The 57,671-nt window shown below is 52.8% G+C and carries 52 protein-coding genes and 1 pseudogene (2 of these 53 cut by a window edge); 27 read left to right on the plus strand and 26 right to left on the minus strand.

The features are described from left to right. A protein-coding gene (locus tag D8B20_RS20275) for a hypothetical protein (RefSeq protein ID WP_145891739.1) crosses the window boundary here: on the minus strand, positions 1-248 show its start. The gene continues 385 nt to the left of window position 1, outside the view; the window shows 248 of its 633 coding nt (coding positions 1-248); it begins with the start codon at positions 246-248; its stop codon lies beyond the left edge, outside the window. A 91-nt stretch (positions 249-339) separates the two neighbouring features. Next, entirely contained in the window at positions 340-642 is a 303-nt protein-coding gene (locus D8B20_RS20280) for a hypothetical protein (RefSeq protein ID WP_145891741.1), read from the minus strand. 571 nt (positions 643-1,213) lie between these two features. Between D8B20_RS20280 and vapB the strand changes: the two genes are divergently transcribed. Further along, positions 1,214-1,444, plus strand: coding sequence for a type II toxin-antitoxin system VapB family antitoxin (vapB, locus tag D8B20_RS20285; protein ID WP_145891743.1), 231 nt, complete (start codon positions 1,214-1,216; stop codon positions 1,442-1,444). Beyond that, on the plus strand, positions 1,441-1,857 hold the full coding sequence (locus D8B20_RS20290) for a type II toxin-antitoxin system VapC family toxin (protein WP_145891745.1): 417 nt from the start codon (positions 1,441-1,443) through the stop codon (positions 1,855-1,857). Before vapB ends, D8B20_RS20290 begins: the two co-directional genes overlap by 4 nt. A 40-nt stretch (positions 1,858-1,897) precedes the next feature. Here D8B20_RS20290 and D8B20_RS20295 read toward each other — a convergent pair whose 3' ends face one another. After that, positions 1,898-2,776, minus strand: a complete 879-nt coding sequence (locus D8B20_RS20295; RefSeq protein WP_145891747.1) for a restriction endonuclease — start codon at positions 2,774-2,776, stop codon at positions 1,898-1,900. A 238-nt stretch (positions 2,777-3,014) separates the two neighbouring features. Here D8B20_RS20295 and D8B20_RS20300 point away from each other — a divergent pair, with 238 nt between their 5' ends. The 3 genes from D8B20_RS20300 to D8B20_RS20310 all read left to right on the plus strand — a co-directional run bounded on the left by D8B20_RS20300 (position 3,015) and on the right by D8B20_RS20310 (position 6,451). Then, positions 3,015-3,968, plus strand: a complete 954-nt coding sequence (locus D8B20_RS20300) for a hypothetical protein (protein WP_145891749.1) — start codon at positions 3,015-3,017, stop codon at positions 3,966-3,968. A gap of 98 nt (positions 3,969-4,066) precedes the next feature. Next, positions 4,067-5,050, plus strand: coding sequence for a hypothetical protein (locus D8B20_RS20305; protein WP_145891751.1), 984 nt, complete (start codon positions 4,067-4,069; stop codon positions 5,048-5,050). Positions 5,051-5,446: 396 nt separating this feature from the next. Further along, entirely contained in the window at positions 5,447-6,451 is a 1,005-nt protein-coding gene (locus D8B20_RS20310) for an Abi family protein (RefSeq protein WP_145891753.1), read from the plus strand. A gap of 30 nt (positions 6,452-6,481) precedes the next feature. Here the strand turns inward: D8B20_RS20310 and D8B20_RS20315 are convergent, their stop codons facing one another. After that, positions 6,482-8,620 carry an AAA family ATPase gene (locus tag D8B20_RS20315; RefSeq protein WP_145891755.1) on the minus strand — a complete coding sequence of 713 codons (2,139 nt, stop codon included), beginning with the start codon at positions 8,618-8,620 and terminating at the stop codon, positions 6,482-6,484. Between the two features lie 335 nt (positions 8,621-8,955). Here D8B20_RS20315 and D8B20_RS20320 point away from each other — a divergent pair, with 335 nt between their 5' ends. Continuing rightward, complete coding sequence (locus D8B20_RS20320) at positions 8,956-9,552, plus strand: recombinase family protein (RefSeq protein WP_033755777.1); 597 nt, start codon at positions 8,956-8,958, stop codon at positions 9,550-9,552. 117 nt (positions 9,553-9,669) lie between these two features. On the opposite strand, the gene D8B20_RS20325 is transcribed toward D8B20_RS20320, so the two are convergent. After that, positions 9,670-10,575, minus strand: a complete 906-nt coding sequence (locus tag D8B20_RS20325) for a LysR family transcriptional regulator (RefSeq protein ID WP_145891757.1) — start codon at positions 10,573-10,575, stop codon at positions 9,670-9,672. 98 nt (positions 10,576-10,673) lie between these two features. Here D8B20_RS20325 and D8B20_RS20330 point away from each other — a divergent pair, with 98 nt between their 5' ends. From D8B20_RS20330 to arsH, 4 genes are read left to right on the plus strand one after another with little or no spacing between them, the layout of a single operon-like run. After that, entirely contained in the window at positions 10,674-11,201 is a 528-nt protein-coding gene (locus D8B20_RS20330; protein WP_145891758.1) for a GNAT family N-acetyltransferase, read from the plus strand. Continuing rightward, positions 11,198-12,424, plus strand: a complete 1,227-nt coding sequence (locus D8B20_RS20335; protein WP_145891760.1) for an MFS transporter — start codon at positions 11,198-11,200, stop codon at positions 12,422-12,424. Before D8B20_RS20330 ends, D8B20_RS20335 begins: the two co-directional genes overlap by 4 nt. A gap of 48 nt (positions 12,425-12,472) precedes the next feature. Further along, positions 12,473-12,805 carry an ArsR/SmtB family transcription factor gene (locus D8B20_RS20340; protein WP_028722790.1) on the plus strand — a complete coding sequence of 111 codons (333 nt, stop codon included), beginning with the start codon at positions 12,473-12,475 and terminating at the stop codon, positions 12,803-12,805. 5 nt (positions 12,806-12,810) lie between these two features. Continuing rightward, positions 12,811-13,524: an arsenical resistance protein ArsH gene (gene arsH / locus D8B20_RS20345; protein WP_028722789.1), complete on the plus strand. Its 714-nt coding sequence runs from the start codon at positions 12,811-12,813 to the stop codon at positions 13,522-13,524. A gap of 66 nt (positions 13,525-13,590) precedes the next feature. Here the strand turns inward: arsH and arsC are convergent, their stop codons facing one another. The 4 genes from arsC to cadR all read right to left on the minus strand — a co-directional run bounded on the left by arsC (position 13,591) and on the right by cadR (position 16,518). Next, positions 13,591-14,019 (minus strand): glutaredoxin-dependent arsenate reductase, encoded by a 429-nt coding sequence (arsC, locus tag D8B20_RS20350; RefSeq protein WP_028722307.1) that lies wholly within the window; start codon positions 14,017-14,019, stop codon positions 13,591-13,593. Between the two features lie 43 nt (positions 14,020-14,062). Then, positions 14,063-15,352 carry an arsenic transporter gene (locus D8B20_RS20355; protein WP_019106253.1) on the minus strand — a complete coding sequence of 430 codons (1,290 nt, stop codon included), beginning with the start codon at positions 15,350-15,352 and terminating at the stop codon, positions 14,063-14,065. Positions 15,353-15,442: 90 nt separating this feature from the next. After that, entirely contained in the window at positions 15,443-15,796 is a 354-nt protein-coding gene (locus D8B20_RS20360) for a metalloregulator ArsR/SmtB family transcription factor (protein ID WP_028722306.1), read from the minus strand. 263 nt (positions 15,797-16,059) lie between these two features. Then, the gene (gene cadR, locus D8B20_RS20365) at positions 16,060-16,518 is read right to left on the minus strand and encodes a Cd(II)/Pb(II)-responsive transcriptional regulator (RefSeq protein WP_033755771.1); all 459 of its coding nucleotides are present in this window, start codon (positions 16,516-16,518) and stop codon (positions 16,060-16,062) included. Between the two features lie 193 nt (positions 16,519-16,711). On the opposite strand from cadR, the gene D8B20_RS20370 reads away from it, so the two are divergent. After that, the gene (locus D8B20_RS20370; protein WP_235213027.1) at positions 16,712-19,228 is read left to right on the plus strand and encodes a heavy metal translocating P-type ATPase; all 2,517 of its coding nucleotides are present in this window, start codon (positions 16,712-16,714) and stop codon (positions 19,226-19,228) included. A gap of 159 nt (positions 19,229-19,387) precedes the next feature. Here D8B20_RS20370 and D8B20_RS20375 read toward each other — a convergent pair whose 3' ends face one another. Beyond that, positions 19,388-19,813 carry a GNAT family N-acetyltransferase gene (locus D8B20_RS20375; RefSeq protein ID WP_145055675.1) on the minus strand — a complete coding sequence of 142 codons (426 nt, stop codon included), beginning with the start codon at positions 19,811-19,813 and terminating at the stop codon, positions 19,388-19,390. 370 nt (positions 19,814-20,183) lie between these two features. Between D8B20_RS20375 and D8B20_RS20380 the strand changes: the two genes are divergently transcribed. Further along, positions 20,184-21,392, plus strand: a complete 1,209-nt coding sequence (locus D8B20_RS20380) for a type II restriction endonuclease (RefSeq protein ID WP_145055621.1) — start codon at positions 20,184-20,186, stop codon at positions 21,390-21,392. Positions 21,393-21,426: 34 nt separating this feature from the next. On the opposite strand, the gene D8B20_RS20385 is transcribed toward D8B20_RS20380, so the two are convergent. Further along, positions 21,427-22,860, minus strand: coding sequence for a DNA cytosine methyltransferase (locus D8B20_RS20385; RefSeq protein WP_145891762.1), 1,434 nt, complete (start codon positions 22,858-22,860; stop codon positions 21,427-21,429). A 551-nt stretch (positions 22,861-23,411) separates the two neighbouring features. Here D8B20_RS20385 and D8B20_RS20390 point away from each other — a divergent pair. Next, positions 23,412-23,666, plus strand: a complete 255-nt coding sequence (locus tag D8B20_RS20390; protein ID WP_046289565.1) for a RepB family protein — start codon at positions 23,412-23,414, stop codon at positions 23,664-23,666. Positions 23,667-23,949: 283 nt separating this feature from the next. Beyond that, entirely contained in the window at positions 23,950-24,882 is a 933-nt protein-coding gene (gene repA / locus D8B20_RS20400; protein WP_186454479.1) for a plasmid replication initiator RepA, read from the plus strand. Between the two features lie 969 nt (positions 24,883-25,851). Here the strand turns inward: repA and D8B20_RS20405 are convergent. Continuing rightward, the gene (locus tag D8B20_RS20405; protein ID WP_145891764.1) at positions 25,852-26,829 is read right to left on the minus strand and encodes an NmrA/HSCARG family protein; all 978 of its coding nucleotides are present in this window, start codon (positions 26,827-26,829) and stop codon (positions 25,852-25,854) included. 96 nt (positions 26,830-26,925) lie between these two features. Here D8B20_RS20405 and D8B20_RS20410 point away from each other — a divergent pair, with 96 nt between their 5' ends. After that, positions 26,926-27,822 carry a LysR family transcriptional regulator gene (locus tag D8B20_RS20410; RefSeq protein WP_145892053.1) on the plus strand — a complete coding sequence of 299 codons (897 nt, stop codon included), beginning with the start codon at positions 26,926-26,928 and terminating at the stop codon, positions 27,820-27,822. A gap of 186 nt (positions 27,823-28,008) precedes the next feature. Here D8B20_RS20410 and D8B20_RS20415 read toward each other — a convergent pair whose 3' ends face one another. The 3 genes from D8B20_RS20415 to D8B20_RS20425 all read right to left on the minus strand — a co-directional run bounded on the left by D8B20_RS20415 (position 28,009) and on the right by D8B20_RS20425 (position 30,056). Continuing rightward, positions 28,009-28,677, minus strand: coding sequence for a winged helix-turn-helix domain-containing protein (locus D8B20_RS20415; protein WP_145891766.1), 669 nt, complete (start codon positions 28,675-28,677; stop codon positions 28,009-28,011). A 222-nt stretch (positions 28,678-28,899) separates the two neighbouring features. Next, positions 28,900-29,547, minus strand: a complete 648-nt coding sequence (locus D8B20_RS20420; RefSeq protein WP_145891768.1) for a carboxymuconolactone decarboxylase family protein — start codon at positions 29,545-29,547, stop codon at positions 28,900-28,902. 98 nt (positions 29,548-29,645) lie between these two features. Then, positions 29,646-30,056 (minus strand): (R)-mandelonitrile lyase, encoded by a 411-nt coding sequence (locus D8B20_RS20425; protein ID WP_145892055.1) that lies wholly within the window; start codon positions 30,054-30,056, stop codon positions 29,646-29,648. Between the two features lie 204 nt (positions 30,057-30,260). Between D8B20_RS20425 and D8B20_RS20430 the strand changes: the two genes are divergently transcribed. Continuing rightward, positions 30,261-31,157 (plus strand): LysR family transcriptional regulator, encoded by an 897-nt coding sequence (locus D8B20_RS20430; RefSeq protein ID WP_145891770.1) that lies wholly within the window; start codon positions 30,261-30,263, stop codon positions 31,155-31,157. A gap of 681 nt (positions 31,158-31,838) precedes the next feature. Then, a pseudogene (locus tag D8B20_RS20435) lies at positions 31,839-32,179 on the plus strand (transposase); the annotation flags it as partial. A 193-nt stretch (positions 32,180-32,372) separates the two neighbouring features. Here D8B20_RS20435 and D8B20_RS20440 read toward each other — a convergent pair. After that, positions 32,373-33,401: a tyrosine-type recombinase/integrase gene (locus D8B20_RS20440; protein ID WP_145892058.1), complete on the minus strand. Its 1,029-nt coding sequence runs from the start codon at positions 33,399-33,401 to the stop codon at positions 32,373-32,375. Positions 33,402-33,906: 505 nt separating this feature from the next. Between D8B20_RS20440 and D8B20_RS20445 the strand changes: the two genes are divergently transcribed. Continuing rightward, on the plus strand, positions 33,907-35,946 hold the full coding sequence (locus tag D8B20_RS20445; protein ID WP_145891772.1) for a hypothetical protein: 2,040 nt from the start codon (positions 33,907-33,909) through the stop codon (positions 35,944-35,946). A gap of 244 nt (positions 35,947-36,190) precedes the next feature. Here D8B20_RS20445 and D8B20_RS20450 read toward each other — a convergent pair whose 3' ends face one another. Next, positions 36,191-36,961, minus strand: a complete 771-nt coding sequence (locus D8B20_RS20450) for a GntR family transcriptional regulator (protein WP_145891774.1) — start codon at positions 36,959-36,961, stop codon at positions 36,191-36,193. A gap of 79 nt (positions 36,962-37,040) precedes the next feature. Here D8B20_RS20450 and D8B20_RS20455 point away from each other — a divergent pair, with 79 nt between their 5' ends. The 9 genes from D8B20_RS20455 to imm45 all read left to right on the plus strand — a co-directional run bounded on the left by D8B20_RS20455 (position 37,041) and on the right by imm45 (position 45,941). Further along, entirely contained in the window at positions 37,041-38,321 is a 1,281-nt protein-coding gene (locus D8B20_RS20455; RefSeq protein WP_145891776.1) for a M20 family metallopeptidase, read from the plus strand. Between the two features lie 18 nt (positions 38,322-38,339). After that, positions 38,340-39,938: an ABC transporter substrate-binding protein gene (locus D8B20_RS20460; protein ID WP_145891778.1), complete on the plus strand. Its 1,599-nt coding sequence runs from the start codon at positions 38,340-38,342 to the stop codon at positions 39,936-39,938. Between the two features lie 9 nt (positions 39,939-39,947). Then, positions 39,948-40,895, plus strand: coding sequence for an ABC transporter permease (locus D8B20_RS20465; protein WP_145891781.1), 948 nt, complete (start codon positions 39,948-39,950; stop codon positions 40,893-40,895). Continuing rightward, on the plus strand, positions 40,888-41,718 hold the full coding sequence (locus D8B20_RS20470; protein ID WP_145891783.1) for an ABC transporter permease: 831 nt from the start codon (positions 40,888-40,890) through the stop codon (positions 41,716-41,718). Before D8B20_RS20465 ends, D8B20_RS20470 begins: the two co-directional genes overlap by 8 nt. Beyond that, positions 41,715-43,352 (plus strand): dipeptide ABC transporter ATP-binding protein, encoded by a 1,638-nt coding sequence (locus tag D8B20_RS20475; protein WP_145891785.1) that lies wholly within the window; start codon positions 41,715-41,717, stop codon positions 43,350-43,352. Before D8B20_RS20470 ends, D8B20_RS20475 begins: the two co-directional genes overlap by 4 nt. A 10-nt stretch (positions 43,353-43,362) precedes the next feature. Continuing rightward, positions 43,363-44,589 carry a M20 family metallopeptidase gene (locus D8B20_RS20480; protein WP_145891787.1) on the plus strand — a complete coding sequence of 409 codons (1,227 nt, stop codon included), beginning with the start codon at positions 43,363-43,365 and terminating at the stop codon, positions 44,587-44,589. Continuing rightward, complete coding sequence (locus D8B20_RS21925; protein WP_261388137.1) at positions 44,589-44,735, plus strand: hypothetical protein; 147 nt, start codon at positions 44,589-44,591, stop codon at positions 44,733-44,735. The genes D8B20_RS20480 and D8B20_RS21925 overlap by 1 nt, the downstream gene beginning before the upstream one ends. A 285-nt stretch (positions 44,736-45,020) precedes the next feature. After that, positions 45,021-45,293, plus strand: a complete 273-nt coding sequence (locus tag D8B20_RS21930) for a hypothetical protein (protein WP_261388138.1) — start codon at positions 45,021-45,023, stop codon at positions 45,291-45,293. A 336-nt stretch (positions 45,294-45,629) separates the two neighbouring features. Next, complete coding sequence (gene imm45 / locus D8B20_RS20495) at positions 45,630-45,941, plus strand: Imm45 family immunity protein (RefSeq protein WP_145891789.1); 312 nt, start codon at positions 45,630-45,632, stop codon at positions 45,939-45,941. Between the two features lie 963 nt (positions 45,942-46,904). On the opposite strand, the gene D8B20_RS20500 is transcribed toward imm45, so the two are convergent. From D8B20_RS20500 to dapA, 9 genes are all read right to left on the minus strand, one after another. Continuing rightward, a complete protein-coding gene (locus D8B20_RS20500; protein ID WP_145891791.1) occupies positions 46,905-48,011 on the minus strand; it encodes a flavin monoamine oxidase family protein in 1,107 nt (368 codons plus the stop codon). A 98-nt stretch (positions 48,012-48,109) separates the two neighbouring features. Continuing rightward, positions 48,110-50,488, minus strand: a complete 2,379-nt coding sequence (locus D8B20_RS20505; RefSeq protein WP_145891793.1) for a membrane-bound PQQ-dependent dehydrogenase, glucose/quinate/shikimate family — start codon at positions 50,486-50,488, stop codon at positions 48,110-48,112. Between the two features lie 491 nt (positions 50,489-50,979). After that, positions 50,980-51,732, minus strand: coding sequence for an SDR family NAD(P)-dependent oxidoreductase (locus D8B20_RS20510; RefSeq protein WP_145891796.1), 753 nt, complete (start codon positions 51,730-51,732; stop codon positions 50,980-50,982). A 14-nt stretch (positions 51,733-51,746) separates the two neighbouring features. After that, positions 51,747-52,502 (minus strand): SDR family NAD(P)-dependent oxidoreductase, encoded by a 756-nt coding sequence (locus D8B20_RS20515; protein ID WP_145891798.1) that lies wholly within the window; start codon positions 52,500-52,502, stop codon positions 51,747-51,749. 113 nt (positions 52,503-52,615) lie between these two features. Then, positions 52,616-53,326: a GntR family transcriptional regulator gene (locus D8B20_RS20520; RefSeq protein ID WP_145891800.1), complete on the minus strand. Its 711-nt coding sequence runs from the start codon at positions 53,324-53,326 to the stop codon at positions 52,616-52,618. Positions 53,327-53,378: 52 nt separating this feature from the next. Next, on the minus strand, positions 53,379-54,404 hold the full coding sequence (locus tag D8B20_RS20525; protein WP_145891802.1) for a proline racemase family protein: 1,026 nt from the start codon (positions 54,402-54,404) through the stop codon (positions 53,379-53,381). Between the two features lie 11 nt (positions 54,405-54,415). Beyond that, the gene (locus tag D8B20_RS20530; RefSeq protein ID WP_145891803.1) at positions 54,416-55,897 is read right to left on the minus strand and encodes an aldehyde dehydrogenase family protein; all 1,482 of its coding nucleotides are present in this window, start codon (positions 55,895-55,897) and stop codon (positions 54,416-54,418) included. Further along, positions 55,894-57,159 (minus strand): NAD(P)/FAD-dependent oxidoreductase, encoded by a 1,266-nt coding sequence (locus D8B20_RS20535; protein ID WP_145891805.1) that lies wholly within the window; start codon positions 57,157-57,159, stop codon positions 55,894-55,896. The genes D8B20_RS20530 and D8B20_RS20535 overlap by 4 nt, the downstream gene beginning before the upstream one ends. Before the next feature lie 63 nt (positions 57,160-57,222). After that, positions 57,223-57,671 carry the 3' portion of a 4-hydroxy-tetrahydrodipicolinate synthase gene (gene dapA, locus D8B20_RS20540; RefSeq protein ID WP_145891807.1) on the minus strand. The gene runs 430 nt beyond the window's last position, so 449 of the gene's 879 nt are visible here — the last part of the coding sequence; its start codon lies off the right edge, out of view; its stop codon occupies positions 57,223-57,225.

Consider the following 57,671-nt stretch of genomic DNA (forward strand, 5'->3'; position numbering starts at 1 on the left):
CCGTCGCCCGGCAGATTCTTACTGCATACCATAACGGAGCCGGACGGATAGGCGGCGTTCAGGTGTATGACTTCATCCCGCGTCGCGGCATGCGTGGCAGGCACCACTCCTGCAGACGCAATCACTCCGGTAAACAGCCCGGCAGCCACGCTTCTCCGGATCCCTGCCCGCGGACTGCTCACCCGGACGGTCAGTGGGTGACCAGCTGAACCCGTAACGCCGCTGACGATATCATCTGCCTTCATCATCGTTTTTTCTCCATTTCCTTTAAATTCCGCCATCCATAAGCTGTATTTCTACGCTTATATGTAATCCCGATAGCCCCTTTAATTCCTTAACTCACCAACCCGGCCTGGGTAGTGGTGCAGAACCATTTAAGGCATCTGTCGATTGAATCATAAAACGATCGTGTTCAAGATCGAATTCTTTGGCATTAGCAGGCCGGGAAGAGTACGAGGGAAGCGAAGACATTTGGGTACGCCAGCGCTCAGGTCCGTCATTGGCCCATCGCCAGGCCAGTTCCCCGCCGAACTGATCGAGAAGTTGAAACAGCTTTGAACTGTTGCAATCCTCTGTCAGGTAAAACCAGACACTTTTCTCGCCCTGCTCAATGAGCAAGGCAATTAGTTCTTCAATTGCCACCTCTTGATCTCGCTAATAGTAACACCATGAAATCATATCCCACTGACACACCTGATGGTCAACCTTAATTACTTTCCCGTTAGTAAGTATTCATAAAATAATAATAATCATGATCATAAGCACGCCGTTAAATTACCTGAATCCCGTTCCGCTGAGATCCGACTTTTTCCATTATCATGGGTTTTCCGGAATCTTAGCACGGCAGCGGGACGAGACAAAACCCGCTTTGCCAGAGAACCTCCGCAGTTGAGTACTACATCTGGTAGCATGAGCAGCTGAATTAACCACTACATATAGTACCCTGCTCAGAAAACCGCCCCCGCACCTGAAAGATCCGGTTCTACCTTTTTTCGGATCTCAGCGGAAAATGAGAGAGAAGTAGATATGCTTGGCATATCCATATGTCCTGCATCTGCATAAGTGTTGGATACGCATATACATGCCATCTGCATGTTTAAGACATATACATATGCTAAGTATATGCATATACTTAACCTATTCAGACCCATTGTGGCTAAAAATGAGGCCGGTAACGGCACAGCGTCGGAATTTCGACCGGAAGGAGTAAATCATGCGAACTGTATCTGTGTTTAAAAATGGCAATAACCGCGCCATCCGCCTGCCCCGCGATCTGGATTTTGAGGGGGTGAGTGAGCTGGAAATCGTCCGGGAAGGGGACAGCATCATCCTGCGTCCCGTCCGGCCGACCTGGGGCTCATTCCTGGGGTTCGAAAAAGCCGATCCGGATTTTATGGCGGAGCGCGAGGACGTTGTCAGCGACGAAGGACGATTTGACCTGTGAAAAAAACGTATATGCTGGACACTAATATCTGCTCATTCATCATGCGCGAGAAGCCGGAGACCGTGATAAAACGCCTGGAGCAGGTGGTGCTGCGCGGTCATCGTATTGTGGTCTCGGCCGTGACCTACGCCGAGATGCGCTTCGGCGCCACCGGCCCGAAGGCCTCGCCTCGCCACATGCAGCTGGTTGACGCGTTCTGCGCCCGCCTTGATGCCGTCCTGCCCTGGGACCGTGCCGCGGTGGATGCGACCACGGAGATTAAAGTTTCGCTGCGGCTGGCCGGGACACCGATCGGTCCGAACGACACTGCGATCGCCGGGCACGCCATTGCCGCCGGCGCCGTGCTGGTGACGAATAATACGCGGGAGTTTGAGCGGGTACCGGGTCTGACGCTGGAAGACTGGGTGAAGTAAACCACTCTCTTCAGAGTAATATCCTGAATTATCCGGCAGGTTATTTCGGCGTGCCGGGTATTTTGTATCTAAGGGTGTAGAGCCTGTCAAATTCCACATAAGGCTCCCCTGTTTCAGCCGCATGCCGGAGCTTAGCTTCCAGCAGGTCGGGCAGAGCGATACCGTGACTGAGTGAATGATAAAGATCATAACCACTGACACAAATCACCCGTTTTCCTTTCCCGAAGGCCATCAGACCTTCATCACTAAACCCCATCCAGCTGATGAACACGCCCCGGGCCCATTTTGCCTTGGTGCTGAGTTTTCCTTCAAATACGTGTAAATCTGCCGCCGGCGTTTTGTTCTGATGCCACTTCGCTTCCATCAGATAAAAGTCATCATTCAGCCGGAAGCTGCCGTCAATCTGCTCACCCGTGTTACGAAATGACGATCGGGGGGCGAGCTTAAAGGTACTGAAAAGTTCTGCAAGCCATGCTTCAAACCGGAAACCCCGCGGATGTGGCGGCAGGGATTTCATTTCATTCATTTCGGCTATCAGTGAAGTCCAGTCAACACCGTGCCATACCTGAACAGGCCTGTCGCCTTTGGCTGCATCAGCATCCGTATTTTCCAGCCGTGAAATCAGTGCAAGCCAGTCATTGCGGCTTTGTTCGGCCTGCCCAGGCATGGTCTCCATTTTATACCGCCACAGAGCATCAAGAACCCGCAGGGCGGTTTCATGATCGACCTGTTTCAGCAAACATCTTACCCGTTTGGCTTTTGAGGTTCCTTCTTCCTGATAACGTTCATCATCAATATCAATGTTCAGCTCTTCATCAAAAAAAGCCGACAGCGTGCGGTTGGAGAAATCGAGTATCCAGCCCGGAGCGCTTTCAAAGACGAGATTAAACAGTCTCAGATCCTGCATTTTCAGCTTCACGCCAGCCTCCTGTTTTTTAAGAGTATAACGGGATGTCAATGCAGGTGGTACTGAGTCAATACCGTACATCAATTTCGCATATTCCGACTTTGCCTTTTTCCGGATCTCAGGATGCGAAACCCTAAACGAGGCAAAGTTCAGATAGCCTTTTTACATCATTATATGCGATGTAGTTATTTGACTACATAGCATTGGCGTGTAATATAAAGACCACACATAATTTCGGGTGGATATCAAAATGGCTGCCATAAACATAAAGATGGATATCGTTCTTAAAAACACAGGGGATGAAGTGCTGCGGGAGCATGGCCTTAACACCACACAGGGCATTACGCATTTTTACGAGTATATGGCCCAACATGGCAAGCCGCCTTTCTTCACTGAAACGAGGCATTTCAGCGCTGGAGATCTGACGCTTGTCATTGCCACGCAGTTCAGCGATGCACTTAACCAGCTGCACAAAATCCGTGAATTACTCAATTCTGACGACGCGGACTTCCCTCAGATCGCGGCGGCCAAACTGGAGCTTTCCCGCCTGGCTGCAGGCATACTCCAGAATGGCTGGCGACTGGAGTCCCTCCCGGAGGACAACGTCTTGACCGACCCGGCCCGGCGGATGCTGCCCCGCATCAACTATCACCTGACAGGATGCGACTTTGCCCTGTCAGATTTGCCGGCCGTACTTCCTGTACCGGTAAAGGTGGTGAATACGTTCGGCATCTCCCTGGCGGCGTACGAAACGGAGCTAACGCTGCTGCAGTCGATACTGCGTGATAGCGGGTTACTGGCCCGCCCTGAGCCAGCCCGTGAATTTGTTTTTCGGGATGAAAACGTCGTGATATCGGTCATTCAACCGGATGAATACCAGCACGGCGCCTGGATCGTACGGATGCAGACAAAATCCCTGGAGCGTGAAAATGCCCTTGAAGGTGCGGGCCTGATTTTCCCGGAACTGAAGGGGAGGGTGTTTCTGCCGGGAACCGTGTACGGGAAAGCTGTACTGAATCCCCTGACAGGAAAATATGAGATGGGATTCCAGTTCCTTTCAGGGTTCAGTGAGTTCCACATGTACTCCAGTGGTCATGAGGAGGAACATAATCCCACTTCACCTGACAAGGTGGCGGAGAGCCTTTCATTGAGGGTGTCCGTTTACCTTCAGGAATTATTGAACGAAATGGCCGGGCGACATTAACAGGAGAAATGAATAATGAATAAAACACATGGCATTCCGGACCATCTTTTTACGGCCCTGCTGGCCGGTTTCTCCCGGGAAACTGGCGGGTCAGTATCATGACGGACAAAATCTACCGTTCAGTGATCCACATGGGCTCAATGATGGCCGGTTATTTCAGGTATCGGGACGTGTTTCAGATTTACCCCGGACCGGTAAACAACCAGAGCGAACACGGTCAGCCGGTCATTATTGAGTACAATGAACGTTACCGGCTGCCGCCGAAGGACGGGGAAGAAGAAAGGATCAATATTTTCGGTGAGGGCTACGGGCATCTCGATTTGCTGCAGGAGATTACAGCCTTGTTACAGCTTATCACCAGCTGCCTCACCTGGGTTCCATCAGACGGTATGAGCGTCCGCCCGGGCCCGCAGAAACGGATTGAGGCGTTCAGCACACCGGATTCGCGTTATCCCTTGCGCTTCAGTGAGGCCCGAATCTTGAACAGGATGAATGCAGGTCCGGAATTTGTGTCCCTGCAGAGCCAGGCTGTGGCTTTACTGGACAGCTACTTTGGTATGGACACGGACACGCGCGAGCGCATCAATGCGTCTCTTTTTCTGCATCAGAAAATGCGCAGGCTGATACTGAATTCTGCCAGCATGGGCTTTGTCGGCCTGATATCCTCCATTGAAAATCTGGTTTTTTTTGAGGGCGAACGCCAGGGTTTTGTGGTTGAGAAGTGCAAAAATTGCGGTCAGCCACGCTACAGCGTTACCCGGCGCTTCAGGGACTTCATGGAAATTTACTCTGAGGAAAATTTCGTCAGGGAGCATAACGTCCGCGGGTATTACCACACGGAAGAGGAGTTTGTCGGAGAAGCGGCGCAGGAACTTATCAAGCGCTTTTATGACCAGCGCAGCCTAATATCCCACGCCGGCCAGATACTGGAACTGGATCGCTCTCTGTCTGGATTCTCAATGAAGGAAATCCGGCTGTTGAACGAGGTGGAAACCCTGACCCGCATCGCCCTGTTCAGCTACATTCTCAAATTTAACGACCCGGCTAAAGGCTGCAAATCCGAAACTGATGACCAAAAATAAGTGGGAAACAAGATGGCTGAAGTCAGGTATGAATCATCACTTAAGCAAACCATTCTGGAAGTGAACAACCCGGAGGTCGCTGTGTGATATTGAGCATGCGCTGCTGGACTACTGTGACCAAGCCCCGGATACGGCGCTGGCGCTCCACCGTTCTCTTTATGTCCGAAGAGGCTTTTCAGGCAATGACCGATGAACTGCGCAGGGCCATGCGGATAAAGCCTTTTGACTGGCCGCTTTTCTGAGAGCCCAGAACGAGAAAAGCCATCCCGAGGGATGGCTTTTCCGATACTAACTTAAACGCACGGGTCCGAAGAAGTCCGCGCCTTGATGGTGCTAAATTTACTCCCGTCTGACGAAAGCGTCAACCTTATCTCTTTAAAGCGTCGCGGAGGCGGCATGCAACTTGAAGACTACATTTCAAAAGAGCGCCTGAAAATTTACACGGACGTACTCAAGCTGAAGCCTGAAGAGGCGCTCGGCGGCTACAACTGGAACAAGGCGCTCTCGGCGGCCATGCAGCCGCTGATGCACTGCCTGGAAGTGACGCTGCGCAACGCTATTGACTTTGCCATCCGCAATAACCCGCCGCCGGGCGCGGCCGGGCAGTGGCGGACTGATGCATACTGGATCTATGATCTGCCGCGTTATATGGGTGATAAAACCTACACCCGCCAGGGCAAAAGATTTAAAACGGACAGGCAGGGAAAACCCCGAACGTTTCCGGACGGCAGGCCGATGTATCACTTTACCGCCTGGGAAGAGGACTGCGTGCGCAGGGTGTCAAAGCGCATCAAAGATGCCGGTAAGGACCTTACGCCCGAACGTGTTATATCCGGGCTCGATTTCGGATTCTGGACTAATCTGCTCACGGCGGAGTACGAGGAACCGAGAAACCTCTCGCTGTTGTGGCCGCACCTGACAGCAGACGTGTTCCCAGCACGACCAGCGGGGATCCGCCGGCATCATATTGAAGACAAGTTCACCCGCATTCGCGATCTTCGCAACCGGCTGGCACACCATGAGGCCGTGTGGAAGTTTCAGGAGCTGGGCGTAAACGGTAAGCCCGACTATGGTAGCCCCGTCTATGGGCTGAACGCTTCGCTGCAGCTGCTACGCCGGGCGTGGTACGACGTGCTGGAGGCCCTTCATTGGATAAGCCCGGCGCGTCACGCCACCTTTATGTCGGAAGGTCATCACGTGCGGTTTGAAACGCTGGCCACGCGTGAGGGACTGCAATGTTACACAGAGCGTGACAACGTTACGCTTACCCTGAACGTCAGGCCCAGCCGCGAGGCCAGAAAGCTTATCCGGTCGCTGCAGCAGGGGAAAACAATCCGGATAACGGACCGTAACCGCCTGCTGGCTATCATAGGACCTGACTGGAACCGGATTGAAAACTGAAGCGTGTTACCGCCCTATAACTCCGAAAAGTCAGGCAATTTCTTCCATAGCATCGTCATTCGCAGATGGAGGAGGGAGTATCAGCGAATCGCACTCTCTGATGACATATTCAGGAATGAGATCAAACCGGGCGGGATCCAGCTGACAGATAAATTCATTTTCAATATGGTAGGTCTCGTTCATGAACTTACGTATGACCGCATTTTCGAGTCCGGTCTGAAGCAGCCTGAACACCTGTAGTTTCTCGTAGCCACTCCGGCAGAGAGAATAGAGCGCACGAACACGATCCGGGTCCGTTAGCTGCACAAGAGTCGCTGCGTAATCAAATCCGGGTATACGTAAGGCAATTGCCTGGCAGCCATTAGCGACTTTCTCCGCGGCCATTTCAGGATATCCCACTCCCTGCTGAACGGGTTCACGGCTGTCAATGGGCGTTTCCCGGTGATGAAAGAGATTTGACAGCACCTGATAGGCATCACCGCGGTCGTCGATAATTTCATAATGCCGGCGAAGATAGATCAGCTTTATCACGTCTTCACTGTCAGAGTCAGTAACGGACTGGCAGATCTGAGCAAAGGTGCGGATGTCGCTTTCGCCGATGAGCTGCTCGGTGATGCAGCCTGAGCTGTAGCGGAGGTGTGAGGCCGTAACCAGATTATTAAACAGCTTCCTGACGGACTTCAGCGTATCAATAATGGGTTCAACGTCGTGAGTCAGCATCAGTACCGTTTCGTTTTTCAGGCATTCACCGGCATTGCGGCGAAACAGCATCTCCAGAATGGCAAACTTTTTGTTTTTATCAAAGGATGAAATCGGGTCGTCAAGAATGATCAGATCCGGTTTCTTAGCCAAGCATTCGTACATGAAGAGGACGATGGCAAAGGCATTACGTTCACCATAGCTGAGATGCTGGCTGCCGCCGCTGACGTAGCCGTCAAAATCTTCGTGGCGCAGCTTAAGCCGGCATTTATCGCCTTCTCCCGTGATGTCCACCTGATAACGATAGCCAGCGTAAGCCAGAAAGGTATTGATATCGGTTTTATGCTTGAGGATCAGCTTCTGCATGCCCTGGCGCTGCTTGTTGATTTGTCCCTGTAGGCGCCCGGCCTGCGTCGTGAGGTCATTCAGGGAGGCATTAAGGCTGGCCACGGTGCTGGCCGTTTTATCTGACTGCAGCTCCGGGAAAAACTTCACGTCCAAGCGACAGGCTTCCAGCGCCGCCTTAACGTTGGTGGACGCGCTGAACGTAAAACCATTGAGGGTTTTCAGGGTATTCAGCATTCCAATCAGGCTGTCTGTCTGTTTCTTCACCGTCACAAGATATTCTTCGTGCTGTTTTTCCAGCCCGCTTTTCCGCGTTGTGATGTCAGCGAGGCGGGCGCGGGCAGGCTCGGAAAAATATTCGCCGAGTTTATCCAGCACCCCAATCAGGCCGATCAGGTTTTTAATAATGGCCTTATCATATTCTGTGCTAACGCGGCTGATCTGCTCGGCCTTTTCACGTGAGTCACCGGTGCAGAACGGACAGCAGCCTTCAGAAAGCGTAGAGAATTTCTCATATCCCCGGGTCTGCCATTCAATCCACTCCACGCTGCTTTTACTTTGGATGTATGGCTTATACAGTTCCAGGCCTTCAGGAATGTGCTGAAGCTTGTTACCGGCAGACAGGCCCTTCATTCCTGTGGACGTTTTTGCAATCCCGGTACTGCTCAGTTTGAACGCCGCGCTGAGCTCCCCCAGGTGAGTGATGAATTCTTCAAGGCCGGCGTTATCAGCAAACTGCTGCCGTATGGCCACGACCATGGCTTCGATTTCACGTTCGGTCTCGTGATACGCTTCGCTTTTGATGAAAATATCAAAACTGTTGCTTACGAGTTCGTCCGGCTGGAAAGTAAACTGATCGACATACTTTTCATTAAAGCACATGACGTTCTGCAGACCATCGGCGCCGGTTACCGCTGGCCTGACTGCATCAGGATTAGAACCACGATATCTGAACGGAAGCAGGTCACTCAGCCCCTGCTCATCCCCGTTAACTGTGCACTGAATCGCGCGGGAAATGGTGCTTTTTCCGGTACCATTAGGCGCAAATTTAATATTTAATTTATTCTCTGCCAGAGTGATATTTGCTTTATCGATGTTATTGCAGCTATTAATTTCAATTTCCATACCCAATCCTTTACGGCAAAGACGCTGAGCGGATCCCTGAATTACAGGCCCGATTAATTAATCATGCTGAAGCCAGAATATATAAGCACTGTTTCATTTTCAGGTAAAGCATACCGGCGTTCGCAGCGATTAATGAGTAGCTGAGAAATTGTTCCTCATCGGGAATATTTGCTTGTAATTAATTTTTTGGCACGCAGGTCGTGAGAAGGTGATGTGAGGGTGTATGAATACAACCGGTTTCGTACATGTAGAATATAACCTGTCCGAAAGTTAGTGTTTTTAATTTCGGACATGGGTTATAATAAGTACACCTATTTCGTACATAAAATAACTACATGTCACGAGTTTTTGCCTACTGCAGGGTATCGACCCTCGAACAGAACACTGAAAACCAGCGTCGCGAAATCGAAGCGGCCGGCTTTGCCATCAGACCCCAGCGACTGATTGAAGAGTACATAAGTGGTTCAGTCGCGGCTGCTGAACGCCCTGGATTTATGCGTCTCCTTGATCGAATGGAAAACGGGGACGTTTTAATCGTAACGAAGCTGGATCGCCTCGGGCGAAACGCCATGGATATCAGAAAAACCGTTGAGCTACTTTCTGCGTCAGAAATACGGGTACACTGCCTGGCGCTGGGAGGGGTAGACCTCACCAGTCCGGCCGGAAAGATGACAATGCAGGTAATCTCGGCGGTTGCTGAATTTGAGCGCGATCTGCTACTTGAACGTACACATGCTGGTATTGCGCGGGCTAAGGCATCCGGAAAGCGTTTCGGCCGCCCGCCGGCTCTGGATGACGAACAAAAGAAAGCGGTGTTCTTGCGTCTTAGTGAAGGGAAGAGTATCAGCGCGATCGCCCGCGAATTTGACACCACACGGCAGACCATTTTAAGAGTGAAAGCGATAATGGAAGACGCTGATGCTCGTTCATGAGTTGCTTTTCTGCGTATGTCCGCTTTGTGCCAGAAGCGGACGTTGGTAGCTGGTAAAAGCTGTAGTGATACTTCGCCGGAGAGAGTAGACCTGTCCGGTTTAGATATCGAAGAATATTTATCTGATTTCGTTTTTTGCAAAACTGCTGTTTAGGTTTTTCAGCACTTCATTGATACCTCTGCTTACAATCCGGTCTTCCCGCATGACTGTCCCGAGAGTCCGGTGAAGAGAGGGCGTCACAGAGTAAAGATCGAGCCCCGATCTTTCCTCAATGCATGCAACGGACATTCTGGGAACAATGCTGTAGCCAAGACCGGCACGGACCATTCTTTTAATAGCTTCGATACTGCCAAGCTCCATGACCGGGCAGGCAATATGTCCCGTCTCCCGGAACCACTGGTCAATCAGGGCGCGTGTCCCGCTTCCCGGTTCAAAGATAATCAGCGGCAGCGGCAACAAAGCGTCCGGATTCCATATTTTCGCACTCGGCTCTGATGCATCCTTTTCCATGATGACAACAAACTCATCCGTACCCAGCGGGATGATGCTCAGGTTTTTACCTGCAGCTGGCAGAGTCACCAGGCCAATATCTATACGATTTTCCTCCACGCCCCGCACTATATCGGAAGTGTTACCTGTGCGTACGTCCACCTTCAGCAGGGGATGGGCCTGCCGCAGTTGCTGTAGTAAGGGGGGAAGTAAATGAATACAGGCCGTTGCGCCTGTGCCAACAGTAACAGTGCCGGTTATCTCATCAGAATGCTGGCACACCGATTCAACTGCTGTACTTACCACTGCATCAATTTTCATGCTGTGCTCAACGAGAGTCAGCCCGGCTGGCGTGGGCCTTACTCCCCGGCTGGTTCGCTCAATAAGCCGGACCTGAAGCGCCTGCTCCAGTTGTCTTATATGCAGGCTCACTGCCGGCTGCGACAGACCAAGTGCTTCAGCCGCCCCGGAGAAACTGCCCCGGCTGACGACCAGTCTGAAAGTAGCCAGGTGATCGAGGTTCAGGTTTGCCATGCCAAAATTTTCCTTATGCCGCTGATAAGTCCTGCTGCCTGTCTGAAATTGTTCATTCCGGTTAGTCTCTGCTTATGACCGCAGAAGGAGCCGTACCGATGGAAATAACCGAAGCAGATGAACGACATATTCCTGCCATCCAGCAGATTTATGCTTATCACGTATTGCATGGCACCGCCACTTTTGAAACTGAACCGCCGGATCCGGCTGAAATGACAGCCCGCCTGAAAAAGGTGCGTGCAGCAGGACTGCCCTGGTTTGTGGCTGTTGAGGACGGCAATGTCCGCGGATACTGCTACCTGTCACTCTACCGGGAACGGTGTGCCTACAGATTCACCCTGGAGAATTCTGTATATATTGCCCCCAACTTTCAGGGTCAGGGGATCGGAAAAAAGTTGTTATTGAGTGCGGTCACATGGGCAGAGGACCGTAGCTTTCGCCAGCTCGTGGCCGTAGTTGGAAACAGCGAAAATAGCGCCTCTCTTGCCCTGCATCGCGCGGCAGGCTTCAGCATTACAGGAACGCTCAAATCTGTGGGCTTCAAGCACGGACGCTGGCTTGATACGGTCATCCTGCAGCGTACGCTCGGGCAGGGCGACGCCACATTTCCGGAGAGCACGGGTTGACTGACGGGTATCTGACAGGCCGCACCATTTTCTGCATTGGCATGACGCAGCTAATCAACTGGGGTATCACATTCTATATGCCGGGGGTCTTCGGGACCGCCATCATGTCGGAGACAGGCCGGTCACCAGTTGTGACATTCTCCGGGCTGACTATTGCCATGCTTGTTATGGGGCTTGTCTCGCCACTTACCGGCCCCCTTATAGCACGTACCGGCGGGCGTACGGTGATGATGGTGGGAACCTTCGTCATAGTCCTCGGTTGTTTTCTGATGGCTTTTACCCATTCAACCACATCGTGGGTTGCCGTCTGGCTCCTGATGGGAGCTGGCATGCGACTTGCCCTGTATGATGCCGCATTTGCGCTGCTTGTAGAAATTGCAGGCGCAGAGGCCCGCCGGGCAATCACCCTGGTCACACTGCTGGGTGGTCTCGCGTCAGTCGCGTTCTGGCCTGCTGGCGCTGCGCTACTGCACTTTACCGACTGGCGGCATGCCATTATCGTTTACGGCTGTGCAGGCATTGTCAGCCTGCTTTTTTTGACCACCGTTCCGGCAGGTTATCGGCGTCAACCTCCCGTTGCCGGGCAGCCCGCTCTTCAGGCGATCGGACCAGCAGAAGACCGGAAAGCCTTTATCAGCGGCCTGTGGTACGCCACGTTGATAGCGCTGATAAGCTTTGTTTCCACCGGCGTGTCCGCTCATTTTCCTCAGATACTGGCCGCTTATGGTATGCCCGCCGTAGCGGGTATGTTGTGGGGGGTGGGACAGGTGAGCGCCAGACTGCTGGACGTGGCTTCCGGTGCACGTACTTCAGCGATCCGTCTGAGCCTGTTTACCGGCATTATTCTGCCATTATGCTTTTTGGTTGGCCTTGCAGGGAATGTTACCCCGGTGGCTACAGCCATCTTTATTCTGAGTTACGGGGCTGTAAACGGACTGAGTACGATCATTAAGGCCGTCCTGCCTCTTGTGCTGTTTGATCCGCAGCAGTATGCCCGTAAAACAGGCTTACTGCTGTCACCCGCTTTTTTGCTCGCGGCGCTCGCGCCGTCAGTTTACGCCACACTGCTGGAGCAATACGGCACACCCGGCACGCTGCTTTTATCTGCCATCCTTACCCTGTTCATCACGGCGATTTCCATAGTGATCTGGCGTCGTCATCCTTCCTCTGCTGGACCGAACCGGGATAAGGGCGAGCCATCCATTCCGGGGAAAAATATTTGACGCTGATTATATTTCTATTATTCTGGAAATATAGTTCAAGGAGGGCGTATGGATTTAAAAACAGCAGCAAATGCGCTTCGGGAGCTGGGGCACCCGACCCGTCTTAGCGTATACAGGGAGCTGGTGAGAGCGGGTCATGACGGCCTGCCAGTCGGTGTTCTGCAGAAGCGCCTCGGTATTCCGCCCTCCACGCTCAGTCATCATATTTCGGCGCTGATGTCCGCGGGCCTGATCAGCCAGGAACGGCAGAGCCGTACCTTGTTTTGCAGACCTTGCTATACGCAGCTTGAACAACTGATGGCCTTTCTTACAGAGGAATGCTGCGCAGGCAGTAGCTGCAGCCTGTCACCCGCGACGACTCACAAAGAGACCTCATTGTGAATAACATGAACGATACCCTGAAAAATGTTGATACTTCACTCCTGGACGTGCCGCTGACGGAAGATAAGCTGAGGGCTGCAGAAGTGGCGCACCCGCCCCGCATTCTGATGCTCTACGGCTCGCTGCGGGAACGATCTTATAGCCGGCTGACGACGGAAGAAGCCGCCCGGCTGCTGACGGCAATGGGTGCAGAGGTCAAAATTTTTAATCCGTCCGGTCTGCCGCTGCCTGATGATGCCCCTGAAACGCATCCCAAAGTTGTGGAACTGCGCGAACTGGTTCTCTGGTCGGAAGGCATGGTATGGTGCTCCCCGGAGCGTCACGGCGCTATGACCGGCATCATGAAGGCGCAGATTGACTGGATACCGCTGACGTCAGGTGCGGTTCGCCCGTCGCAGGGAAAAACCCTGGCTGTCATGCAGGTCAGCGGCGGCTCGCAGTCTTTCAACGCAGTTAATCAGATGCGCATTCTGGGGCGCTGGATGCGTATGATTACTATCCCGAATCAGTCATCCGTGGCAAAAGCCTGGGCTGAATTTGATGAAGATGGTCGCATGAAGCCTTCGCCTTACTACGATCGCATCGTGGACGTAATGGAGGAGCTGATGAAGTTCACTCTGTTGACGCGCGGGCGCAGTGACTACCTGACCGATCGCTACAGCGAAAGGAAAGAAAGTACCGCGCAGCTCTCTGAGCGGGTTAATCAGCGCAGTATATGAAAAAAGCCGGCATCTGCCGGCTTCTGTTTTTGCGTCTCCCTTCCTGCCGGCAGCACACTGAAAAAATCAGTGGCTCATCCGGTTTCCGTGTTCATCAATGACTTTTTCGCCGTCCTCTTTCGTAAATGCTCCCTGCTGCGGGTCAGGTAGAATGTCCAGAACCGCTTCAGACGGACGACAGAGTCTTGTGCCGAGCGGCGTCACAACCACCGGGCGGTTGATGAGGATAGGGTGAGCCAGCATAGCATTCAGCAGTTCATCATCGTTGAACCGGTCTTCTGCCAGCCCCAGCTGCTCATACGGCTCTGTATTTTTGCGCAGCAGGGCGCGTGCGCTAATACCCATATCAGCTATCAGCTTTTTAAGCTCGTCGCGGGATGGTGGCATCTCCAGATACAAAATCACTGTTGGCTCCACGCCACTGTTACGGATAAGCGCCAGAGTATTACGGGACGTTCCGCAGGCCGGATTGTGATAAATAGTGATATCAGTCATAAACGGTACTCCGTTAAGGAGCTGCACAGACGCAGCCCCGGGGTTAAGGTTGAAAAGACAGGCGCAGGGCCAGCGCCGCCAGCGTCACAAAAAGTACCGGCAGGGTCATCACAATGCCCACGCGGAAGTAGTAGCCCCAGCTGATGGTGATGTTTTTCTGAGCCAGCACGTGCAGCCACAGCAGTGTCGCCAGGCTGCCGATGGGTGTGATTTTCGGGCCGAGATCGCAGCCGATGATGTTGGCGTATACCATTGCCTCTTTCACCACACCCTGAGCCGTGCTGCCGTCAATCGAAAGCGCGCCAACCAGCACGGTAGGCATGTTGTTCATTACGGAAGAGAGTGCCGCAGTCAGGAAGCCGGTGCCAAGTGTGGCACCCCAGACGCCGTGCTCAGCAAAACGGTTCAAAGCAGCAGAGAGGTAATCCGTCAGGCCGGCGTTACGCAGGCCATATACCACGAGGTACATGCCCAGCGAGAAAATGACTATCTGCCAGGGCGCGCCTTTCAGCACTTTGCGGGTGTCGATAACCTGTCCTTTTTGGGCAACCAGCCAGAGAACAAACGCCCCTACCGCTGCTACCAGGCTGACCGGTACTCCAAGGGGCTCAAGGCCGAAAAATCCGACCAGCAGCAGAAGTAAAACAAACCATCCGGCCCGAAAGGTGCGCATGTCGCGTATAGCTTCCGCTGGCGCTTTCAGCTTCGCCAGGTCATAGGTTGCCGGGATCTCTTTGCGGAAAAACAGATGCAGCATCACCAGCGTAGCCACCACGGAAGCAATATTCACCGGCACCATGACGGAAGCATACTCACTGAAGCCCAGCTTAAAGAAGTCCGCCGTGACGATGTTGACCAGGTTCGACACGATTAGCGGCAGGCTGGAAGTGTCAGCGATAAAGCCCGCTGCCATTACAAATGCCAGCGTGGCAGCCGGACTGAAGCCCAGCGCCAGGAGCATGGCAATAACGATTGGCGTCAGGATAAGCGCCGCGCCGTCATTGGCGAACAGCGATGCCACTGCCGCGCCCAGCAGAATAATATAGGTGAACAGCAGTCTTCCTCTGCCGCCTCCCCAGCGGGAAACATGGAGTGCTGCCCACTCAAAAAAGCCGGACTCATCTAACAGCAGGCTGATGATGATGACCGCAATAAACGTGGCCGTCGCATTCCAGACAATCTGCCATACGGCAGGAATATCACCGATATGCACCACGCCGGTCATTAGCGCCAGAGCGCCCCCGATAACGGCACTCCAGCCAATACTCAGTCCTTTCGGCTGCCAGATAACCAGTACCAGCGTCAGAACAAAAATCGCACCCGCCAGAAACATATACTCTCCTTTAATACTGCACCTGTCAGGCCTGGCGCAGAGAACTTAAAAATATACATATGGGAAAACACATATGAATAGTTAAAAAATTTAAATGCAGATTGGCTTGCCGTTGGTGGTTACATTGTCCCGCTCAGCCTGCTGGCTGAGCTGCAGGATGTCATCCCGCTGGCACAGATAAGCCTGTTCAATTACAGCTGCCGCCCAGACGGGCATATGAGGTGACAGTCGGTAATGAATCCACTTGCCATCACGCCTGTCGATAAGCAGACCGGCGTCCCGGAGTAATGCAAGATGACGGGAAATTTTTGGCTGAGATTCTCTGAGAGTAGTTGTGAGTTCGCAGACGCAAAGTTCTCCCTTTTCCCGCAGCAACAGCACCAGACTGAGCCGTGTTTCGTCAGAAAGCGTTTTGAAAAGCTGTAGAGGATTAAGCTGAAGCATTACAACTCCTGTTTAACAAACAGTGAGCAGTATCGCTAAGTAGGGGGTAGCGAGCAACTATACATTCGGTAAAACATATATTTTTGGTGGTTTTTTATCTTGCAGGTCAGATATAGAGTACGTCGATAAATAAGTTGTAATCGATCAAGGTCCGCTCCTCGCTCATAGCGGACCTCCAGCTCAGTCAGCATGTCCGCTCTGTGCCAGAAGCGGACGTTATCTTTTAATTAAAACGGCTCGTTACAGAGCCTGCTCTTAAAAAATTAATGCGGATGGCTGCCGGCAAGATGGCCAGAAGAAATAACGGGAAGGACATCATCCGACTCATCTGCCTGCTCCAGTTCGCGCAAAATGCCACAGTCGCGCGTTGCACGGTTGGCGTTACAATGACTCTGCAGCTCGCACAACTGCGTTTCCAGCATATTAAGTTCACGAATACGGGCCTGTACATGAAGAAGGTGCTCGTTTATCAGGTCGTTAACCATACCGCAATCTGCATCAGGCTGACTGCGTGCCTGCAGCAGCACCCGGATTTCTTCATGGGTCATATCCAGCGCCCGACAGCGGCGGATAAACATCAGTCTTTCCAGATGGGCACTGTCATAGTGACGGTAGTTATTTGCCTGGTCACGTAATGCTGCCTGCAGCAGCCCCTCACGCTCATAATAACGCACCGTCTCTACCGGACAGCCTGCCTGCCGGGCCAGTTCGCCAATTTTCATAACTTTTTCCTTGTACACTTGACCCTGTAGTTACTTCAGGGTCTTTAATGCCAGTATATGCTATGAACGAGATAAAAACATGAGTGACTGCTGTAGTAATAACAAGTGCGGTTCTGCCGCGTCCGGAGAGCGGACATCCGTCAGCTATACCTCTGCTGCCACGGCAGACGCCTCCGGAAAAACTTCGCAAAAAATGGCTGATGCCTCACCGGACTGTTGTAGTGCCGGAAGCTGCTGTTCATCGGAGAGTCTGAGTCAGCCTTCCGGGCCAGTGGCAGAACGCGACGGGAGCGATAGCGTTCAGACACGTCTGCGCATCGTGCAGATGGACTGCCCGACGGAAGAGACGTTGCTTCGTAAAAAACTCACAAAACTGTCTGACGTCAGTGAGCTTGAATTCAATCTGATGCAGAGGGTACTTACCGTGACCCACTCGCCGCAGGCACTGGAGCCGGTACTACAGGCGGTGCGCTCTCTGGGTTTTGACCCGGAACTGGCTGATAAAGTCACCCGGCCTGCCGGCATCAGTTGTTCAGGCAGCAAAGCGGAAAGCGCCTGCGGTTCCTGCTGCGCACCTGCGGCTGTCACTTCCGGTGAGCTGCAGGCACAGCAGTTGACCGCTGACGGAGTGCGTACCAGCATCCGCATCAGGCAGATGGACTGCCCGGTAGAAGAGGGCATGATCCGTAAAAAGCTGGACGGTATGTCGGCCGTTAAGGAGCTGGATTTTAACCTTATGCAGCGCGTTCTGACGGTCGTTCATGCACCGGGTACGCTGGAGCCGGTTCTGGCCGCCATTCGTTCGCTGGGCTTTGAACCTGAGCTCTCTGACAGCAGCGGGCGGCACGCGGCTACTGAGGAAAAGAAAAATCCCTGGTGGCCGCTGGCACTGGCCGGCGTTGCGGCAGCGGCCGCCGAAGCTATGCACTGGACAGGCATGCCGGAATGGCTGGAAGCAGTTCTGGCCCTGGCCGCTGTTGGTGCCTGCGGCCTGTCTACCTACAAAAAGGGCTGGATTGCGCTGCGTAACGGCAATCTGAATATTAACGCCCTGATGAGCATTGCTGTAACCGGGGCGCTGGCGCTCGGGCAGTGGCCGGAAGCCGCCATGGTAATGGTGCTGTTCACGATCGCGGAACTGATTGAGGCGAAGTCTCTTGACCGCGCCCGCAATGCTATTGGCTCCCTGATGACGCTGACGCCTGAAACAGCCACGATTCAGCAGCCGGACGGTTCCTGGACAGTGGCAGATGCCAGATCTGTACCCCTTGACAGCGTGGTCCGGGTAAAACCGGGTGAGCGTATCGCCCTTGACGGCAGGGTTGTCCGAGGCAGGACCAGCATCAACCAGGCACCCATTACCGGCGAAAGCCTGCCGATCGAAAAAGGAGAAGGCGATCCGGTTTTCGCCGGGACGGTTAACGGCTCCGGTGGTTTTGAATACCGGGTAACGGCTGCTGCCGGAAATACTACACTCGCACGCATCATTCATGCCGTGGAGGAGGCCCAGGGGGCAAAAGCCTCTTCGCAACGCTTTGTTGACCGCTTTGCACAGGTTTATACCCCCGTGGTGTTTGCAATCGCGGTTGCGGTTGCCATCCTCCCGCCACTGATGGCAGGTGAAAGCTGGCACGAGTGGGTTTATAAGGCGCTTGTCATGCTGGTTATCGCCTGCCCCTGCGCGCTCGTCATTTCCACGCCAGTAACTATCGTCAGCGGCCTGACGGCGGCAGCCCGCCGGGGGATCCTGATTAAAGGTGGCATTTATCTTGAAGAGGGCAGAAAACTGAAATGGCTGGCGCTCGACAAAACTGGCACGCTGACGCACGGTAAACCTGTACAAACGGATGTGATTATCTATACCTGGGTTGCCGAAGATGAAGGCCGCAGACTGGCTGCGAGTCTGGCGGGTTACTCCGATCATCCGGTTTCGCAGGCCGTGACGGCAGCATTAGAGGGTTCGCAGCGTTATGACGTTGAGCGCTTTGAAGCTCTGCCGGGCCGCGGGGTGCGGGGTGTCATCAATGACAGAACCTACAGCCTCGGGAATCTGAGACTGGCTGAAGAAACGAGCAGCTGCCCGGAGACTGTCAGGGCGACGCTCAGGGAACTGGAGTCCGCTGGTAAAACGGTCATCCTGCTCTGTGACAGTCATCAGGTACTCGGGCTGTTTGCAGTGGCAGATACAGTCAAAGAAAGCAGTCGCGAAGCGGTGAGCCAGCTGCACGGTCTGGACGTCCGGACACTCATGCTGACCGGAGACAATTCGAGTACAGCGCAGGCCATTGCCGTTCAGGTCGGTATCGATGAAGCCCGGGGTAACCAGTTGCCTGAGGACAAACTGCGCGCCATTGAAACACTTACGGCTCAGGGTACCACTGGCATGGTAGGCGACGGCATCAATGATGCGCCGGCGCTGGCTCGCGCCGATATCGGCTTTGCCATGGGCGCGATGGGCACCGATACCGCCATCGAAACCGCTGATGTTGCCCTGATGGACGATGACTTACGTAAAATCCCTGCCTTTGTCCGGCTTTCAAAACAGACTTACAGCATTCTGGTACAGAACATCGTTATGGCAATTGGCATCAAAGCAATATTTCTGGCCCTGACCATTGCCGGCATGGGAACCATGTGGATGGCTGTATTTGCCGATGTGGGTGCAAGTCTGCTTGTTGTGGCAAACGGCCTGCGCCTGTTGCGTAAATAGCTGGTTATTATGTTGCCCGCTGGCTAACGGCGGGCAACGTCTGCTTTTCGCTCATAGCGGACATTAGTCTGCGCGTCAGTCCGCTATGTGCCAGAAGCGGACGTTGTGCTTTCAAAGGAACTGTGGCCGGGCATTAAGAAATGCTTGTTATGTTTGCTTTTATCTATTGGTATAGATGTCAGGCCGGGTGATAGCCCATGCGTAATTTTTCTTATTCACCGGTTCATAGCCAAACTTTTCATAAAGCCAGGGCGCAGTTGTTGTGAATAACAAGATCCTACGAAGCTTTTCAAACATCGGGTGGCTATGAATACATTCCATAAGCCATCTTCCCAACCCGTCTCCCTGGTATTCCTCAAGTACATAAACATCACAAAGATACGCGAAAGTAGCATAGTCCGTTATCAGACGTGCAAATCCTGCCTGAGATCCATTGTGATAAATGCCAAAGTTAAGGCTGTTTGCTACTGAAGCCGTGACGGTTTCCAGATCTATACCTTTTGCCCATGTAGATCTCGTCAAATACTGATGCACAGCCTGTATGTTCAACTTTTCATTGTCTGTACTAATCAGAAAATCATTCATACGCCATTCATATATCGCTGAAATGCTCACTTTCACACCTGTTGAGATGTTGTAGGGAGACTTAACCTTATCATTATCTAAGAGAAATTATCCGAACTGAATCGCGCTAACTTCCAAAGATTGAACCGTTAGCGCTAATGCACAATGTCCGCTTGTCGCTCATAGCAGACTTTAAGCCAGCTGCAGGAGTTCACCTTGCCTTGCACCATCAGAATCTGGCGAGCCGGAGGAGTCCAGAAGGATGCTTTTCTTTTTTCTGATTACAGTCGGTTTCAGCTGCAGGCAGAGCATCTACAAAAGCCTTCCTAGCAGCTTCTGTCTGACTGTGGAAAAATGACGAGTTGAATTTCAGGACAACAGAGGGATATGTATGTCGGCTTTTCATAACTGGCTACTTGAGATCGCAGGCGGGAATTACTTCGTTTACATTAAACGCCTTTCCGCCAATGACACTGGCGCAACAGGTGGTCATCAGGTCGGGCTTTATATCCCTTCTGGTATCGTTGAGAAGCTATTTCCGTCTATCAACCATACCCGTGAGCTCAACCCTTCAGTCTTTATCACAGCACATGTGTCATCACATGACTGCCCGGACAGCGAAGCCCGGGCAATTTATTACAACAGCCGTTATTTTGGTAAAACCCGAAACGAGAAGAGGATTACACGCTGGGGAAGAGGCAGCCCTCTTCAGGATCCTGAAAATACCGGAGCCCTGACGCTTCTGGCTTTCAGGCTTAATGAGGACGGCGGGGACAGTACGGCTGTGGACATCTGGGTCTGCGTCAGCCCTGATGAAGAGGACATCATTGAGACGGCTATTGGTGAAGTGATCCCCGGAACGCTTATATCCGGGCCTGCCGGGCGAATCCTAGGCGGCCTGTCTCTGCAGCAAATGCCCGTTAATCATAAATACACTATCCCGGAGGACTGGCAGCAGCGCTTTCCGTCCGGAAATGAAATTATTGAGTATGCCGCCGGCCATTATGTGAAAAATTCCCTTAATCCGGATGAGCAGCTTATTGACCGTCGGCGCGTCGAGTACGACATTTTTCTGTTGGTTGAGGAACTCCATGTTCTGGACATAATCCGGAAAGGATTTGGCTCCGTGGATGAATTCATTGCGCTGGCCAACTCTGTCAGTAATCGTCGTAAATCCCGGGCCGGAAAGTCACTGGAGCTGCACCTGGAGCATCTCTTCATTGAGCACGGGCTACGGCACTTTGCCACGCAGGCAGTTACGGAGGGCAATAAAAAACCTGACTTCCTTTTCCCTTCCGCAGAGGCTTACCACGACGCCGAATTTCCCGCAGAAAATCTGCGTATGCTGGCAGTTAAGACCACCTGTAAAGATCGCTGGCGCCAGATACTGAATGAAGCCAACAGAATTTCTCCGGTTCATCTGTTTACTCTGCAGGAGGGCGTATCACAGGCACAGTACAGAGAAATGCAGGCGGAAGGGGTCAGGCTGGTCGTGCCGTCGTCATTACATAAAAAATACCCGGAAGCGGTAAGGGCAGAATTAATGACGCTGGGCGCCTTTATTGCCGAGCTGACAGGGCTTTACGCCGATCTTCCCTGAATAATCTCCCGGCATACCCTGCCGGGAGACGCACTCAGATGTTTTCTGCCTTCTCAGCATCGGCAGAAACGGCTTTCAGGATATAAGGTTCCAGCAGTCTCGCAACCGCTTCAAACACAGGGACCACTACGGAGTTACCGAACTGACGGTAAGACTGCGTGTCCGACACCGGAATACGGAAAGGCCTGCCGTCGGGCTTCTCGAAGCCCATGAGGCGCGCGCACTCACGCGGCGTCAGCCTGCGTGGCCGATTCGCCTGATTTTCTTCGTTCGCGAAATCTGTTTCGCCCATAGCCATATCCCAGCCGCGATCAATCAGAATTTCAGAACCGTCTTTGTGATAGCGGGCAGAAAGCGTACGGGCAACGCTTTCCCTGTTTTCAGGGTTGACCAGACCAAAACCGAAGCCGTTCCCCTTAGCCGCGTGCTTTTTGGCGTAGTTGTAAAGGTACTCCCAGAGCTTTGGCGTCAGGATATATTTGCTGTCCACCACCGGCTCCAGCAGCTCGCCAAATGACGGTCGCTGTTCCGGATAAAAACGACTGACGTCCCGCAGGGTAAAACCCTGATGAATATTCAAATCGCGACGGAAACCGACCAGCACGATGCGTTCACGGTGCTGAGGCAGGAAATGCTTTCCGTCGATGACTTTAGGATCGCTTTTGCCCATGTCAGCCGCATCCGCCACTTCATAACCCAGCTCGTCCAGGGTCTCCATAATGACTTTAAAGGTTTTACCCTTGTCATGGCTCTTCAGGTTTTTAACGTTTTCCAGCACAAAGACAGCCGGCTTTTTGGCGCGGATAATGCGCGCGACATCAAAGAAAAGGGTTCCTTGCGCTTCACATTCGAAACCGTGCGCCCGGCCGAGTGAGTTTTTCTTACTCACGCCAGCAAGGCTGAACGGCTGACAAGGGAAACCAGCCAGAAGTACATCATGATCCGGCACATGCTCGTCAATGTAGGCATAGGCATCAGTTTCTGGTACTTCAGGTTTGTCACTGAGCGTAACTTCCCGGATATCGAGATTAAACGTGTGTGCCTGCTCATCGTTAAACCAGTTGGCTTTATACGTGCGCACAGCCTCTTTATTCCATTCACTGGTAAAAACGCACTGGCCACCGATGGCTTCAAAGCCTTTTCGTATACCGCCAATGCCGGCAAACAAGTCAATAAACCGGAAAGCATAGTCCGGGTGATGCGCTGGCGCTTCCGGCAGCATTTTTCGCAGAAGTGCTTCTTCGGCTGACGTCAGCGACTTAGGTGAACACTTACCATTAATCCAGCGATTAAGAGTTTCACGAGTCCACTCGTTTTTGCCGACTTTCCTGAGTAACTCGGCCACGTACTTCTGATCATAGATTTCCAGCACCTGCTCAATTAGCTTTTTATCATTTTCCTGCCGGAGCTTTTCATCTATCTCTGCTTTCTCAAGCAGATCCTGCGCCAGTAATTCAAATTCAGACATAATGCCTCCAATGGGTCTTATAGGTGAAATTTTATCACTCATCTGACCCAGAGGGAAAGGTTTAATCTGGATATTTAAACAGTACCAGCCATCGATAGCTGCTGTTTCTAAAAAGCACCTTAAATGAGGCTTGGAACGGGAAATGGCTCCTTTACATACTGATATGAGATTTATTAAGAGGGTAGTTAAGCGCTCTTTACAATCGATCACGCTACGTGAATTCTGCTTAAAATTCGGCAGGTATGGCATAAAGCGGAGAAAATCGGCCCAGTATACCCAAATGTCATAGGGTAAATCGCGTCTGAAAACCCCTAATGTCATCACTTATAAGTCATGGGGCATATTGTCATAACCTAAAAGTCACCAGTTCGAAGAGGATAGAAGGGGGTAGGGGCTAATGGCATATATCTCGTGGCAGTGCCTTCAATGAAGTGACTACCTGAACTGTCACCCGGTTCATTGGTGGCGTGGTAAGCCTTGTAAATTAAAGATATTACTGATTTGGCTTATGCTATTCTGCGGAAAGTCTTATTTTGCAACAGGGTACGAGCATGAGCCCCCGTGATTCAGTAACATCAGCTCCCGAAAAGAAAACCACTCGCAACAGAAAGAACCCGACTTCGGATAAAGAGCGGGTACGTGCCTACCAGGCACGTAAACGTGAGACGCATAAAGAAATCAAGGTGTTCATACGTACTGAGCAGAAACAAGCGTTAATCAGGTTATGCGAAGAAGCGGGTAAGACTCAGGCAGAAATGCTTGAACACCTTATCGAAGCAGAAACTAAAAAAAAGGGTTTTTCGTAAGGGGATTACGTTATTGCTCAGCATTATAATGAGTGATAGATTACGAATAGTTGAGAATCCATGGCTGGCCACGCCGGAAGGTGGCAGGGATCTGAGGCGGTAGGACCAAATCAGAAAAGAAAAAACCCCGATAATCTTTCTTGTTTGGCGACGCGACAAGATTACCGGGGCCCTAGAGAACCGCATAGAACGATTACTCTATGCGGGGAGTATAGATTTATGCCCGGAAAAAGACAATCCGTTCTGTGCGTACTCCTCCCGTGCAATTTAAGCGAAGGGCGGGGTGGATAAACATACTTCACTCATTCAGGATAAACGTCCTGATAATCGCCACCGCGGCGATCATTCTACAGCCTGCAAATGCTCTAATCCTGAGTGGTTCGCGCCCAAAGGCTATCGCCGCCTGCCGGGCCAGATGGGCCACGCTATGAACCGCCTTGTGAATAAGGACAAGCGCACAGGAAAAATGACCCTGCGCCAGCGCATGTCCCGTCACCCCTACTTTGTGCAGCTGCGCGACGTCGCTGGCCGCAAGCGTGATTTTCGCCCGGAGAAGCAGGCGCTGTATGACGCTATGTGGCCGCTGTGTGTTCAGCGTGCAGATCTTGCCACCTCGGTTGTGACCTTTAATGGCAGCAAACTTGCCGACGAACTGAGCCCGAAAGATGAAAACGGCAATGTCATTCCGGAAACGCGCGTAGAGCCCAGCCGGCTGTCCCGCCTGTTTGAAGAATGGGAGCGCTACGGCCTTATAGAGCGTCCTGACCTTGAAATGGACCCGATGACGGGCTACTGCATGCCGCGACATATCGTACTTACGGATCAGTTCTGGCAGCTGTGCGGCATCGATATGAATAAGTTTCTCGCAGAGCGTAACGCGCGCCTCGCTGCAGAAGCTGACGGCATAATTGAGCCGGGTACGCACGCCTCAGTTCGCGCCGCGCGCCGGCGCTGGTATGAAAACATGCGCATGGCCACGCTGATAAGCCGGCGTGATAAAGCGTCCAGGCAGAAGCGCCGTAAACGCCTGAGCAAACTGCCGCTTGATGACCGGCGCAATGCTGTGGCCAAACTGCTGCGCGCCCGGCCGTCCCACGTATGGCGGGACCTTCCACCTGAAGACTTTGACCGCCTGGTGTGGAAATGCCTGCGGCAGCTGGAGCTGGGCCTCGACTATGAGTCCGCGCGGCCAGAGATACCGGATATCGTTCACTGACGTCTGCCTCTAATTTTTACCGCCTTGACTGGCGGTGGTGGCGTTTGTGCAGGGAGCTGAAAGGGCGCAGCAGCGTCTGCAGCAGGTCATTAAAAGCGGGAAAAGCGGCCACGCGCAGTGCCCGCATTTTTTTTATCACAGTTACCTGCAATCAATATGCGGAGATTACCGGCATACACCATAACTGCTACGCGCAATACAGCCCTGACTTACGTCAGAAAGAAATAATCAAAATAATAAATAAGGTTTTCATGCCGGCATTCTGCGTGGATAAGTTTAATGCCTTCGCTTGCAGCGGCCGCAAGCGTCCGCGCCGCTCAGAGCTTGAAGTAGCTCCCGCCGACAGGCGGCGGGCCCATATTAGTTACATCATTCATTAATGCTTCCTTTTAACCCCACCTGAGCCAAACCTGAAACTCCCAGCCCCTCTCCGGCAAAACCCCGGCGCCGTACCTGAACCCCGGTTGCCCCCACTGACCAGCCCCGGCCGCCCGGCCCGAAGGGCCGGAACTGCAGTGGCTGATAAATGGGTGTTGTAACTACAGATTTGGAGTGGCTGTGAGTAGTGCTGCGGATTCTTTCTTTCGTCTCCGACCATCTGGCTTATGTGCGCCTGAAAGGCCGCTGCTTCAACGGCGTCTGACAGGGCGTGGTTGGATTTGTGCGGTATAGGGCTTCAGGAAGCGGCTGCGCTGCGCGGCATACAGAGAGTCGGCTGCGCACTATCTGAATGTCGATCGGAAGTTTGTCGCAGAGGATGGCTCCTTAAGATTGTTTAGGGTAATAGATAATGGCAGTTAAGTAGATAACAAACGCACTGTGCACATGAATGGCAGCGGAGACGATACGCAACCCGACTCGTTCAACGCTGACGTAATTTTGGAAGGTGGATTCTGATCAAGGTATCAGGAAACGGGCAGCATCTTAGATGTTGCTGCCTGCCGTAACGCGCCAGGGAAGGGACCGCCGCTATAAATCCACCTGGTCACCAAAAGAGCGTGATTCTCCTTGCCAGCCAGAGGTCCGCAGAAATTGCTCCCAGGTCAGCGCCTGCGGGTTAATTTTCCTGCTCCATAACAAATCACGATCTTTGCGGTAATAACTATATTCAGCTGCATATTCAGCCATGCCCACAATCTCTGCCGTTAAGCCATTCATGCCTGAGTAGAAGGGGAAATGGTGTAACAACTCCCTGAGCGTGATGGCCGGGCGGTACGCTGCTTTTATCCCCGTGACGCGAGTGAAGGTTTCCAACATTTCCCGGGGAGAAAGAATTTCGCCAATAACCGGCAGAGAACACCCTGCGTATTGATCCTGATTATTAAAAATTTCCAGCACCGCCGGACCGGTAGCTGTCAGAGGGTCAACAAAGGGAGCGCGAAAATCCTCGGGTAAATATAGAGGGAAAATTAACGTGTCACCCTCCTGATACGGCGGATAGTACTCCAGCAAATTGGTATAAAAGAACCCCATATAGATAAACGAACTCCTGATGGGCAGCGTACGAATATATTCCTCAACCCTGGCTTTATCTGTGAAGTGAGGCACCCATTTTTTGCCACCGGTAATTTTCTCGACATTCTCTAGGCTGGTGAAAACCAGATGCTGCACGCCCGCTTCCACCGCTGCATCGGCAATCTCCTTTCCTAATTCCTGTTCATGGGTAGGGGCGAATGGCGCTTCTGGCGCGATGCCGGGAGTCATCATAAATACCCCTTTGGCACCGTTAAAAGCTTGAATAAATTGCTGTTTGTAACCAGGTAAAAGGGGAACCTGAATCATTTCTGCGCCCAATTTTTCCAATTCTTTCGCTTCAGGTGAGCTGACACGGCGGGTTAATCCACGAACGCGATAACGCTGGCTTGCCAGCAATGAGCGTACTACGCTGCGCCCCTGTTTGCTGAGTGCGCCAACCACGGTGATAAGAGGTTTTCTGTCTGCCTGCATATGTTTACTCCTGGATTTTTTAAATAGAGAGCTTGAATTATCAGGAGCGTTAAGGGATAAGTGAAATCGATTATTTTATATTCAGGAATCCATATGCTGGATACCATAAAACTTGATCTGAACCTGTTACTAACGCTTGAAGCCTTGCTCACGGAACAAAACGTCACCAAGGCGGCAGCGCGACTGCATCTCAGCCAGCCTGCAGTCAGCGCCCAGCTAAATCGCCTGCGGGAAATGTTTGGCGATCCCTTACTCATTCCGGCAAGGCGGGGAATGACGCCAACAGCCAAAGCCCTTGATCTGTTGATTCCACTGCGAGAATCACTGGAGAAACTACGACAGACGCTCTATTCCCATCAGGATTTTTATCCTGAGCGGGCCCACCTGACAGTGACTGTTGCCTGTACTGATTACATTCAGGCCGCCGTGATCATGCCGCTGGTGCTTGCGCTACGGCAAAAAGCCCCCGGGGTGCGCATCGCTGTCCGCAATCTGGATATGGCGCAGTCAGACCAGCAGTTAGCGCGCGGCGAGGTGGATCTTGTCTTTGCGTCCCGTGACTCATTTCATAAACAGTTACATACCCGCTTCCTGTTTGATGAAAGTTACGTACTGATTGGACGACGCGGCCATCCTGCGCTAAAGGCAAATCTTAAATTGGAGGAATTTGTTCAACTGGAGCACGTCATCGTCTCACCTTCCGGCGGCAGTTTTACTACGCCAATTGACGATGCGCTTGCCGCATTCGGGCATCAGCGTAATGTGGTGATGTCGGCAGCTTCGTTTTTATTTCTCCCTGAAATTGTTAATAAAAGCGATCTTGTTGCGCTGATTCCCCGGCGTTTATTGCAGGCGCACTCAGGGCCACTCACCGTCACAGAGCTGCCCTGGCTTGCGGAACAGTTTGATATTTGTCTGATCTGGCATGAACGCAGCCACAACCATGCCGGGCATCGTTGGATCAGAGAATTGATTGTTTCAATGAATGCCTGAGAAAAAATTGCTTTCCGCGCAGCTTTAATGTCCGCTTTGTGCCAGAAGCGGATATTTTAAATCTTAACTGGTTTATAGCAGGCACTGGAAGCTGCAAAAAAATTGAGTTTTGTGCCAGAGTGGCGCCCAATAGCTACTCAGCAGGGAAGTTACCCGTCAGAGCAGCGCTCGACAACGGTAATGCTTCTATTGCGAGCGGAATATATAACCGAGGCCCCGGATGCTCTTAATTTTAAATCCGGAGTCTCCGCACAGCTTTTTCTTCAACCTACATATCAGAACGTTAATCACATCCTGATTACGCAGATCGGCATCCAAATAAAGCTGACTCATAAGCTCATCCCGGGTCACTACTTTTCCACATCGTTTTATTAAAGATTCCGCTACGACATACTCAAAGTTTGTCAGGTCTACCTGCGTTCCATCCTTCAGAAGCTGTTTTGAAGACAGATCCAGCTCGTAAGGCGGGAGTGCTATGCGGTTTGACGAGTGCCCCTGGCTGCGGCGAACAATAGCGCTGATGCGTGCAACAAATTCCTCCGGGACGATATCTCCGGAAACCAAATCATCTGCTCCGGCTTCATATGCGGCAATCCTGAGCGCTGTTGTGCTTTCCATGGTCGTCACAATAACCGGGGTTCTGAAACCCCGCCTGCGATAGCGCCGGATAAGCGCACAGTGCTGCTCACTGAGAATGTGCGTACTGATAATAAACACGTCCGGACAAAATTTTTTCAGCGAGCGAAGCGCGTTATCAGTATCTGAAAACGTATCTGTCAGGAATCCAAGTTGGGACATCAGTACGGAGGCGTAGCGGGAAGATGCCTGGTTTCTGTCAAAAATCAGTATGCGCATTCGCCAGTCTCGAAATGAATTTGAAGTTAAGAAAAAGTTAACTAAAAGTATCAAAGAGAGCACGAATTGCCAACGAGTAAGTTTACAACTACCTCAAAATTATCACGTACAGCACTCAGCCGGACTAGAGCCCGATTGGACGGGCATTGAGAACTTATTCATGGTTTTCTGTTTATAGCGAATGATGTGCCTCCGTCTGCTTTTTCTTCTTTGCAGTAAGCCTCAGAGTTCTTGCATCAAAGTATTGAGAGCAACCTGCAGCCGGTTTGCCATATCCTGCTCTCCATGTTCCTGCAGAAATGTAACCAGCTCAGCCAGTTGAGTCGTTGCTATCCCTATGTTCATGCTCATGCCCACATGCGCCCTGAGCTGGGGCTCCACTCCTGTCATAGCTGCAAGCGCACCGACAGTAGCCAGCTCCCGGCTTTTCCAGTCCAGATTATCTCTGCTAAAGATATCGCCAAACAGGTGTGTTTTCAGGTATGCATCAACAGCCGGCGCAAACCTGAACAGAGGGCCTTCAACAGGTTTCCCGACCAGTGCGGTTTGATTATATGTTCCAACCCGCAACATCTCTTCGGCTTTCGGCTGCGGACCTGGCTGCTGTCCTTCAGCATCCTGAATGCCCCGTACTGTACGCTCTTCAAGAATTTTCATCAGCTCGCCCAGCGCGTTCAGACAACGTGGAAAACCGGCATAGGCATACAGCTGTACCAGAACTTCCCGACAATCGCTGACGCTCAGTCCGGCATCCAGACCCTGCTGAAGGGCATCATTCAAACCGGTCATATTGCCGACGGCTGCCCGGGCCGCTATCAGGGACAGATGCTTTTGGTGGGCATTAAGTTGGTATTCCTGTAGGACATTCATCGTTGGAGGTCTCCTCATTTACAGCGGTAATCTTATCTGGTGAAGGCAGCGCCACACTCATAATGGGGCTTTTTTCATCTCACATGACATACCCAACGTTATATTTTGCCGGCAGCAGCGTACTGCTCATCGGTTACCTGATCCATCCAGTCTACGGCCTGTCCCTCCAGCGCCTCGGCAATCGCTATGTGGGACATGGCCGTATCAGGTGCGGCTCCATGCCAGTGCCTGATACCTGCGGGTATCCATACAACATCTCCGGGTCTTATCCTGCGCGCCTCGCCTCCCCACTCCTGTATCAGCCCGAGACCAGCGGTCACAATGAGCGTCTGGCCGAGCGGATGGGTATGCCAGGCAGTACGAGCTGACGGTTCAAACGTTACGGCCGCCCCTCCAATACGTGCCGGCTCCGTCGCCTGAAACGGTGAATCAATGCGGACTTTACCGGTGAAATATTCTGAAGGGCCTACAGCCGAGGGCTTTTCTCCGGTTTGCATAACGGTAATCATGGGTGAATGCTCCTTTGAATAAACAGCTGGAAACAGGAAGAACAGCGAATCCACAATAATGGCCGTTCTTTATGTACGAATACCTTCTATACGCTAATTGTGTGTTCAAACGCATTTAGCAGTCGGTATAACTTGAGTGTAAACCGGGCAGGATTAGTTGATAAGATGAGCAAATCTGAACGAGCATGTGCATGAGATGCAACAATGACAGCTGAAAATCTTAATGATCTCCGGGCTTTTACAATTGTGGCACGTGAAAAAAATTTTACACGGGCAGCTGCGCAACTGGGTATGTCACGTTCCGGACTGAGTCATGCCATCGCGGCGCTGGAAGCGCGGCTGGGTATCAGGCTGCTGACGCGCTCAACCCGCAGCGTTGCGCTAACCGAATCGGGAGCGCGCCTTTACGCTACCCTCCAGCCTATGCTGAGCCAGCTTGACAGTGAGCTTGTCTCTCTCAGGTCTCTGTGCAAAAAGCCGGCAGGGACCGTGCGTATCACTGCTCATGACCATGCCATTGCTTCCGTGCTCTGGCCGCGGCTGCAGATTTTGCTAAAACGCTGCCCGGATATTAACATTGAGCTAAATGTGGACTATGCGCTTACTGATATCGTTGCACAGCAGTTTGACGCTGGCGTCCGTATAGGCAGTGTGGTTGATAAAGACATGATAGCCGTCAGGATCGGCCCGGACTTTCATATGGCCGTAGTGGGTTCACCGGACTATCTGAAAGGGAAGAGTGTTCCCGTAACGCCCGGGGATCTGACGGCGCATCAGTGCATTAACCTGAGGCTTCCGACGCACGGCGGTCTCTATGCCTGGGATTTCGAAGGTGAGGGGGGAAAGCTGGCGGTGCGCGTGAGGGGGCAGGCTGTTTTCAACAATACCTATCATATGCTCCAGGCAGCGCTGGATGGGCTGGGATTCGCTTATCTCCCTCTGGAACTGGCCCAGCCACATATCGCGTCAGGAAAGCTTATTCCGGTTCTGGATCGATGGTGGCCACATTTTCCAGGTTATCATCTTTATTATCCAAGCAGACGTCAGATGGCACCGGCACTTTCAGAAGTGATCGCTTCGCTTCGGTACAGTGAGGGTTAATGAGAATATGCCTGTCGTTTTAAGCTATCTGAAATCGGCTCAATTCTTCAAGTTGAGAACCAACAGGACAATCTTGCCGGAACGCTATAAAGTTATATTAATTATCATTCAACGTTAAGGGTAGGGGATGCACTGGATTGACATCACAACTGCAGAGCCCGGCTTGAATGAGCTCATCCTTGTTCCGGACGGTATCTGGGATAGGGAAGCGATTTATATGGGCAACAGGAAAGTGAAGTATGTCACTTCTACAACGAAGCGATCCTCTAAGGGCTCACTGATCCTATATTGGCGCCTGCCCACCCCAGATGGAGACTAATTAACGCACACAGATGGAAGCAAGATAGGTAGTTGTAAAAGCGGCATTTACGTGCATACCAGTATGTTTCAGCTTACTTTGTTCGCCACGAAGCGTTAACCAGCCTTGCTCAACATCAACCTGGCAGATTTGGCACTAGTTACGTGTAGAAAATTCTGATAAGCCATCATAAATCAAGTGTAATGTTGTACCCGGAGGGGCTGGTCGTCATACTCACATACGTGCCGGATGGTGCGTTATACTTTCTTCCGAGGAGATGTTCTGCACCCGCGCCTTCCGGTGCCCTCACTATGACCTGCTCTCCGTGGATTAATACACCGCGATGTTAGTAATGTCTTCATAAGTCACATGAGGATATCCCCATGAAGAAGCGTTTTTCCGACGAACAGATCTTTAGTATTCTTCGCGAGGCTGAAGCCAGGGTTTCAATCCATGAACTCTGCAGGAAGCATGCTATTTCAGGTGCCCCCTTCCACACCTGACGCAATAAGTTTGGCGGCATGGAAGTTCCCGAAGTAAAGCGGCTCAAGTTACTTGAAGAAGTGAATGCCCGCTACAGGAAGCTTTTCGCTTAAGCCATGCTGGATAAGGAGGCGCTTCAGGTGGCTCTGGGCCGAAAGTTCTGACGGCAGACCAGAGGCGGGAAACCGTGGAAGTCATGTGTGAGGCCGCAGGTCTGTCGCAACGTTGTGCCTGCAGGCTTGCCCCTGTAATGATATTACCGTGAAAGAAATGGCCAATAGCCTTTTTACGATGCCTCCCTACGGTCTTGGGCGGAAGCCATAGAGAGCTGTTAAGGGTCTAATCTGATGACATTTAGGTAAAAATGAAGTTATTGATAAAAATTGGTATAAAATAGCCAGTTGTAGTTATTAACCGTGCCTGATTACCGGGTTTCATTCCTGCTGGCGCCGTTCCATCATATCCACCATTGCACCTGCGTGGGCATCGACATGCCGGATATACCGCATTACCGTTTCCGGTTTCTTCCAAGTGCCTTCCTGCATAATCTGAGCCGTACTGAATTTGTTCGTGGCCATATCGATGGCAGCACCCACGCGCGCACTATGGCCTGACCAGGCGCGGTACCGATTTTTATTCGCTCGCGGGGCCTGTTCGGGACCTGCCTCATGCCACGCCCGTGCGAAAATGTCCTCAAGCGACCGGGTGGAGAGTGGCTTGTCTGTGACAGGCAAAGCCCGGTTAGAGCGGTGAACCGGGCCGAAGATGAATGCATCCGGTTCGTTAAGCAGTCCCGAGCAGCTCAGCCATTCAGTAAGACGTTCAGAGGAGAGTGCGCCCAGCGCTTTTATCAGGCCTCCGGTCATCACTATCGTTTTTGTCCAAGCCACATCCAGCACAATGCGACCGTCAGCGGCACGTGAAATATCACGCACTCGCAGACGTCCCAGCTCACTGATACGCAGCAGTGTCGCATACGCAACATGCAGAAACGCCAGGTCGCGCTGCTGCTGCAGGCGATCGGACGCAGACCAGCGTGCGTCCAGGAGCAGCAGGTCACGTAGGCGGAAAGGGACCGCTTGGCCAGCACGCTCCCCAGAGATGACAGCAGAGCGGTTAATACGTTTAACCGCGCGAAATACCTGCGGAGAAGCGTTAGGGGGTATAAGTCCTGCGTTACGGTGTAACATTGATATCAGCGCCGCATGGGTACTGATGGTCGATGAGGCGCGTCCGGATGCCTGCAACCACAACAGGTAATCGCGCAGATCGGCGGGTGACATAGGAAGGAACTGACGGCCGTGCTCAGCGGCCCACCGGTAACTTATTCTCATCACGCTCAGTAACTGCCGCCAAGTGTTATCAGAAAACGCTTCCCGATCCTGTACGAACTCACGCAGTCGCGCCGCGATGTCCTCATCATCTGTCGGCACAAGGCCCGCCATCGGAGAAAGCGAAGTCATTTTGTTCATTTAATATCCTTTTAGGACACGACGTCGCTACGTGAATTCTGAAGAAAGCGCAGGGTAGTTACCCTGAAAAAATCGCACAGCGCTGCCTGTTTTTTGTTCACAAAGGGATGACCGGAGACAGATCCTTATCATAACCGGATCTTTACGTGGATCCTAGCCTCATATAAGTCCAATTATATGAACTTATTACTTTTACTATGTTCTTTCACATTTTTTTACTTGGCCAAAATTAATGTTAACTCAAATTTTTAACGCGCCTAAAAACCAGCAAGTGTAATTAACTCAAATTTACAGGATAATGTTCTTTAATTAATATGTAATTCGGGCTAATAGCTCGAATAAGAAGAATCTCATTCACATATAAAAATATTCTTGGACAAAGTTTTTAGATGCACATAAAGTTGTCATTAACATATTTAATGTAAGTTGCTTCTAGATCTAATACGTAACGTATGATCAAGGGGATACTAAAATGTTAAGAGTCTCAAAAGGAATTATGGAAGATCAACGTTTATTAGCATCGGCCGCTCTCTTCAGGCAATTACACGAAAACAAAAAAGATATTTATGATATATTAAGCGAATTTATTACATCATCAATAAATTTAAATAGGCTGTGGAGCTTTAATGTCACACAATGTACCTTACAATTAAAAAAAGATTATGGATTCGAAATCCCCGAAGCAGTAATAAAAACATGTTTGAGAAACAGATTTAAAAAGGATGGATTGCTGACTCTTAGTCAAGGTCAATTTTCAGTGACCACGAAATTTGACAGGAAAGAAACTTTATTAACCAGCTTCACTAAGGTCAAATACGAACAGGATACTATAAAAGACTCATTAATTATTTTTGCAGAAGAACAAGAAACATCATCACTATGTATTTTGAATAAAGATGAACTCGTTTCTGATTTTTACTCATATTTTATTAACGGTGTTAAAGATAGTAAAAATTCCACACTAATCAGTGAATTTATAGTTAAGAATTCTGCTGATCCAGAGTTTACCAGAAAAATCAGCGTACTTGAAGAAGGGCTTATTCTTTACAGCGGGATATGTCATAGTTCTGATTTTGCCAACCATGAGCCTTGGAGAAGTGATTTTAAAATTTTCCTTGATACGGAACTACTTTTTGATGCTGCTGGACTAAACGGTATAATCCATCAAAAAATGTTCGATGAGTTTATGATTCTTGTTGCTGAAATAATAAGTCGCTCGTCGAAAAAAATTAAAATTGAATTAAGTTATTTTGACGAAACCAAACGTGAAATTGATGACTTTTTCTTTGCAGCAGAAAAAATCGTTGAAAGAGGTCAGCAACCTGACCCTTCAAAGCAAGGTATGATTGCAATTGTCAATGGTTGCAATAACTCAAGTGATGTACTTTTAAAAAAATCTAATTTTATTGAAAAATTACGCAAATACAAAATATCTCTTGATACGGAGGATAATTATTATGGAAATAGTAATTTTAATGTAGAAAGCATCACCACTCTTAATGCTTTAAAAGCACAAAACCCTGACTTTGAAGATGATAAAATCTTAACTGTCTTAAAGTTATTTACTAAAATAAACTCAAAAAGAAAGGGCATAAACAATAAGGGCTTAGAACAAAGTGGTGCTGTTTTAATTACTGGTAAAAACGTTACTAAAACCATATCGTATAACCTGGCTTCTAGGGACGAAGTAAAATTAACTCCCTTTGCATCTGACCTTGATTTTATTACAGAAAGATTTTGGTTCAAACTCAATAAAGGCTTTGGTGGGGATTCAAAGCTTCCGATTAGCTTTGATGTTGTCGCTAGGGCACAGATAATTTTATCGACTCAAGCCGGAAATAAAGTAGCTGATGAATTTAAAACACTTCAAAGTAAATTTGACTCTGGAACAATTTCACGTGAAAACGTTGGGTTTCTTGTATCTGAATTAAGATCGAGAAATTATAAGCCTGAGGACTTTGTGCCAGAGACCATAGATGAAATTTCTGACTTTATGAATAGTGATTTCATCGAAAACACTTTAAGAAATAAAACAATTTTAGAGAATCAAGTTAAAGAAGGATTTGATAATAAGTTAAAGCTAGAGGAAATGAACGAAAAATTTAGATTAAAAAATGAAGAATTAAACTCTTCTATCATAATGCACAAGCAGCAGTTGTTTGAAGCCGAGCGTAGAAGGCTTAAAGATCTGCGAGCGCAAGAGTTGGATTTTAGGAAGAAGAACTATAAACCAATAAGATCTGGTTTAATAAAAAGAAATAATTTAATTATTTTTGCAAATTATGCAATAACTTTGACGTTGTTAGCATTATTAATAATATATTTAAAGAGTTCAGGAGATACATCGCTAAGCCTTATCTCTTTCTGCTTAGGAGCAGCACCATTGATCTCATATTTAGGTGGTTGTGTGTGGATAAAAAGATTCATTAAAAAAAGAACAAGCAAAAAATATAAAAAAATAATTAAATTAAAAAACAAAGAGCTACCTCTAACGAAACATCAAAACTTAGATGTGACCACTACCATTAGCGTTTGATTACTCATACACTATATACTGCCTGCCATGGTCAGGCAGTATATATTTTTTAATATAATTTTTTTGACTGATAGATAAGCCATTGAATAATAATTTTCATTGATACCAAGCTAGGCAATATCTAATTATAGAAAATATTAATTTCGTCAATCACCTAGGGTATATTGTTTAAAATAAATGGCATTTAAATATCAATAGCTTTTCAAGCATTAAAATTCATCTGGATAACTAGTGCCTTAACTCACTATCTGATTTCGTTAACATACATAAAATGCTCAGTATTGAACCTGTGATGTGCCAAAATCACAGGTGTAGCGCTCTGATCAAACGAGAGTTCATCAATCACCATTAATGCTTGCGGTAATTTCAGCTCCAGCAATTCAGCATCTTCTTTACTGGCAAGCGTGGCGGTTATCTGTTCGCGCACTGCTGCTACGCGTATGTCATAACGTTCAAACAGGTACCGGTACAACAGCGAAGGCAAATGTTCGGCTGCAGGAAAGTCGGGCAGGCGGGCGCCTGGCAGCACCAGCAGCTCGTGCATAGCTGCAATATCTTTCACCCGGCGCAAACGTTTCAGCCGGTATACCCGCTCACCCGGGGTAATCTGGAGTTTATCGGCTTCCTCGTGCGTGGCATTGCCTACCTGATAATCCAGTAACCTAGTTTCTGACTGCAGTAATCCACCGGTTTTATCGTGGAGACGAAAGTACTGAAAGAAATGACTGAGGTTATGCAGCGGCGCCCAGCCGGTGACCACCGTACCGGTTTTTCGCCGGCGCATCAGCATCCCTTCCGTAGTGAGCGCACTCAGCGCTTTGCGCATGGTGCCAACCGAGACGCCAAATTTAGCCGCCAGACTACTCTCACTCGGCAGGATGGTGCCTGCAGGTAATTCTCCCTGAAGGATAGATTCGCTGATATGGCGCTTTACTACCTCATACAGCGGTGCACCTTCTCCTTCGCTAAGTCGGCTGAAAGAAGCTCTGTGGTCTGCGTCATAGGTTTTTTGCATGTGTGCGATTACCGATTGACCTGCATTATTAGGTTGCATTATCTATAAACTATATAGAAATACAATAGGCCATCGCCGTATGCGCAAATCTTTATCTTTTAACAATGCTTTAGAGCTAATTGCGAACGATACCTTGCAAATTAAGGATGATTTGCAGCGCATGCTCTCCGTTGATACCTGCTTTCCTCCGGGCAACGGCTATACGCAGTTCGCAGACCTGATGACGCAGATATTGTCGCCGATGAATTTTACTTTTCAGCGCGTCAATGTGCCTGAAGAGCTGTGGCAGACACCGGACGGCAGCGCGCAGGGTGAGCGCGTTAATCTGCTGGCGACGCTCAACAATGGGGCTGCTGAAAACTGCAATCTCTACTTTCATACCGATACCGTGCCTGCCGGTGATGGCTGGCGCTTTTCGCCGCTGGCGCTGTCGGAGGCAGAGGGCAGGCTCTATGGTCGCGGGTCAGCCGATATGAAGGGCACGATTGTGGCAGCCATAGCGGCGCTCCGGGCAGCGCAGGCCTGCGATCTGCCGCTACGGTTCAATCCGGTATTCCTGCTTTGCACCGACGAAGAAGGCGGTCTCTATCCGGGTATTCGCTACTTGGCGGAGCAGCAGCTGTTTTCCGGGCATCTGCTGAGCTTTAACGGCGGTGCGGTACCGCGCATATGGGCCGGGTGCTTTGGCAGCATCGATCTTAAAGTGATTGTGAGTGGGCGTTCCGCGCACTCAGGCGATCCATTCACGGGCATCAATGCTATTGAAGCAGCGCTTCCGCTGATGAACGCACTGTATCAGCTCAAAGGACAGGTTCAGCAGCGCACGTCTGCGATGCCGGCACCACCGCATTATCAAGGAAAACCACTCACGTCACTGCTGACGCTTGCCGCGGTGCACGGCGGCAGCAAAGGATCCACTATCCCCGAGCGTTTCGAACTGCTTATCAACCGCCGGTATGCGCCCGAAGAGGCGTTTGAAGATGTATGGCGGGAACTGACATCGTGCATCAGCCAGGCAATGGCAGAAAGTCGTGCTCTGGATGTCTCCGTGCAGTTGATTGGGCATCTGGCACCGGTAGCAAATCCTTATGGGTCGCACTGGCCACGCTGGCAGGCTGCACTGAGCCAGGGATTTGGTTTTCCTGATGATGCTTTTAAACCCTGGGGGTCATCCACCAGCTCGGATATGGGTTGGGTACAGCGTGCGGGTATTCAGGAGATTTTACTGGGGGGCTTAGCGCGTCCCGACAATCGTATTCATGCCGCCGATGAGTTTACAACGATGGCAGATGTAGTCGCACTTTCGCGGTCCATTCTGGCGTATCTCGCCGATGATTTTCAGCCAACCCAGGGTATTTAAACCAGCGAGGAAGAGAAGATGTGCGCAATGAAAGCGTTAAACCGCCGGCAGTTCATCGCCAGTTCTGCCGCTCTGACTGGCGCAGCCATGCTGCCCTGGTCTTCCTCATGCACGGCTGCGCAGGTTGCCAGCGCAACACCTGGCGGTACGCCCCGAAAAGGTGGAGTGTTACGTATCAGCGTCGACCAGGCGGTCAGTGTGTTAAATCCGCATCAGGTTCGCGTGAACCCGGAGTATCTGGTGGCTGAATTGCTCTACAGCGGTCTTACTCGTCTCACGCAGGCGATGAAAGCCGAAGCGGACTTAGCACAGTCATGGCAGGCAAGTGCCGATCTCCGACAGTGGACCTTCACCCTGCGACCTGATTTGAAGTTCAGCGATGGCAGCACATTAACCTCCGCTGACGTTGTAGCCAGCCTGCAGGCGTTGCTTGATCTAAAGAACGCGTCGCCTGCACTGAATAACATTGGCCCCATCAAAGCAGTCAGTGCTAAAGACGACAGTACCGTACTGATTGAAACCGATGCGCCCTACGCCGACCTGCCGGTAATGCTGGCGTATCCCGATGCCAAAATCATTCCCGCCAGCATTGCTCAGGGTCAGATGGATAAGCTCAGTAAGGCTTCGCTGGGCGCGGGCCCGTTTCAGCTGGTTTCATACGATCCTGAACGCAAAATTGTGGTGAAGCGTAACCCGCATTATTACGACCCGATACGCCCCTATCTCGATGGCGTTGAAGTGATGGTATATCCCGATGGCATTGCAGAGAGTTCAGCGTTGATTTCCGGCGATACCGATCTGATGCTGAGTGCCCAATCAAGCGAATATGCCCGGCTATCCAAATCATCCGGCATACTGCCGCTTCGGGTCGCTTCAGGTCAGTTCCTTAACGTGAACATGGGCTGCGATCAAAAACCTTTTAACGATGCGCGCGTGCGTCAGGCGCTGTCGCTGTGCGTAGATCGCCAGGCCACCGTGGATTTTGTCGCTGATGGTCTGGGTTCACCTGGCAACGATACACCAATCAATGCCGCTTACCCCTGGTACGCCAATCTGGCCCGTAAAGCCGTGGATTACAGTAAATCCAAAGTACTGCTGGCAGAGGCCGGTTATCCCGATGGCCTCGATTTAACCCTTATTGCCTCGGATAAACCTGCGACACGAACCCAACTGGGGATAGCGCTGCGTGAAATGGCCAGGCAGGGCGGTTTTCGCATCAAGGTGCAAACCATGGCGCACAGCACCTATCTCGATCAGGTATGGAAAAAAGGCAACTTCTACGTGGGCTTCTACAATATGCAGCCCACGCCGGATGCCGTGTTCTCGCTGCTCTATACCTCCACGGCCGCGTGGAATGAAACCCGCTGGAATAACGCTGAATTTGACAGCGCGATTAAGGCTGCAAGGGAAACGCGTGACGATGCTCAGCGCAGCTCGTTGTATGCCAAAGCGCAGCAGTTGATACATGACGACGTTCCCTCAGTTATTCCCACTTTCTTCGACCTGCTGGCCGCAAGCCGTGATCATGTAGCGGGCTATCACCTGCATCCTCGCGGCGCAGTGTTCCGTCTGGACCATGTCTGGCTCACTGAAAAAGCGCCCGTACGCGCTGTTTAAGGAGAAATCGTGACTGCGAGCTATCTTCTTAAACGCCTTCTGCTGATGATATACACCCTGCTGGTGGTTTCATTGCTGGTTTTTGGTATCACACAGTTGCTGCCGGCTGATGCTGCAGTGACCTTGCTGGGTCAGAATGCCACGCCGGAAGCGCTGGCGGCAGTGCGTGCGCGTCTGGGGCTGGATGCCCCGGCATGGCTGCAATACTGGCACTGGCTGACGCACGCGCTGCAGGGTAATTTTGGTGTCTCCATGCGCAATGGGCTTGAAGTAGCTCCTGCTTTGATAACTGCGCTTTCGCGATCGCTGCTGCTGGCGACCTGCGCACTGGCATTAATGCTGATCATTGCCATACCTCTCGGTATCTGGGCGGCCGTACGTCGCGGGAAAACCGCGGATGTGCTGGTAAGCGTCATTTCATACGCTGGCATTTCTTTTCCCGAATTTGTTACAGCAACGCTGGTGCTCCTGCTGTTTGCTGACGTCTGGCAGATTCTGCCCGCCACGGGCTATGTGCCACTGAGTGAGAATTTCGTGAGCGGTATACAACATTTGATCCTGCCCTCAGTCACCGTGGCGTTGATTCTGGTTGCGCACGTCTCGCGCATGGTGCGCTCAGAGATGGTTGACGTGCTGCACACTGATTACATCCGTGCGGCCTGGCTCAAAGGGCTTTCGCGCCGGCGCATTCTCTGGCGCCATGCGCTGCGAAACGGCCTGCTACCCACCATTACCATTGTGGCGCTTGATGTGGGCTATCTGCTGGGTGGCATTGTGGTTGTGGAAGAGATTTTTGCCATCCCCGGTATCGGTCGCGAACTGATTGTCGCAGTACAGGCTCGCGATCTGCCTGTCATTCAGGCCGGTGTGATGATCCTTGCCGCAACCTATTCGGTGGTTAACTTCCTTGCCGATCTGGCCTACGTGATTTTGGATAAACGGATTTCCTATGCCTGAAATTTTAAAACGTTTACTGCGTTCGCCGCAGGGTGCAACTGGCGTGCTGATAATCCTGCTGGCATTAATTATGGTGGCCGGCGGCGCTCATATGGCGCCCTTTGATCCCGAGTCCATCTCCATACTGACACGTTACAAGCCACCGGGCGCAGAACACTGGTTTGGTACCGATCAGATGGGGCGTGATGTCTTCAGTCGGGTGATGGTAGGGGCTCGCTCTACGATTTTACTTTCTCTGCTGGCGACTGCACTCGCCATGGTGATTGGTTCTGTGCTGGGTACAGCAAGTGCCTATCTGGGCGGCAAAATAGACGAATTTATGATGCGCTCTATGGATGCTGTCATGGCCATTCCGAGTCTCTTGTTTGCGCTGCTGATTGTAAGCACGCTGGGGCAGAGCAGCATAAATGCGGTGCTGGCCATTACCATTGCATTTATACCGGGTATGGTGCGTATTTCACGCAGCGTGGCCCTGGCAGCGCGTCAGCAGGATTACATTAATGCCGCTGTCGCACGTGGTGAAGCGGCCTACTACATTATCCTGCGCGAAATGTTGCCGAATATTCTGGCCCCGATCATTGTTGAAGCCACCATCCGCGTTGCGTTTGCCATCATGCTGTTTGCTACCCTGAGCTTTCTCGGCTTAGGCGCACAGCCCCCTGAACCGGAGTGGGGCCTAATGGTATCAGAGGCGCGGACTTACTTTTTCAGCGCCCCATGGATGATGTTGATTCCGGGCCTCGCGATCGCACTGGTGGCAATTGGCTTTAACTTACTGGGTGACGGACTGCGTGATGTCCTCAACCCAAGGAGCCACGGATGAATATACAAACCGCACCAGTACTGTCGGTAGAAAATTACAGTCTGGATTATAGGCTCACAAATGGGCTGTCGCTCCCCGTACTACGTGAAATAAATTTACAGGTGATGCACGGCGAAGTGCTGGGTCTTGTAGGGGAATCAGGTTCTGGGAAGACCACTCTCGGCTGGGCAATCATGCGCTGGCTGGCGGGCAATGCGCAGGAAAAAAGCGGGGATATCCGTCTCAATGGGCACAGCCTGCTGAATTTACCGGCACCGGCATTGATGGCGCTACGGGGGGCGAAGCTTGGCATGATCTTTCAGGATCCGAGTGCGTCGCTCAATCCGACCTTAACGCTGGGTGAGCAGGTCACAGAAGTACTACGGCGTCATCGGGGGCTGAACGCCCGTGAGGCGCAGGAACTGGCTGAGTCCCTGTTGCAGGATGTAGAACTTAAGCACCCGGCACGTATGATGCGGCGCTACCCGCATCAGGTCTCAGGGGGGGAAAAGCAGCGCATCCTGATTGCCACCGCATTTGCCTGTCAGCCGGCCTGCATGATTTTTGATGAGCCGACCACGGCACTGGATGTCATCAGTTCCGCACAAATCCTCGATCTCTACGAACGCCTGAGGGACGAAACGGGAGTGGCATCACTCTATATTTCTCACGATCTGGCACTGGTGACCAAAGTGGCCGATCGCGTCTGCGTGCTGGAAAAAGGCCGCATTATTGAAGAGGCTGAGACACGTAGCCTCTTCAGCTCACCCCAGCACAGTTATACCCGCAGGCTTATTGCAGCGGTGCCTGATCCGCAACAACGGCTGATCGCAGACGCCGCAGGCACGCAACCGCTGCTGACGCTGATTAACATCACTGTCAATTATGGTCATCACAGCTTTATTGACCGTCTGTTAAAGCGCGAGGCTAATACCACTCGCGCCGCGAATGCGGTGTCGCTGACTGTGCATCAGGGTGAGATTCTGGGTGTAGTGGGCGAATCCGGCTCCGGAAAATCCTCTCTGGGCAAAGCAATTACCGGGCTTGTGCCGTTTCACGGTGAGTTAGATTTTTGCGGTTACGGCGTACAGGGCCCTGCGCAGATGGACAAAGCGTATCGCCGCCGCGTGCAGATGATCTTTCAGCATCCTGACGCCTCGCTTAACCCTCGCATGACCATCGGCGAAATAATCGCTCGCCCACTTCGTCTGTACGGCTTACCGCCAGGCGAAACGGAAGCGCAGGCAGTTGCACGTCTGCTTAATGAGGTGCGTCTGCCGGCAGACTTTGCCAATCGCTATCCACATGCGCTTTCAGGCGGCCAGAAACAACGTGTGGCCATTGCACGTGCCTTTGCCAATCCACCGGACTTGGTGATTTGCGATGAGATAACCGCAGCGCTCGACGTATCAGTGCAGGCCACCATTATTGAGCTGTTACTGGAGCTGAGACGCCGCTACGGTACGGCTTATCTGTTTATTACTCACGATCTCAACCTGATACGTCAAATTGCCCACCGCGTGGCGGTGATGTACCGCGGGGATGTGGTTGAAATCCTGCCCGGCGCGAACATGTCGTCACAGGCGCAACATCCTTATACGCGTGCGCTTCTTGACGCTGTGCATGTTCCCGATTTTTCTCCGTCCGCAGCTTAATGAGAAACACATGAATCCTGAACAATTAATCCATCATATTGATCTCGAGTTTTGCCTGTCTTTCCTGGCCAAAATGGTACAGCACAAGAGTTACAGCGCGACTGACGGCGAGCGCACACTCGCAAGCTTCATGGCTGAACAAATGTCACAGCTCGGGCTGGAGACGGAGTTGCAGAACGTACCCGGCGATCGCTTTAATGCGATAGGGCGACTGGCAGGAAATGGCGGCGGCCACAGCCTGCTTTTTAACGGTCATCTTGACACTAACCCGGTAAGCGAAGGCTGGACCGTCGACCCCTGGGCCGGGAAAATTGACGATAAGTTCATTTACGGTATCGGTGTTTCTAATATGAAAGCTGGCGATGCCGCCTATTTCTGCGCGCTGAAAACGTTAATTGATGCCGGCGTGAAGCTTAAGGGAGATGTGATCCTTACTTATGTTGTCGGTGAGTTGCAAGGTGGCATTGGAACGCTGGCAGCAATAGAGCAGGGGGTGCGCGCTGACTATTTTATCAATGCTGAACCAACCGATTTGCAGGCGTTAACCATGCATGCCGGTTCGCTGATGTTCACAATTGAGCTAACCGGCAATACGCGGCATCTTTCGAAGCGGGAAGAAGCGGTTGATGCTATCAGCGCCGCAGTAGAGCTGATTCCGCAAATCAACGGCATGATCTTCAGCGGCACTAAAAGCAGTGAACATCGGAAAATAAATCGCGGCCATATCGGTACCGTGCACGGCGCGTTAGGGCGGGAGCTGGAAGAGTGGCGCCCTCCGCAGGTTGCTGACTTTGTGCGTCTCAAAGGATCGGCGCGTTTTGCACCCGGCCAGACCGTTGAAGGCGTGCTGGCCGATCTGCAGATGCTGCTGGATAAGCTTTGTCAGCACCGTCCAGGCCTGAAGGCGGAGCTCTTTGATGACGGCATCCGTGACAAGCCCACCATGTTGCCTTTTGAAGTTTCGCCGGGTTCACCGATTGTGCAAGCGTTGAACCGCGCTTGGAAAACCGTACGTGGCACCGATCAACCCACCGGCGTGATCACTCCTCCAGCTTTTTATGGGACCGATGCAGCGCACCTCTATCAGCATGCAGGTATGGAAGGTATTGTCTGCGGACCTGGCGGCAAATACAACACCATGCCTGACGAGCGCGTGGAGATAAATGAGTACTTTGATATGGTAAAAATTTATCTGCTTGCAATTCTGGATATCTGCCAACAGGATGAACAGGCCTGATGATTACCGAAGCCCTGAGGCGCCTGCGCGCCGCGATGCAGCATGCCGATATGGAGATCATGATCGTTGATCATGGTGAACTGCTTGCCTGGCTGACCGGTATACCGTTTCTGAAACCCTGTAACGTGCCTGTCTGGTTCCTTTGAACGGGGAACCCTGGATGGTGCTGCAACAGTTGGATGAAATGCCATGTCGTAGCCAGTCCCCTCAGCTGGCAGTGGAAAGTTATCGCGATGACGACGACCCCTAGATCTCAGTGGCTAATAGCCTCGCGCGGCGTGGCTATCAGCAAGCAGCTGTAGCGCCATCTGCCTGAAGCAACATGGCATAATCTTCCAACGCTCAGCGATACGCTGCGGAGTGTAAAATTTCCAGCAGAGCTGGACATCCTGCGCCAGGCTGCGGCTTTAGCCGATTCCACACTGGAAAATATCAGCAAAAAAGCGTGTGCCGGCTGGCGCTTCCGTGATATGGCTGCACTGGCGGCAGGAGATTTTTTGCGCCTGGGAGCAGATACTGGAGAAACGGGTCCGATCGTGATTGCCAGCGGCGACAACGGTTTTCTTCATGCCAGCGGTCACGAACAGCGACTACAATACGGCGATGTGCTGCACGTAGAACTGACCCCTAAAGTAAGGCATTACAGCGCACGCCTATGCGGCCGTTTATTATCGGTGAGGTTACCCCAGAGCGCGTTGAACTGACACATCAGCTAATCGCGATACAGGATTGTCAGCTTGCAGCAATGAAACCCGGTGTCTGCGCAAAAGCGATAGATGCAATAGCCCGGGATGCTATTCTGACCAAAGCATTACGCACGGAATATCAGTAGTGATGGGGTTTTAGGTGGGGGGATTACGCTCTTGAAATCGAGATGTCTATCGAGGAGCAGATGGCAATTTATATGCACTTGATACCCAGCATGGCCGATTTGAAGCTGTGAGCCCGAAGGGTAAGCATTAGGGCGAAGTTGATTTCTCTATGCAAAAAATTCCTAACAGTGTAGATAAATCAGGTGGTCATGATTTGAAGGTGAAATAATGAAACTTGTTGATTATAAAAATAAATCTATCAAGCGAGGAACTGTCTTTAGGTTACCTGCTGTTTGGCCATATGAAGAATGGGTTGATTTTATGGTCATAGATTTATTTGAAACTCATGGCTTAGTTGTATGTTCTGGTCACAAAGCTGGCCTGATTTTAATATCTTTACCAATCGAAAGCGCGTCAATTGAAGGTAGAGCATTAAGTACAGAATGGGTTATTACCAATTGGGTTAAATGGATATATCCGGACTGTAAGGTTGAAGATGTTTATATCCTTAATGGATATATAGCAACTCCTATTGAATGAACAAAGATCCCGGCTAAAGCGTGCTGGGATCTTTTTACCTGTCGTTCAGCCAGCGGCCGTATGACCAGTTGTCCGTGCTCGATGGTTTTTGTGGCAGATGTATCCGTCCCGAAGACTACAGCGGTTATTACGGTTGCTCTTTGATATCATTGGGTAAAATGGCATAATGAGCTGAAAAAGCGCCTCAGGGAAAAAGTAACAGGTGTATCAGTTATAAATATCAATTATTTCAGATAGTTGTCATTCAAGCTGGCACGCATTGGTGCAGATTTTTATTCTTATGGCATGACCGTGCATATCTGGCTATGGATGGAAGCGACTGTACCATATCGCGGTGATATCGGTACAAAATTCATGACGGATGCTGGTATAGCCGACATATAAGCCGTGAATAATTAATGAATCGAAAAGTGTTCACGGGATTTTTTATCTGCCAATCACTCTTCAGCCAGCAGGATACTCAACTGACCCGCCTTCGGGAACATTTCGATCCTCTGACCGGTATTGAACCCAAAATCCGCCGCCCGGTGGCTTTTCGACGTAAATGAAAAGGTGAGAGGGTGAAGAGTCATTTAAGATAATAATTTAACATAAATAGCATTATCCGCATTGAAAGCCTGTGTTGACAATATTATAAATACCGTTCTTCAGATGACTAAATTCACTCCAATAAATCAATAAGTTATCTTCCCTAAACGTCGCCCTAACCGCGCAGCCCTTAAAATACCCTGACGCTGTTCTTTTTACGATTCACCCTGAATTACACTTCGACATCACTAATGTGCCAGCGCTTACGAATGATACTGCCCAACATTGCTTTTGAAAATTTTATAATGCAATATTTAGAGTTGATTTTGCATTTTATCCCCGCGCGGCGGCGTGCTCTACAGCGAGCGAGGAAAATAGCGCGTAAAGTACGCGCTTATCGCTACTAAAGTGAGGCGGTTTAACGCCTTATTTTTATCAGCTTTTGTGATTAGCCAGCCATGCCATCACGGCGCGCGTCGATGAAGTGACCGCACCGGCTAAAAATCCAGCTTCTGATGAGCTGAATTCACTGCCTGCCAGTGAAATAACGTGACGCCATTCACTGTCAAACCAGGCATCGCAATCCGGTTCAATTGGCCCGCTCCCCGTCTCGTCTTCATGGGTTGAGGTAAAGGGATCGTCCGCCCAGTCCTTGATAAACACCTGTATGGGCGTAGAGGCCTCGTTGCCGAAGAGCCGTTTTAGCTGTTCTGTCGCCGCGGCCATAATGGCATGGTGCCCCACTTTCTTTCGCTGTATGGCCGGCATGGCCACAAATCCCATCAGTGCGGCCTCACCGCCAACTGTCGTGGCGTCATGGATTTCCATTAGCGGGCCCGCCATGCTCTGCGCTGAGCCAGATAAACCCGCTTCACGCCAGAAGGGTCGTTCGTAAACGGCAAAGAATTTAGCGTGCGGGGCCATCCAAGTCGGCGTTTTCCTCCAGCGAGCCACTGTCCGGGGATCGGGCGAAGGAGAAAACCTGACGTTCGCTTCGATTAGGCGTGGCGGCATGGCAAGCATCAAATGCGATGTGGCGACCTGAAATTCCGAGCCATCATTTTTGCTTAATGTCGTGATGACCCGTTGGTTATTCAGTTCGATATGCGCCAGCTGGCTGTTGCACTGAATAAAAGAGGAGGGGAACGTAGCAGCCAGCGCAGAGATTAATGCGTAATTCCCCCCTACCAGGCGCAGCGCTTCCGGCTCAGGCTGCTCGGGAGCGAGAGTAAAACGCCGGGGTAGCTCCCGCGACAGACGATGGAAGATAACGTCTCCTTCGCTGTATTGGGGAAAAGTCTTAAGACCGAGCTCCGCGACTAAATCGCGCATCGGTGACTGCGTACGAGGCCAAAACCAGGAAGCGCCCAGATCAAATCCCCTTTCCGCAGGTTCACCTTTTGAACTAGCCGACAACACGCGTCCACCCAGCCTGTCTCGCGCCTCAAAAATCCTGAATTCAACGCCTGCGCGATGAAGTAGTCGGGCTGCGTTCAGTCCCGCGACCCCTGCGCCAATAATGACAACCGGAAAATATTCCACAACGTACTCCCTTTAACAGAAAGGCGCCCCTGCGTAGCATGCTAAAAAGGCCGGATTGCTCCGGCCTTATGCTCAGTACTGACGCGGCTTAACGCGGATCAGGGCAGGCTATAGGCAATAATATCATCCCCACGTTCCGAGGAGTGCGGCGACCCGCCCGCAAAAATCACCACATACTGCTTGCCGGTTTTTTCCGAGCGATAGGTAATCGGGCCGCTCTGGCTGCCCACCGGCAGACGCGATTTCCAGATCTCCTCGCCGGTATGGCTGTTGAACGCTCGCAGATAGAAGTCCTGCGTGCCGGCAAAGAACAGCAGACCCGTGCGTGTTGCCAGCGAAGGGCCAAGCGTCGGCATCCCCAGCGGCATCTGCAGCCCAACCGGAATACCCAGCGGCCCCGTATCCTGAACGGTACCCACCGGCACCTGCCACGCCAGCTTGTGCGTTTTCAGATCGATCGCCGACAGGGTGCCGAACGGCGGGGCCTGACATGGCACGCCCAGCGGAGACATCAGGCGTTCACGCACCGAGCCGAACGGCAGCCCTTTCTGGACGATCCACCCCATGCCTTCACTGGTACCTTGACCCGGCGGGATCTCGCTGGCCGGAACCATCTTGTAGTACAGACCCAGTCGCAGATCGTTAACGAACATCAGGTTGGTTGTAGGGTCAACGGAAACGCCGCCCCAGTTAATGCCGCCAAGCGAACCTGGATACTGCAGCGCCATATCCAGACCAGGCGGGGTAAAGATGCCTTCATAGCGGCTGGATTTAAAGCGAATGCGGCACATCAGTTGATCGAACGGCGTGGCGCCCCACATATCCGATTCCGTCAGCGTTTCGTTACCAATGCCCGGCATTGAGGAGTACGGCTGCGTCGGCGAGTAACGTTCACCTGGCAAATTCCCTTTCGGAACCGGGCGCTCCTCAATCGGCGCGACTGGCTTGCCGGTACGGCGATCCAGCAGGTAGATCATGCCCGTTTTTGAGGTTTCCGCCAGCGCTGGCGTGACCGAGCCGTCATCATTTTTGATGTCGTACAGCAGCGGCGTGCCGGTTACGTCAAAATCCCACAGATCGTGATGCACGGTCTGGAAATGCCAGACCGGACGGCCTGTGGCCACGTTGACGGCGACAACAGAAGAGCTGTATTTGTCGTCATTTTCCGTACGTTTGCCGCCAAAGAAGTCTGGCGTCGCGTTGCCGGTTGGCAAATAGACCATGCCCAGAACGGCGTCGTAGGACATGCCGACCCAGACGTTCGGCGTGCCGCGCGTATAGCCTTCAGGAGAAAGCGGTTCGCGGGTGACAGCAGGGTTGCCCGGATCCCAGGCCCATACCAGTTCACCTGTCACGGCATCAAAAGCGCGCACCACGCCTGGCGGCTCGTTGGTTTCGAAGTTATCGATAACGCGTCCGCCGACGATCACCAGGTTGCCCGCCACCAGCGGCGCGGAAGACTGCTGATAATAGCCAGGCTTAACTTCGCCCATACCCACTTTCAGATCGACCACGCCATTGTGGCCAAAGTTCGCGGCAGGTTTGCCGGTATGCGCGTCAATCGCCACCAGGCGGCCATCGCCAGTCGGGAAGAACAAACGCTGTGGGCTAACGGAGGCATCCAGCGCACGGTCCGGCGCGACCACGTTTTTCGCCGTGGTGGCATCAAAGTAGCCGGTGCCGCGACAGCGCTGATAGGTCGAATTTCCGCGACCCGCCGTATAGCGCCACTTCTCTTTGCCGCTGTCGATGTCGTAGGCGATCAGTGAGGTATAGGCGGTGCAGACGTAGAGGCTGTCGCCAATCTGCAGAGGCGTATTCTGCTCTTCCGCGTCGCCCTTGCCGGGCACGACGACCTCGCCGGTGTGCGCCGTCCAGGCCACCTTAAGGTCTTTCACGTTTTCCGGCGTGATATCGCTCAGGGTAGAGAAGCGTGAGCCTTTGGTGTCATTAGCCCAGGCTTGCCAGTCTTTCGGTCCTGAGTTCGGCGCAACTTCATGGCCTGAGGAGGTCTCTGCCGACAGGTCGCCATTGCGAATAATTCCTTTCGGCTGGAAGGAGCTGATAAACGCCGCAATCACGCCTACGGCAATGACGACGCCTAGGGCAAGCGAGCCGCGTCGGATCGGGCGTTTGGCGGTCAGCAGCGGCACCGAGAAGGCGATCAGCACCGCACCGGCGGCGGGCGCAAACAGACGTGAGAACAGCGGCCAGAACTGCAGGCCAACATCCCACAACGACCAGATAATGCTGTAGATCAGCGTGATGCCATACATCAGCGCGCCAGCCAAGCGGCGGCGCGTAAGCAGTATGCCGCTGCACAGCAGCAGGATACCGGCAATCAGGAAATACCAGCTGCCGCCCAGCCAGGCCAGCCATCCTCCGCCGCCCATGAAATAGAGCCCGGCCAGTGTGGTTACGCTCCCCACCAGCATGAGCCAGATCCGCCCGGTTTTACCCGGCTTATCTCCGTACATAATTATTTCCCTTCAGAATAGGTGCCAAATCACATGCTTTTTCGGATACAGGCGTGCCTTAACGACATCATCCTCTTTTCATCTGACGCTTTCAGGCGACTACCCGCCGTTTCCGCGCCTGTTCGACAGCAGCAAAAGCTCGCTACGACAGTCGGCGCTTACCGAGCAACAGCGCAACGTGATGAGAAGAGTCAGCTTAAAAGCCCGCTGTTTTTAACCGCCACCATTTTGCATACAGCTATGCATACATAAAGGCGCGCGCAGAATAGATCCCACCTATTAACAAAGTCAATGAAACGCATTTACATAATTTTTAATTATTGCGAAGGATCGATTTAATGTGACTTAGATCACATGCTGTATAGCAACAGAACACAGACTAAGCCTGATTACCCACATATTTACAGGTTGTTATGAAGATTCTGGCGAAAAGCGGACGGGAAGAGAACAGCAGCCTTCTGCAGCACGGCAGAAGGCTGAAAAGTTATGGTTTAGCGTACGTAGTCGGCGCCGGTAATGTCGATTGTCGAGCCGGTAGCATGACGACACCGGCCGCTGGCGAGAAAAGCAATCATTGCGGCGACATCGCCGGGCGGCGTGATTTCACGCAGCGGGAGGTCCGCCGTCGCCGCCGCTTCGCCCACGCTGGCAATATGCTCTTCCGCCATGGCGGTGCGCACCCAGCCCGGCGCCAGGGCGTAGGCGAGCACGTTCTGATACCCATACCCGCGCGCGATCCCTTTGGTCAGCGCCAGCAATCCGCCTTTTGCGGCGCCGTAGGCCAGATGCTCTGGTCCGTCGCCGCGGTGAGACGAGCGGCTCGCCATATTGATGATGATGCCGCCCTCGTGGAAGGCGAAGTGTTCTATCGCGAGGCGGCACAGATCCGCTGGCGCTTTCAGGTTGACCTGTAAGTTCAGCTGCCAGCCGCTATCCCACGCCTCCAAATCATCCAGCGGCGTCGCGACATAGATCCCGGCGTTATTCACCAGTACATCAATCGTGTCGGTCAGCCGCAACGCCTGCTGCCACAGCTGCTCCGCCCCGTCTGCCTGCGCTAAATCGCTCTGAATCAGCTGCAGGCGTTCAGGAAAGCGCGCCAGCAGCTGCTCAGCGCTCTGGCTGTCGCGGCCATAGTGTCCAATAACCTGTGCGCCTTCGGCATGCAGCGCATTAACAATCTCGCTACCAATCCCTTTCGTCGCACCGGTCACCAGTACGGTTTTACCTGACAGAGAATGCATCGTTACTCCTTGTATTAGGCGACGGCTTGCGCGCCGGTGATTTCCAGCAATGAACCGCACAGATAGGGCGCTTCATCAGAGGCAAGAAACGCGATGGTCGCGGCGATTTCAACCGGCTCGCCGATGCGGCCAAACGGTACCAGCGCGTTGAGTTCGTCAATTGAGCGGCCGCTACGGGCCAGATTACTTTCCAGCATTGGCGTACGCACCTCGCCGGGGCACACCGCATTCACTCGCACGTTGTCCGGTGCGTAGTCGCGCGCCAGGCTAAGGGTAAAGGCCGCGACTGCCGCTTTAGAGGTGTTGTAGGCGATATGGCCCGGTGCCGGATGAAGTCCCCACTGCGACGCGGTGTTCACGATAGCGCCGCCGCCCTGCGCGATCATCTGCGGCAATACGGCGCGGCACATATAAAACAGCGCATCGAGGTTGACCGTGAAAGTCGCCTGCCAGTCCGCGTCGCTCAACGCCAGCAGCGCGCCGCGTCGGTTGATGCCAGCGTTGTTGATCAGCACGTCGATACGCGCTTCCTGGGCGAGCATGCCGACGACAAACGCCTCGATCTCCTCCCGCTGCGACAGGTCAACCGCGCGCCACTGCGCCCGGCCGCCTGCATGACAAATCGTTTCCGCCAGCGCAGCGGCCGCTTCAGCATCGCTGTCAACGATCCACACCTGCGCGCCCTCTTGCGCAAAACGCCGACAGACAGCATCGCCGATGCCACCCGCACCGCCGGTAACAATGACATTCTTGTTATGAAAGCGCTGCATCAAGACTCCTTTTACCTTTCGTTCGTTATAAGGGAACATGTCAAAAATCGGGCGGGTTTTGCCGGCGAAGAGCAGTCCCAGCAGGTACGACTGGTGCGCCTCCACTGCGACGCTTAAAAATTCAGCGCCATGTCCTTTAACAAATTGCGCTGCATAAACGTCAGGAAGCGATTCTGGAACAGCATGGTGTGTTCGTGCGCACGGGCGTCCGCCAGATCCGCATCGCCCGATTTGATCGCAGCAATCAACTCGTCATGATCGCGGCCCAGCTTTGAAGGCGCATCCTGACGCGTCATAAAGTCGAACTGCAGATGCTGTATGCGCTGGCCTTCCGACAACAGCTTATCGTAATACTTCGCCAGATAGCCGTTGCGTGCCGCCGCGGCGATGGCCAGGTGGAATTCTTTGTTGCGCTCGGTCATCGCGCTGAAGTCGCCTTTATAAACCATTTCCATATAGGCGTCGTTGGCCGCCTCGATATTGGCCATATCCTCATCATTGCGGTGCAGGGCGGCGAGCCGCGTGACTGCACGCTGCACCAGGTCCAGCGCCGTAATGTAGTTGGGAAACTCCTCGATTTCGAACGGCGTCACGATGGCCGTACGGTTGGGCAGAATGGTCACCAGACCTTCGCTGACCAAACGCGCCATGGCATCGCGTACCGGCGAGCGCGACAGGCCGAAGGTGGTCGCCAGAGAAATTTCATCCAGCTGTTCGCCATGTTTTAGCTGCAGCGTCAGGATCTGACGACGCAGCTCTTCATAGATGTAGCGTCCGCCATGACGACGGCCGGTTCCCTCTTCCTTTTCATGCTTTTTGGTCATTATCCGTTTCTCTGGCTGAAGACTTTCAGGGCATGTTAGCGGGCCGTCCCCGTCAGGACAATGCTGGTCCCCAGGTATCGCTCAGCATGAATCCGGCGGCCAGGGGATCGTCGGGATCCACGCCCAGCTGCTGAAAACCATATATCCAGGCGCGCCCCGTGACGCGCGGCAGGACCGCCGGCCGGTCGCCAACCCATGTCCGTCCGCGCAGCTGAACGTTGAATTCGCCGTTAATGGTGGAACGCGACGTCAGCTCGTCGCCGGTATCGACCTCGCCGCGCGCCACCAGCGCCGCAAGGTTAGCGGAACTGCCGGTGCCGCAGGGCGAGCGATCCACGCGCCCCGGCGGCAGCGTGGTGCAGGTGCGCCACACATTGCCCGCTTCGCGCTGACGAAACATCACGTAGGCGATATCGTTGATCTGCGGCAGCAGCGGATGTTCTACCTTTACCTGCTGGTTGATGTAGTAGCGGAAATCGACGCCGTAGCTGGCCAGCGCACGGGCGTTGTCCGGCCCAATCGTCAGGCCGATCTGCTCAACGTCGATCAGGGCATAGTAGACGCCGCCAAAGGCGATATCCGCTTTCACTCTGCCGACGCCGGGAATGTCGAATTCATGATCGAGATGCTCAACGAAGGCGGGCACCATATCGAGCGATACGCTGACGCAGCGCCCCTCTGAGCAGCGGGCGACCGCCGTGACGACACCCGCGGGGGTATCGAGCACCACCGTGGTTTCCGGCTCCTGCATGGCGACCATGCCGGTCTCCAGCAGCGCGGTCACCACGCAGATGCAGTTGCTGCCGGACATCGGATGCGCCCGGTCCGCCTGTAAAACGATAAAACCGGCGTGCGCGCCCGGCACTGTTGGCGGCAGCAACAGGTTAACCGACATCTGTAAACAGCCGCGCGGCTCCAGCGTAACCAGTCGCCGCAGGCTGTCGTCGACCTCATTGAGGTAGTTCATCTTGTCGAGCATGGTGGCGCCGGGAATATCCAGTACGCCTGAGGTGATGACCTTGCCGATCTCCCCTTCACAGTGCACATCTATCAGCTGTAACGTTTTTTTCCAGCGCATCGCGTTGTCTCTTATTTGAGGTACCAGCCCCAGGGTTCTTCGCTGTCGTAGCGGGTAATCTGCTTGGTTTCGAGATAATTCTCCAGCCCCCACTCGCCCAGCTCGCGTCCGATGCCGCTCTGCTTATAGCCGCCCCACGGCGCTTCGATAAAGGTAGGCTGTGAACAGTTGATCCAGACGATGCCCGCGCGCAGCTTGCGCGCTACCCGCTCCGCCCGCTCAAGGTCGGCTGACATCACCGCCGCAGCCAGGCCAAAGCGGGAGCGGTTGGCCGACGCCACCGCCTCGGCTTCGCTGTCGAACGGTCGGATGCAGACCACCGGACCGAAAATCTCCTCGCGCCAGATCGCACTCTCTTCCGACATGTCGGTGAACACCGCGGGCTGTAGAAAGTAGCCTTTATCCTGACCGGGCGGACGCTTCCCGCCGGTCAGCAGCGTGGCGCCCTGCTCGACGCCCTGCGCGATGGCGCGCTGCACCTTTTCATACTGGGCGGCGTTCACCAGCGGCCCTAATAGCACGCCCTGATGCAGGCCGTTGCCGATGGTGATCTTCTCGGTTTCGGCTTTCAGGCTCGTCAGCAGAGGTTGATAGAGGTTACGCTGCACCAGCACGCGCGAGGTGGCCGAGCACACCTCGCCTTTATTCCAGAAAATGCCGAACAGGATCCACTCCACCGCCTTATCGATATCGCTGTCATCAAACAGGATAAAGGCGGATTTGCCCCCCAGCTCCAGGCTGACGTTTTTAATCTCCGCGGCGGCGGCCTGCATGATGCGGCGGCCTGTCGGCACGCTGCCGGTAAAGGCGAGCTTATCCACCGCCGGATGTTCGGTGAGCGGTGCGCCCGCCTCGGCACCGAAGCCGGTTATCACGTTCAGCACGCCGGGCGGCAGCTCGGCCTCGCGTGCAATCTCCGCCAGCTGCAGAGCGGTCAGCGGCGTCACCTCGGAGGGTTTCAGCACGACGGTGCAGCCCGCCGCCAGCGCCGGCGCCACTTTCCAGGCCGCCATCAGCATCGGGAAATTCCAGGGAATGATGGCACCACATACGCCGACCGGCTCTTTGCGCGCCACTGAACTGAAGCGGTCATCAGAGAGCGCCACACCCTGTTCTCTCTCCTCGTCCAGCCTTTCGGCTAAATCGGCGTAAAATTCAAAACAGTATGCTGTGTCGCCAATGTCCCACAGCGCCTCCGGCAGCGGTTTGCCGTTATCGCGCACCTCCAGTTCCGCCAGCATCTGTTGCTTATCGCGGATCAGGCTGGCGATGCGCCGCAGGTAACCGGCGCGTGCCTGTCCGCTCAGCGCTGGCCAGTCGCCGTCGTCAAAAGCGACGCGCGCGGCCTGAACCGCCCGATCCACATCCTCCTGTGTGGCGGCCGCAACCTGCGCAATCGCCGTTTCGGTCGCCGGATCGCACGTGTCGAAACTGCCGCCCTTAGCTGGCGCGACCCATTCTCCGTTGATGAAGAGTTTAGCGGTGAAGCTCATGTGCGGTCTCCTTCCATAAATCGATAGGCGCTGAACGGCGTGATGTCCTGCGCGGTGGGGCGCTGCGCCGCCAGATCGGCAATCAGGCGTCCTGTGGTGGCGCCCAGCGTCAGGCCGAGCTGCCCGTGTCCAAACGCCATCAGCACGTTGGGCAGGCGGCGCGAACGGTCAATAATCGGCTTGGTGTCAGGCAAGAAAGGGCGATGGCCGACGCCAAACTCTTTGTTGGCGACATTGAGCTGCGGCAGCAGCCTGCGCGCCTTTTGCAGAATGATGTCGGCGCGTCTGAAGTCAGGCTTCGCGTCCGCGCCGGCAAACTCAATGGTGCCGCCAATTTGCAGCCCGCGCCGCATCGGCGTAAAGCAGAACCCGCCATCGGCATAAATTACGGAATGGCGAAACGCCACTTCCGGCTCCGGCAGCAGCGCCTGATAGCCGGAAATAGCGGTCAGCGGCACGCGCACGCCCAGCTGCGAGAAAAAGCGGCGCGAACCGGTGCCCGCCGCAACGACCACGTGATCGGCGGAAAGCGTGCGGCCATCGCGTAGCGTGACGCCACATGCCCGCCCCTGAGCCTCAAGGAGGCTCGCGACGTCGGTGTCAATGCGCACGCCGCCCTGCTGTACAAACGCCTCGGTCAGCGCGGCGATAAAACCTTTGGTATCGCTGACTGCGCACCAGTCGGGAAACAGCACGCCAGTGGAAAACTTACCCGCCAGCGCGGGCTCCAGATCGGCGATGGCGCCGGCATCCAGCGTTTCGGCGCGAAACCCCAGCTGCTCGCGCAGCTGTAAATGTTCCCGCTCGGCGGCAAGCCCGTGCGGCGTATCGAATACTTCAATAACCGGACGCTGGCCTAGCAAAGCTTTATCCGGACAGAGCGCCAGCAGCGCCGCGAAATCGGTGTAAACTTCGCGCGTCAGCGTCGCCATGGCGTGCGATATCGCCTCAATCCGGCTGTGGCGTGCGTTGGCAACAAAGCGTAAAAACCAGGGTAAAATAGCTGGCACCGCGGCCGGACGCAGCGCCAGCGGGCCGGTACGATCCAGCAGCCAGCCCGGAATACGTTTCAGAATGCCCGGTTTGGAGAGCGGAATGATTTCGCTCACGGCCATCTGCCCGCAGCTCCATTTAGCGGTACTCTCCCCTGGCACGGCCGGATCGATAAGCCAGACCTGATGCCCCTCCTTCTGCAGCCAGAGGGCGCAACAGACGCCCACTATGCCACCACCAATCACCACTGACTGCTGCTGTTTCGACATGTCGTATCACTCAATTAAGCGGCCGACAAATGTATGCTATTCGTCAGCCTGCGCGCCAATCGTTTAACCCTGAGACGCTTCAAAGATTTTGCGGAACGCCGCTTTCTCTTCGCTGGTCAGTGGCTGCAGCGGCATGCGCGCCTCGCCAGGCTTAAAGCCCGCCAGCTCGCAGCCATACTTCACTTTCTGAATAAACTTGCCCTCCTCCATGCTTGCCATCACCGGGAACAGAGAGCGCATAACGTTTTGCGCGCCGGCCAGGTCACCGCTGCTGAACCGGCGGTAGAAATCGCACACCTGATCCGGGAAGCAGTTGGCCGGGCCGCAGATCCAGCTGCTGGCGCCCCACATAAAGAAGTCAAAGGCGACGTCATCGGAGCCACAGGAGAGCTGGTAATGATCTTTATAGGTGTTGCCGATTTCAACCGCGCGCAGCACGCTGCCGCTGCTCTCCTTGATGCCGATAACCCGAGGATGATCCTTGAAGGCGGCCAGCACGCTCGGCCCCACTT

The organism is Candidatus Pantoea soli (genome assembly GCF_007833795.1).
Taxonomy (GTDB): domain Bacteria; phylum Pseudomonadota; class Gammaproteobacteria; order Enterobacterales; family Enterobacteriaceae; genus Pantoea; species Pantoea soli.

Excerpts from the sequence above, each read along its gene's own strand:
- D8B20_RS20480 (WP_145891787.1), top strand. The coding sequence starts at position 43,363 with ATGAATCCTGAACAATTAATCCATCATATTGATCTCGAGTTTTGCCTG.
- D8B20_RS20525 (WP_145891802.1), bottom strand. The coding sequence starts at position 54,404 with ATGCGCTGGAAAAAAACGTTACAGCTGATAGATGTGCACTGTGAAGGG.
- D8B20_RS20530 (WP_145891803.1), bottom strand. The coding sequence starts at position 55,897 with ATGAGCTTCACCGCTAAACTCTTCATCAACGGAGAATGGGTCGCGCCA.
- D8B20_RS20445 (WP_145891772.1), top strand. The coding sequence starts at position 33,907 with ATGGAAGATCAACGTTTATTAGCATCGGCCGCTCTCTTCAGGCAATTA.
- D8B20_RS20310 (WP_145891753.1), top strand. The coding sequence starts at position 5,447 with ATGCAACTTGAAGACTACATTTCAAAAGAGCGCCTGAAAATTTACACG.
- D8B20_RS20440 (WP_145892058.1), bottom strand. The coding sequence starts at position 33,401 with ATGACTTCGCTTTCTCCGATGGCGGGCCTTGTGCCGACAGATGATGAG.
- D8B20_RS20470 (WP_145891783.1), top strand. The coding sequence starts at position 40,888 with ATGCCTGAAATTTTAAAACGTTTACTGCGTTCGCCGCAGGGTGCAACT.
- cadR (WP_033755771.1), bottom strand. The coding sequence starts at position 16,518 with ATGAAAATTGGCGAACTGGCCCGGCAGGCAGGCTGTCCGGTAGAGACG.
- imm45 (WP_145891789.1), top strand. The coding sequence starts at position 45,630 with ATGAAACTTGTTGATTATAAAAATAAATCTATCAAGCGAGGAACTGTC.
- D8B20_RS20330 (WP_145891758.1), top strand. The coding sequence starts at position 10,674 with ATGGAAATAACCGAAGCAGATGAACGACATATTCCTGCCATCCAGCAG.
- D8B20_RS20315 (WP_145891755.1), bottom strand. The coding sequence starts at position 8,620 with ATGGAAATTGAAATTAATAGCTGCAATAACATCGATAAAGCAAATATC.
- D8B20_RS20390 (WP_046289565.1), top strand. The coding sequence starts at position 23,412 with ATGAGCCCCCGTGATTCAGTAACATCAGCTCCCGAAAAGAAAACCACT.
- D8B20_RS20460 (WP_145891778.1), top strand. The coding sequence starts at position 38,340 with ATGTGCGCAATGAAAGCGTTAAACCGCCGGCAGTTCATCGCCAGTTCT.
- D8B20_RS20380 (WP_145055621.1), top strand. The coding sequence starts at position 20,184 with ATGTCGGCTTTTCATAACTGGCTACTTGAGATCGCAGGCGGGAATTAC.
- D8B20_RS20405 (WP_145891764.1), bottom strand. The coding sequence starts at position 26,829 with ATGCAGGCAGACAGAAAACCTCTTATCACCGTGGTTGGCGCACTCAGC.
- D8B20_RS20450 (WP_145891774.1), bottom strand. The coding sequence starts at position 36,961 with ATGCAAAAAACCTATGACGCAGACCACAGAGCTTCTTTCAGCCGACTT.
- D8B20_RS21925 (WP_261388137.1), top strand. The coding sequence starts at position 44,589 with ATGATTACCGAAGCCCTGAGGCGCCTGCGCGCCGCGATGCAGCATGCC.
- D8B20_RS20415 (WP_145891766.1), bottom strand. The coding sequence starts at position 28,677 with ATGCGCATACTGATTTTTGACAGAAACCAGGCATCTTCCCGCTACGCC.
- D8B20_RS20535 (WP_145891805.1), bottom strand. The coding sequence starts at position 57,159 with ATGTCGAAACAGCAGCAGTCAGTGGTGATTGGTGGTGGCATAGTGGGC.
- D8B20_RS20520 (WP_145891800.1), bottom strand. The coding sequence starts at position 53,326 with ATGACCAAAAAGCATGAAAAGGAAGAGGGAACCGGCCGTCGTCATGGC.
- D8B20_RS20320 (WP_033755777.1), top strand. The coding sequence starts at position 8,956 with ATGTCACGAGTTTTTGCCTACTGCAGGGTATCGACCCTCGAACAGAAC.
- vapB (WP_145891743.1), top strand. The coding sequence starts at position 1,214 with ATGCGAACTGTATCTGTGTTTAAAAATGGCAATAACCGCGCCATCCGC.
- D8B20_RS20325 (WP_145891757.1), bottom strand. The coding sequence starts at position 10,575 with ATGGCAAACCTGAACCTCGATCACCTGGCTACTTTCAGACTGGTCGTC.
- D8B20_RS20455 (WP_145891776.1), top strand. The coding sequence starts at position 37,041 with ATGCGCAAATCTTTATCTTTTAACAATGCTTTAGAGCTAATTGCGAAC.
- D8B20_RS20300 (WP_145891749.1), top strand. The coding sequence starts at position 3,015 with ATGGCTGCCATAAACATAAAGATGGATATCGTTCTTAAAAACACAGGG.
- D8B20_RS20420 (WP_145891768.1), bottom strand. The coding sequence starts at position 29,547 with ATGAATGTCCTACAGGAATACCAACTTAATGCCCACCAAAAGCATCTG.
- D8B20_RS20355 (WP_019106253.1), bottom strand. The coding sequence starts at position 15,352 with ATGTTTCTGGCGGGTGCGATTTTTGTTCTGACGCTGGTACTGGTTATC.
- D8B20_RS20305 (WP_145891751.1), top strand. The coding sequence starts at position 4,067 with ATGACGGACAAAATCTACCGTTCAGTGATCCACATGGGCTCAATGATG.
- D8B20_RS20475 (WP_145891785.1), top strand. The coding sequence starts at position 41,715 with ATGAATATACAAACCGCACCAGTACTGTCGGTAGAAAATTACAGTCTG.
- D8B20_RS20360 (WP_028722306.1), bottom strand. The coding sequence starts at position 15,796 with ATGCTTCAGCTTAATCCTCTACAGCTTTTCAAAACGCTTTCTGACGAA.
- D8B20_RS20425 (WP_145892055.1), bottom strand. The coding sequence starts at position 30,056 with ATGATTACCGTTATGCAAACCGGAGAAAAGCCCTCGGCTGTAGGCCCT.
- D8B20_RS20515 (WP_145891798.1), bottom strand. The coding sequence starts at position 52,502 with ATGCAGCGCTTTCATAACAAGAATGTCATTGTTACCGGCGGTGCGGGT.
- arsH (WP_028722789.1), top strand. The coding sequence starts at position 12,811 with ATGAACGATACCCTGAAAAATGTTGATACTTCACTCCTGGACGTGCCG.
- D8B20_RS20340 (WP_028722790.1), top strand. The coding sequence starts at position 12,473 with ATGGATTTAAAAACAGCAGCAAATGCGCTTCGGGAGCTGGGGCACCCG.
- D8B20_RS20385 (WP_145891762.1), bottom strand. The coding sequence starts at position 22,860 with ATGTCTGAATTTGAATTACTGGCGCAGGATCTGCTTGAGAAAGCAGAG.
- D8B20_RS20370 (WP_235213027.1), top strand. The coding sequence starts at position 16,712 with ATGGCTGATGCCTCACCGGACTGTTGTAGTGCCGGAAGCTGCTGTTCA.
- D8B20_RS20505 (WP_145891793.1), bottom strand. The coding sequence starts at position 50,488 with ATGTACGGAGATAAGCCGGGTAAAACCGGGCGGATCTGGCTCATGCTG.
- D8B20_RS20375 (WP_145055675.1), bottom strand. The coding sequence starts at position 19,813 with ATGAATGATTTTCTGATTAGTACAGACAATGAAAAGTTGAACATACAG.
- arsC (WP_028722307.1), bottom strand. The coding sequence starts at position 14,019 with ATGACTGATATCACTATTTATCACAATCCGGCCTGCGGAACGTCCCGT.
- D8B20_RS20510 (WP_145891796.1), bottom strand. The coding sequence starts at position 51,732 with ATGCATTCTCTGTCAGGTAAAACCGTACTGGTGACCGGTGCGACGAAA.
- D8B20_RS20430 (WP_145891770.1), top strand. The coding sequence starts at position 30,261 with ATGACAGCTGAAAATCTTAATGATCTCCGGGCTTTTACAATTGTGGCA.